Genomic DNA, 57,671 nt, shown 5'->3' with positions numbered 1-57,671 from the left:
ACTTATCTTATTCTTCTCTCTGATTTTTGCTTCTACATTAGCACAGCAGCAAATTGAGATAAAATATTCTGGATTTCTAGAATTTAAAGAAGAAGAAACACCTGGTTTAAAAATCATGACGCGTGATGATTCTGGTCAGATCCATATTGTACATGAAGGTGTTGATATGTGGTGCGACCAAGCATTACTTTACTCTGACGAGAATTTTGTAGAAGCCTATGGAAATGTAAAAATGGTTCAAGGCGATACTATAAACATGGTTGCGAAATATGTAGAATACAGCGGAAAAACCAAACTTGCCTTTGCTAGTGGCGAAGTCGTTTTAAAAGAGCCTGCTTCAACATTAACTACAGACACTTTATATTTTGATCGCGCCAAACAACAATCCTTTTATAAAAGTGGCGGAAAAGTCGTTCGTGATTCTTCTGGAACTATTACTAGTCGTATAGGTCGTTATTATATGAATGCTAAAAAATATCAGTTTGTAAAAAATGTGAAGCTAGTCAATCCTGATTACACGATAGATACGCAACAACTCGATTTCTATACAGAAACTGGTCATGCCTTCCTTTACGGACCTTCAACAATAGTCACCGCAGAAAGCAAAACCTATTGTGAAAAAGGCTTTTATAATACCGAAACCAAACAAGGTTACGCTGTTAAAAAAGCGAAGATTGATTATGAAAATCAAGTGTTTGAAGGTGACAGTATGTATTTTGATAATAACCGAAGCTTCGCCTCTGCTACAAACAATATAAAAGTCACAGATACCGCAAACAAAAGTATTGTTAAAGGGCATTATGCTGAAGTCTATAAACTCAAAGATTCTGTGTTTATTACCAAACGTGCATTAGCTATTACGGTTCAAGAAAATGATTCCGTGTACATGCATGCTGACACTTTAATGGTCACTGGAAAAGCTGAAAAAAGAATTACAAGAGCCTATAGAAATGCCAAGTTTTTTAAATCTGACATGAGTGGAAAAGCCGATTCTGTACATGTAAATCACAAAACAGGACTCACACAACTTATTAATTTATCGCGATTAGACTCTAAAGATGCATTTGCGACTAAGAGACGTCCTGTATTATGGAATCTAGGTAATCAAATGACAGGAGACACCATTCACATAAAATCAAATCCTGAAACTGAAAAACTAGATTCACTTCTTGTCTTTGATAATGCATTTATTATTAATAAAGATACCTTAGATGCTGGCTATAATCAAATTACAGGAAAAAAACTTATTGGCTTATTTTCTGAAGACAACAAATTAAAACAAGTAGACATCAATAAAAATGCGGAGTCAATTTACTTTGCTAGAAATGAAAAAAACGAACTAGTCGGAATAGACAAGTCTAAATCTGGTAGTATTATGATGCTATTTACAGATGGAGAAATTGATGAACTTCGGAAGATTAGACAAGTTGATGGCAAAACATATCCAGAATCTCAGTTTCCTAAAAACGTAAGAAAACTTCGTGGCTTTGATTGGCGTGAAGAAGAAAGACCTAAAAGCGTTGAAGATTTATTTAGTGAAGATCCTCCTTTACATCTACCTGTCATTAAAGGTTTGGAAGATTATGTTCCACAAGAAGAATTCTTCGACGAAAACATGCTGGAAAGAATAGAAAAAGCAGATAAAGCTGAAATTAAAAAATCGAAGCAACCTGTAAAACTACCAAAAGCATCTAGAAATTTACCCACAAAAGCTAAACCTGAAAAAAAGCCACAACTCATTCAGCCTAAAAAAGAATAAGTATCAAAACAGATTTTTTTAAATATCAAGCGCAGACATCTCCACAGCCTTTAGCCATGAAAATAGGTCGTGCTGAAGGCTCGTATATATATGACACTAACAATAAACCCTATCTTGATTTTGTTGCTGGAATTTCTGCATGTACTTTAGGTCATAAGCACCCTAAAATAATCAATGCCATAAAAACACAGGCTGATTGCTATTTACATGTTATGGTCTATGGAGAATACATTCAAAAACCTGCAGTTGAACTCACTAAGTTATTAGCTCAGCATTTACCTAAAAAACTAGAAAAAACATATCTAACAAACTCTGGAACTGAAGCCGTTGAAGGCGCTTTAAAATTAGCTAAACGCGCTACAGGGAGAAGTCAGATTATTGCAGCAAAACATGCATATCATGGTAACACCATGGGAGCCATGAGTGTCATGGGTTATGAGGAACGTAAAAAAGCTTTTAGACCATTACTACCTGATGTTCAATTCATAACCTATAACAATACAAATGAATTAGATAAAATTACAACTAAAACTGCCTGTGTTATTCTAGAAACCATACAAGGTGGTGCAGGTTTTATCGTTCCTTCAAAAGATTATTTATTAAAAGTTCAAGAACGTTGTCATGAGGTTGGTGCTCTTTTAATTTTAGATGAAATCCAATCGGGAATTGGAAGAACAGGAAAGCTCTTTGGTTTTCAAAATTACAACTGCACTCCAGATATTTTGGTAAGTGGTAAAGGGCTTGGTGGTGGAATGCCAATAGGTGCATTTACAGCTTCTGCCAAACTAATGGATCTTCTTCAAGACCACCCAAAATTAGGTCACATCACTACATTTGGAGGCCACCCAGTTATTGCAGCTTCAGCTTTAGCCACTTTAAAAGAAGTCATTGAAAGTAATTTAATTACACAAACACTAGAAAAAGAAAAACTCTTCAGAAAGCATTTAGTACATCCTTTAATTACAGAAATTAGAGGAAAAGGACTCATGCTTGCCGCTTTAACACCTTCTGCAGAAATAACTAACGAAGTTATTTTACGCTGTCAAGATGCTGGATTAATACTTTTTTGGTTACTATTTGAACCTAAAGCTATCCGAATTACGCCTCCACTAACTATATCGAATAAAGAAATAGTTAAAGGCTGTAGTATCATAATTGATATTTTGAATCGCATAAGTCCAAGTCAAGACACTCCAACCACCTGATAATCAAATTACAATAAAAAAAACTACTCAAAACAACACTGTTGATTACTTTGTTAAAAACATTTAAGCTTCAAAACCTTATAACACGTTTAGAATATTACATTTATTGAAGTAGAACCATACATATTGCCTATGGAGTTTAGTCAAAATGACAACAACAATTTACCGCTTACCAAATTTGAATCCATGCTAAAAACAAATCATGTTTTGTTTTTTGATTCAGAAGAATTTGAAAATATTATTCACCATTACCTTAATCAAGGTAAAGTAGCCTTAGCTAAAAAAGCCATAAAACTAGGTTTAGAACAACATCCTACTTCTATCAATTTAAAGCTATTTAAAGTTGAAATTTATATTTTTGAAAATTACCTTGACGAAGCAGATACATTATTAAACGAACTCTATATCATCGATCCTTTAAATGAAGAGATTTATATTCAAAAGGCTAATATTTTTTCAAAAAAAGATGAACATGCTAAAGCAATAGATGTATTAAAGAAAGCCTTAGAATTCACTGAAGACATCTCAGATATTTATTCTTTAATTGGTATGGAACACCTGTTTTTAGATCAATTTGAAGATGCAAAAAACTATTTCATGAAGTGTTTAGAGGAAAACCCTGAAGATTATTCGGCACTTTATAACATGATTTATTGTTTTGATTTTCTAGAACAAAATGAAAATGCTATTGAATATCTAAATAATTATTTAGACAACAAGCCTTATTGCGAAGTGGCTTGGCATCAATTAGGGAAACAATATTTTGCCATTAAAGACTATACTAAAGCCCTAGCTGCTTTTGATTTTGCCATAATTTCTGAAGATACCTTTGTTGGTGCATATCTGGAAAAAGGTAAAGTTCTTGAAAAACTAAAGCGTTATAATGATGCCATAGAAAGCTATACCATATCATTACAGTTAGATGACCCAACTTCATTTGCTTTATTACGAATTGGTTTTTGTTATGAAAAACTGGGTAATGACGATTTAGCGGTACAGTACTTCTATAAAACTGTACATGAAGATCCTTTATTAGACAAAGGGTGGATTGCTATCACCAAGTTTTATAATAAAAAGAAAAACTATCAAAAGGCTCTATATTATATTAACAAGGCTATTAATATTGATACAGAGAATGTCATTTATTGGAAGTTGTACGCTCAAATTAATCAACGTCTTAACTTTTTAGAGGAAGCAGAGCGAGGATATAAAAAAGCCTTAGAATTAGGAAATTATGAAGTTGACACTTGGATTGCTCGTGGAGATATTTTATTAAAACTAGGAGAGCCTGAAGCTGCAATTTTTAACTTTTTACAAGCCTCAGAATTCTATCCTGAAAATGCAGAATTAGAATATAGACTTGCGGGTTTATACTTCTTACAGCATGAAACTGAAAAAGGTTCCTTTCACTTAAAAAATGCTGTTCGGAGTAATCCAGAATACGCGTTTATCATTGAAGAGCTTTTTCCAAATGTGTTTAAAAAAACACTCGTAAAAAAGTTATTAAAGTAAACCTTTTCAAAAATCGTCTAGCTAAAAAATACTACCTTTGGTTTTCGTAAAAAAGCTAAAGCATGCAAAGACGATTAACAGACTATCTTATCATTTCACTTAAAGGTATGGCCATGGGAGCTGCAGATGCAGTTCCAGGCGTTTCAGGTGGTACAATTGCATTTATTTCTGGGATTTATGAGGAATTAATTACAACAATAAGCAATGTTAATTTTAAGACCTTAAAAGTTTTAAAAACAGAAGGTCTAAAGCCTTTTTGGAAAAAAATAAATGGGAGTTTTTTACTCGCACTACTAACAGGTATAATTATCAGTTTTGTAACTTTTATGAAGCTTGCAAAATACTTAATAGAATACCATCCTATTTTAATTTGGTCTTTCTTTTTCGGACTTATTATTGCGAGTATTTTTTTTGTTGGAAAACAAATTACAAAGTGGACACTTAGTACAATTATTACAACTGTTGCAGGTGCAGCATTAGCTTACTATATTACCTCTTTACCTTCGATGGCTAGTAATGACAACTCTTTTTTCCTGTTTTTTGCTGGAGCAATTGCTATTTGCGCCATGATTTTACCTGGAATTTCTGGATCCTTTATCTTGGTAATTCTTGGAGCATATAAATCTTTAAGCAATGCTATAGACAGCTTAGATTTTCAAAAGATTCTAATTTTTATCTTAGGTGCTATTATTGGTTTATTAAGTTTTTCACGTGTATTAAAATGGTTATTCAAACATTATCACAACTTAACTTTAGCTTTATTAACAGGGTTTATATTTGGCTCTCTAAATAAAATATGGCCTTGGAAAAAAACAATAACGATAATGAGTAATACCAGCAATGATGTTATTCCGTTTTCAAGCATTTCTGATTTAGGCACACTTTCGGTCTATCAAAAAAATGTACAGGATTTTGAGGCTTATAAAACAATTGTGGAACAAAGTATTATGCCTTCTACTTTTTCAGAAATCAATAATCAAATAGACCCACAAACGATGTTAGCAATAGGCCTAATGGTTATTGGTTTTTTAACCATTTTTATTCTTGAAAAAATAGGAACTAAAGTCCAATAATGGAAAGCACAAGAACATTTTCAGATAAATTATTTCTAGTCTTAAAAGGCTTAGGAATGGGAGCTGCAAATAAAGTTCCTGGTGTTTCTGGTGGTGTTGTTGCATTTGTTACAGGGTTTTATGAAGAATTTATTTACTCTTTACAAAAAGTAAATACTAAGGCATTTAAACTACTAATTAACGGAAGATTTAATAGCTTTTTTCAATATATTAATGGACGCTTTTTAAGTCTGCTATTTTTTGGAATGCTAATAAGTTACTTTAGTGTTTCTAAAATTTTGGATTATTTAATAGAGTACTACGAACTCTATGTCTGGAGTGTTTTCTTTGGAATGATTGTAGGTTCCATTTATTACATAAGTAAAGATTTTAAAGACTGGAATTATCGAACTTATCTCGCACTTTTTATAGGAATAGTCATTGGTCTTAGCATTAGCTTTCTTGATCCTGCTAAAGAAAATGACAACCTTTGGTTTGTATTCTTCTGTGGTATTATTAGTGTTTCTGGCATGACACTTCCTGGTTTTTCAGGCTCATTTATTTTGATTCTTTTAGGCAATTATGTGTTACTTCTAGTCGATTCTGTAAATGCTTTATATGATTCTTTTGCAGATATGCTTCAAGGTGATTTTTCTTTCATTCAAGACAACGAACGTGTTAGAATGCTCAAAGTTCTAGGGGTTTTTACGCTTGGATCTGCAACGGGTTTAGTGACTTTTTCACATGTTATAAATTATATTTTAAAGCACTATAAAAGTATAACGCTGGCCTCTATTATTGGTTTTATTATTGGGTCTCTTGGTGTGGTTTGGCCTTGGAAAAAGACCATTTATAAAGTATCAGAAGAAGGTGTGTTTATACTAGATTCTGCAGGACATCAAGTAGTAGAAAACTACAAACGCTTTATACCAGAGTTTAATCAGGAAACATACTTAGCAATATTTTTTATTATTATTGGAATTGCTATCGTTTTAGCTTTAGAAATTTACGGACAAAAAACCAGAAAGACTCATGCGTAGATTTGGTTTAATTGGTAAAAATATTGAGTATTCATTTTCGAAAGCTTTTTTTGCTGAAAAATTTAAATCTGAAGAAATAGAAGATGCTTCCTATGAAAATTTTGATCTTGAACATATCACTGATTTTCCAGCTATTTTAGACGATAGTATTAAAGGCTTAAATGTTACCATTCCCTACAAAGAATTAATCATTCCTTATTTAGACAAATTAGACCAGAAAGCTAAAAAAATTGGTGCTGTAAACACTATAAAAATCACTAAAAAAGGAAAATTAAAAGGGTACAATACAGATTATTATGGATTTAAAAAATCTTTAGTAAATCATTTAAAACCACATCATAACAAAGCACTAATTCTTGGAACTGGTGGTGCCAGCAAAGCCATTGCTTATGCACTTAAAAGCATGAATATTAACTATAATTATGTATCCAGAAAGGTCTCAGAAAACACAGCAATAACCTATCATTCACTTTCCGAAAAAGACATAAACAACCATACTATCATCATTAATTGCACACCTATTGGGACTTCACCAAATATTGAAGAATGTCCAAAAATCCCTTATCACGCAATAACAAAAAAACACTTAGTTTTTGATCTTATCTATAACCCTAAAGAAACTACATTTTTAAAATTAGCGAAGCAAAAAAATGCAACCACAATAAATGGTTTAAAAATGCTAGAATTACAAGCAAAAAAATCTTGGCGAATTTGGAATCGCTAATTAATACTATAACTTTTTGAAAATATCCTAGTTGTTAGTATCTTTAACGTTATAGTACTTTTAACGAACCAAACATTTTTAAAATGTCAGAGCAAGATAACCTGCCTCAAGCAGATGGAAAATTAGAAAAACAATCTACAGAACAATCTTTAGAAACAGAAGAAAACACAGCATCAGAAGTAACAGAACTTAAGATTAGCGAAGATCAGCAAGATGACGCTATTAATGAGATTGATGCTACAAACGCAGAAGATGCTGAAGATGAAGGCACAAGTGAAAGGCATGAAATAGAAGTCAAAGATTATCATGCTATGGAACTTGAAGAGCTTACGAAAGAGCTTGAAAAATTGGTGAAATATGAAAAAGTACAAGCCATTAAATCTCACGTTGAAAGTATACGATCAGAATTTAAAGCAAAATTTAATGCACTATTAGACGAAAAAAAGGAGGAATTTTTAAATGATGGCGGCAATGTCATAGACTTTCATTACTCTAGTCCAATACAAAAAAGCTTTAAAGAAACTTACAATCATTATAGAGACAAAATAAAAGCACATTATAAGAGCATTGAAAAAAATCACAAAGATAATTTAGCAGAACGCTTACAGATTATTGAAGAGATTAAAGGCTTGATAAATGTAGAAGAAAACATAAACACAACTTACAAGCATTTTAAAGCATTACAAGAACAATGGCGGAATGCTGGTCCAATCCCAAGAGATAAATACAATAATGTTTGGAACAATTACCACCATCATGTTGAAATCTTCTATGATTTTTTACATTTAAACAGAGATTTACGAGATTTAGATTTCAAGCACAATTTAGAGCAAAAACTAAAAATAATTGAAAGAGCTGAAGAGTTAGCACAAGATGACAATCTTAATCGCGCATTTAGAGAGTTACAAGTTCTACATAAACTTTGGAAAGAAGAACTTGGTCCAGTAGCAAAAGAACATAGAGACGAAATTTGGGAACGCTTTAAATCTGCTACAAAAATTATTCATGATAAGCGTCAAGATTATTTTAATGATTTAGACAAAATTTATGAGTTTAATCTTGAGAAAAAACATGCTATCATTTCTAAAATTGAACTGATTTCAAAAGAAAAAGCTAAATCGCATAACTCTTGGCAAAAGAAAATAAAAGAAGTTGAAGACTTACGCAAAGAGTTTTTAAGTGCTGGAAAAGTCCCTGTAAAAGTTAATGAAGCCACTTGGGCTAAGTTTAAAGACGTTGTTCGGGTTTTTAATAGAAATAAAAATGCTTTTTATAAAAACCTAAAAAAAGAACAGCATGTAAATCTTCAAAAAAAGTTAGATCTCATTAAAATTGCTGAAGACAATAAAGATAACGAAGACTTTGAAAGCACAACACCACTAATGAAAAAAATACAACATGAGTGGAAAAACATTGGTCATGTGCCAAGAAAAGACAGCGATAAAATATGGAAACAATTTAAAACTGCTTGTAACCATTACTTCAATAAATTTCATGCCGTAAAAGATGAAGAAAATAAAGCAGGTTATGAAATCTATAACAAAAAGAAAGAGTTGTTAGAGAAAATAAAGCACTTAGAATTAAGTGGTAAAAATGAGGCAGATTTAAAATTAATAAAATCGCATTTGGCTGAATGGAAAGCCTTAGGAAATGTTCCTTCCAATAAAAGATATATTGAAGGTAAATTTAGTAAAACCTTAGACACTTTATTTAATTCGTTGAAGATGGATAAAGCTGAAGCTGAAATGATAAAGTTTGAAAATAAACTTGAAAACTTAAGCAATGCTACAGATAGCAGATATTTAGACAATGAGCGTTCGTATATCAGAAAGAAAATTGATGAAGTCAAAAGTGAAATCAATCAACTAGAAAATAATTTACAGTTTTTTACAAACGTCGCAGATGATAATCCAGTTGTAAAAGAAGTGCATAACAATATAAATAAGCACAAAGAATCTTTAAAAATCTGGAAATCAAAACTTCGTAAAATTAAGGAATTATACTAATGAAAAAATCCTATTTGAATAGACTTAACACTCAAATAGGATTTAGTTCCTAACTAAACTAACTAAACATTTATTCTGTAAGAAGAATAATGCATTAATGACACTACAAAAAGGTTTTGATCTGCTATTAATCTACTCATGAAATCGTGTCATTAATTTATATACGTTATAAAAGTGAGTTTGGATTATATGACTCTAAAAAAATATTTATATTCAGTTTTTATACTTCAAAAAATCAAAGAAACTTTGCTTCTTCCCAAAACACATCCATCTCAGAAAGTGTCATGTCTTTTAAATTTTTATTAAGAGCTTTAGCCTTAGATTCTAGATATTGAAATCGTTTTGTGAATTTTTTATTTGTACGTTCTAAGGCGTTTTCAGGGCTAATATTTAAAAACCTCGCATAATTAACCATCGAAAAAAGCACATCTCCAAATTCGTTTTCCATAGCTTCTTGATTGCCCTCATTGACTTCGTGCTGAAACTCATTAAGTTCTTCTTCAACTTTCTCCCAAACTTGCTTAGGATCTTCCCAATCAAACCCTACTCCAGCAACTTTATCTTGTATTCTATTTGCCTTTACTAAAGCAGGTAAGCTCTTAGGCACACCTTCTAAAACACTTGTTTTCCCTTCCTTAAGCTTAAGGTTTTCCCAGTTGCGTTTAACATCTTCCTCATTCTCAACAACAATGTCTCCATAAATATGAGGATGTCTATCTATTAATTTATCACAAATACTGTTACATACATCTGCGATATCGAAGGCCTTAGTTTCGCTACCAATTTTAGCATAAAATACAATATGCAATAACACATCTCCAAGTTCCTTTTTTACTTCATCTAAGTCATTATCTAAAATAGCATCTCCAAGCTCATAAGTCTCTTCAATGGTTAAATGACGAAGGGTTTCCATAGTTTGTTTTTTATCCCATGGACATTGCTCACGCAATTCATCCATAATAGTTAACAATCTATCAAAGGCTTTAAGTTGAATCTCTCTAGTGTTCATAGTATTTAATTTAAGCAAAAGTACAAACAAAAAATCCAACTACTAGAGTTGGATTTTTAAATATTTTAAGCAAATTCGTTATTCTTCTTCAGTAGAATCTTCAGGTTCATCAAAGTTTAACATATTGTGTTTCTCAAGCAAATTATACCATTGAATCACTTTTTTTATATCACTTGCATAGACTCTATCTTCATCATAATCTGGTAAGATTTCAAAAAAGTATTCTTCAAGCTTATCTTTACTTTCTTTATGGCTTATAGAAGTTTGTTTGCCGTTTTCTTTGGCTTTAATTTTATTCAACACGTCCTTTAAAGGTAATTCTTCACTTAAAGTGTAAATGGCTATTTCACTTAAAACGCTCACATTATGCTGCATATTTACAGATAATTTTTTACTATCTAAAAGTGATTCAGCAATAAAACCATTACGTGTTTGTGTTACTAATTTGAATAAACCTGGTCGACCAGAAATTGCTAAAACTTTATCTAAACTCATAAATTAATTATTAAAGTGGGCAAATATCATGTGTTTGATAATGCCAAACAAATTTTATCGTTTCTTTTTTTGATTAGGAAAACGCATTTTATAATCTACGTTTATTTTTCCTTTAGAAATATTGGCAAGCTTGCCTTTAATTAAGCGCTTTTTTAAACTAGACAACTTATCTGTAAACAAAACACCTTCAATATGATCGTACTCATGCTGAATAACACGCGCTATTAATCCATCATATTTTTCTGTATGCTTGTTAAAGTTTTCATCAAAGTATTCAATAGTAATTTCAGGCTTTCTAAACACGTCTTCTCTTACATCTGGAATGCTTAGGCATCCTTCATTAAAAGCCCATTCGTCACCCTTTTCCTCTATTATCTTGGCATTAATAAAAGTTTTTTTAAACCCTTTTAATAATTCTTGTTCTTCTGAAGTAAAGACCTCATCTTCTGCAAAAGGAGCTGTATCTACTAAAAACAAACGTATTGGCAAACCTATTTGAGGAGCAGCTAAACCAACACCAAAAGCAGCATACATCGTTTCATACATATTAGCAATTAGCTCATCTAACTTTAGATAATCCTTAGTTATATCTTTTCCAATCTTTTTTAAAACGGGATCTCCAAAAGCAACAATAGGTAAAATCATATTATATCTTGAATAATTTCATGCAAAAGTACAATACTTACTGTATTAATTTAAATAAAAGACATAAAAAAACTCCTACAAACGAAGGAGTTTTTTTATAAAAGGTAATTTAAATTTTTATTTCATTACAATCACTTTTCTTGTGATTGTAGCTAAATCAGTTATGATTTGAGCAATATAAATCCCGTTTTCTAAACTTGATATATCAACAGTTAAGCTATTTAGATTTGTGTTATCTGTTGTTAACATTTGCTTTCCTGTAACACTATAAACACTTACTTTTACTGAAGTATTTATTCCTAATTTGATATTTAAATCGTTGCCTTGTGTAATAGGGTTTGGGTAAACTTTAAGCATATTTTTGAAAATCATTTCAAATTGCTCAGTTGATAAAGTTCCTCCAGAATATTCACAAATTGAAAATCCGAAATCAACAGCAATATTATTTGGATCAGATAAAGGGCTTCCAGATGTTAAATCATAAACTGATAATTCATCACTACAAGAAGTTTGAGTAAAAGTAGATCCTTCTACAGTTACTGTCGTTGGTCTATCTACACAAAGAGATGTGCCTGCATCATAAATAAAGAAAAGTTCTGATGGTGTAGCGAATCCTGTTGGTGGACAAAATTGTGCAAAAGCTTGGTTTAAGCTAAATAATGCTAAGACTAGCATTGATAAGTAATAATTTTTCATATATTTTTAATTTGAGGTTCGATGACAAATATATAGGCGCAACTATTTAATCATCAATTTTTTAGATGTGGTAAGAAAAACTTTCGTTAAAGTGAATTGATATGCATTTTCTATCGATGAAATACACGATTTTCGACAACAAACAGTTAAAAATGACTTATTTAGAGTATAAATAACTCTGTAAAATAATAGTTGCACTTATTTCATCTACAAGAGCTTTATTCTGTCGTTGTTTTTTACTTAATCCAGAATCTATCATAGTTTGAAATGCCATTTTTGAAGTAAAACGCTCATCTACACGATGCATTGGCATCTTAGGAAATGTTTTTTTGAAGTCTTCAATAAATAACCTAATGGCATTTTCGCTTTGAGATGCTTCATTATTTAACTGTTTAGGTTCTCCTACAACAACTAACTCTACCGCTTCTTTTTCAAAATAAGCCTTTAAAAAAGGAATTAAAGCTTTAGTTTCTACAGTTGTTAAGCCAGACGCAATTATCTGTAACTCGTCTGTTATAGCTATTCCTGTGCGTTTAGTACCAAAATCTATTGCTAATATTCTTGCCATTAATTGCAAAAATAACATTATTAATAGTTTTTAAAGTCGTAGAAACAAAAAACTCTCTTATAAAAATAAGAGAGTTTTATTGACTTCACTTTAAAATAGATTTATATAAAGAGGGCATTCTAACTCATTCCTCCTAAAATCTAAAGTGGCATATAAGCACGGAGTTACTTATATTTAAGATGATATAATATTAATTAATCCCTCTACCTATTAACCTTTTTATCATATTCATCTATTATTAAGACCCTAAAACTGAACTTAAGTCACATTTTTTTAAAAATAAATTTTAATAAAATTATCTTTGCATGATTACTACACCAAAAACCTAATTTTCGATGAAAAAATTACAGCAACTTATAGAAACCGCTTGGGATAATAGAGAGTTACTAAAAGAAGAACCAACTATAAATGCCATTAAAGAAGTTATACAGTTACTCGACATAGGAACTTTACGAGTTGCTGAGCCTACAAATCAAGGCTGGCAAGTTAATGAATGGGTAAAAAAGGCTGTAGTTTTATATTTTCCCATTCAAAAAATGGAAACTTTTGAAGTTGGTATTTTCGAGTATCATGATAAAATTCCTTTAAAAAAAGGGTATGCTGAAAAAGGTATTCGTGTAGTGCCTCATGCTGTAGCAAGACATGGCGCTTATATTTCTTCAGGCACGATTTTAATGCCTAGTTATGTAAACATTGGTGCTTATGTCGATGAAGGTACTATGGTTGACACTTGGGCAACTGTTGGTAGTTGTGCTCAAATTGGCAAAAACGTGCATTTATCTGGTGGTGTTGGTATTGGAGGTGTTTTAGAACCTTTACAAGCAGCTCCAGTTATTATTGAAGATGGAGCTTTTATTGGTTCACGTTGTATTGTTGTTGAAGGCGTGAAAGTTGAAAAAGAAGCAGTATTAGGCGCGAATGTGGTTTTAACCATGAGTACAAAAATTATTGATGTTACAGGTCCAGAGCCTAAAGAAATGAAAGGTGTTGTTCCTGCACGTTCGGTTGTCATTCCTGGCAGTTATACCAAACAATTTCCTGCTGGAAATTACAATGTCCCTTGTGCTTTAATTATTGGAAAACGCAAAGAAAGCACCAATAAAAAAACATCTTTAAACGATGCTTTACGTGAATATGATGTAGCTGTTTAATTTCTATTATATGTCTAATTACATTGAAAGCCTTAAGCTCTTTTTTAAGCGTATTTTCTGGGTCATCGTATCATACCAACTATGTCGACTCTTATTTTTATACTTCAACTTTAAGACATTTAACAATCTAAGCTTTGATGTATTTCAAGGAGGTTTAAGGTTTGACCTTTCTGTTATTGCATATATCAATATTGTTTTTGCCATTTTACACTTAGCTCCAGGAAATTTTAAATATCAACCTAGATATCAAAAGGTTTTAAAATCTGCCTTTTTCTTTGTTAACATGCTGGTTATCATTACCAATTTTGTTGATTTTAAATATTATGATTTTACTGGAAGACGAAGCTCTTATAGTATGATTACTGCTGAAGGCATGGAAAATGAAATTGGCGGATTAATACTTTCTTTTTTACTTGAGTTTTGGTATTTACCTCTTATTGCTGTGATTCTAGGTCTTGTCTTTTGGAAGGCCCTTCCAAATTTAAAACCTTCATCAGAAAGTGAAAAAATCACATTAATTACTGGATTGAAGCAAGCAGGTTTATGCCTTTTAATTTTAAGCGTCTTAGTCCTTTTTGGAAGAGGTGGTTTTCAAAAAAAACCGTTACGTGTAGTTGATGCTGCTAACTATGGCGCTATTAATCATTCGGCTTTAGTACTAAATACACCGTTTTGCATTCTAAAAACCATAGGAAAAGATGAAGCATTAAAAAAATTAGAATACTATTCATCTGAAGAATTAGATAGTATCTACAGCCCAATTCAGCATATTGCCCCAAAACATAAACCTAATAATAAAAATATCGTCATCATTATTTTAGAAAGTTTTGGTAGAGAAAACTTAAACATAGGGCAAACACCTTTTTTAGATTCTCTAATTACCACATCCTATTATTTTAAAAATGGCTTTGCTAATGGCAGACTCTCTATAGATGCTGTCCCTTCAACCTTGTCTAGTATTCCTTCATTATCAAATCAATCTATTATTACCTCTAGTTATTCTTTAAATAATATTTATGGTTTACCTAAAATACTTAAAGACAATGGCTATAACACATCTTTCTTTCATGGTGCTTTTAACGGAAGCCAAAATTTTGACCAATATTGTAATGTCGCTGGCTTTGACCAATATTTTGGAAAAGACGAATACGAAGGTCCAGAATCTTTTGATGGCAAATGGGGCGTTTTTGATGAAGAGTTTCTACAATTCTTCAATAAAAAAATAAGTACTTTTAAACAGCCCTTTTTTAGTACAGTTTTTACAATTTCATCACATAACCCTTATACTATTCCTGAAAAATATAAAGGAAAATTCCCTAAAGGCACCACAGATATTCAAGAATCTATTGCTTATTCAGACTATGCATTAAGACAATTTTTTAATGCAGCTCAACAAGAAGAATGGTATAACAATACACTATTTGTCGTTACAGCAGACCATACATCAGTTAATCCAACATCTGATGTGTTTAGAACTATTGTTGGAAAGTTTCGAATTCCGATTTTATTTTTTGACCCTTCTAATTCTGATTTAAAAGGGGAAAGTTTAAAAAACTTTCAACAATTAGATATTATGCCTTCTGTAATTGAGTATTTAGGGATTAATGCAAAAGTGATTAGTTACGGGAAATCGTATACTTCGGAAGGTGATTATGTGGTCTTTTATTTAGACAACATATACCATATAATTATAGGAGATTATTATTTAGCGTTTTCTGGAACCAAATCTTTAGCACTTTACAATATTAAAGAGGATGAATTAATGAAACATAATATTATTAAGGAATACCCTAATAAAGCGATTCAATTAGAAACATTTATTAAAGGTTACATTCAATCTTTTAATAAACGTATGATTGACAATAACTTAACGCTGTAGTTTTTCTTGACGCTGTAATTTTAGAAGTTTAGCATATTTCATATACGAAAAAAAAGCTTGTACTAGTGCAATGGTAATGCCATCCAAACCATTAAAAACTCCTTTTTTAAAGAAATAACATCTAAAAAAAGCAACTGTTCCATTTAAAATAGGCTTGAAGCTATTAATACGTTTCCCTTGATTAAAGAGTTGTTGAGCATGCCACGTAGAATACTGATTTTTCTTAGCGACAATTTGCTCTAAAGAATCCCAACCATAATGCAGAATATGCACTGCAACTTTCTTTTCGTTTGTTGCTATAATTTTTTGATGGACTTTAGACTCTGAAGGTGTCGCAGTCTTTTTATTAAAAAAACGTACTTTATGATCTGGATACCATCCAGAAAAATCTATTAATTCATCTGCTAAAAAGTTTTTAACTCGAAAAGAAAAGGCATCAAAATCGCCTTTTAAATAGTCTTTTTTCAAAATAAAAGCTTCAGCATCAGTATCTAAAAACTCATCCGCATCTAAGTTTAAAATCCACTCATTTTTGCAATACTGAAGCCCATGTGTTCGCTGTGGACCATCACCTAAAAAAGCTTGAGAAATCACTTTTGCACCTTTACTTTCAGCAATAGCAACTGTGTTGTCTTTACTTAATGAGTCGACTATAATGACTTCATCACACACTTTAAACAAAGCATCAATACAGTTTCCTATATTTTTTTCTTCATTAAAAGTAATTACTAGTCCGCTAATACTCATAAACCTGCTGTTTTAAGGAACAAAAATACAGTTTTTATTTCATTTTTTATGATTACTTTTACAGCTGTAATTAAGAGTACTAATCATTAATAAATGACGATTTTAATCATTCAACAGAAACGTATTGGAGACGTTTTAACAACCACTATTTTAGCCAATAGTTTGAAAAAAAAATATCCTGATGCGCAAATAGATTTTATGTGTTATAGCAATTCTGTTGATGTCTTAAAAGAAAATCCTTCCATAAGCAACATTATAGTTTTAGATGAAGCAACTAGAAAAAATTATGGCTCGCTTTTCAAATTTATTTTTAAGATTAGAAAGCGTCATTACAACATTGTCATTGATGCATACAGCAAGTTAGAAACAAATTTAATTACCTTTTTTTCTGGCGCTAAATATAAAATATCTTATCACAAAGGTTACTCTAACCTGTTCTACACTCACAATATTAAACGTCTTCCTAACGGAACAAAGAGTGATTATGGCTTAGCTATTGAAAACAGATTGCGATTATTAACGCCAATCATTGAAGAGGAAATTACCGATTTTAAACCTAAAATATTCTTATCTGAAGCAGAGATTTCTTCAGCAAAAAAACTATTACAAGCAGCGCATATTCCACAAAACAAACCCATTTTTATGATTGGTATTTTAGGCAGTGAATGGTATAAAATCTATCCTTTAGAACGTATGGCTCAACTGCTCGACACAACAGTTAAGGAGACTGATGCGTCTTTATTATTTAATTATATTCCAAACCAAAAAGAAGACGCTTTAAAGCTTTATAACTTATGTCAGAAAGCCACTCAAGACCATATTTATTTTGATACGTATGCGAAGTCGCTTAGAGGGTTTTTAGGGTTATTATCTCAGTGTGACGCTTTAATTGGTAACGAAGGAGGTGCTGTTAATATGGCTAAAGCTTTAGAAGTTCCTACATTTTCTTTATTTTCACCTAGTGTGGATAAAGAAACTTGGCAAATTTTTGAAGATGAAGAAAATATATCTATTCATTTAAAGGATTTGAAGCCTGAAATATACGATGAGTTTGATGAAAAATATATAAAAGAGCATACCTTTAAATATTTTGAAGAATATCCTATTCACTTGATTGAAGACCAGCTTAAAATATTTTTTAAAACCATTTCTAAATAACAACATCTTACACGATATATAACGAATGACTAAACTCACTGCCATAATTCCAACAGGAAACGAAATTCATAATATTGAAGCCGTTATCGCTTCGGTTAGTTTTGCTGATGAAATTCTAGTTGTTGATAGTTTTAGTACAGATGGCACTTTTGAAAAAGCCCAAACATTAGCAACCAAAGTTATTAGAAGAGAATACCAATATTCGGCATCTCAAAAAAATTGGGCTATTCCTCAAGCCACACATGAATGGATTTTATTGGTTGATGCTGATGAGCGTGTCACACCAGAATTAAAAGAAGAAATCTTGGAGATTCTTGAACAGCCAAGCCAAGAGCACGTGGCCTATTGGATTGGGAGAATGAATCATTTCATGGGCGAACGCGTCAACTACAGTGGTTGGCGAAACGATAGTGTAATTCGTTTATTCAAACGTGATTTTTGCACCTATGAAGACAAACATGTACATGCCGAAATTATTACTAATGGAACCGTTGGTAAACTTAAAAACAAGCTCTACCATAATACCTATGTGACTTTTGATAAGTACCTTGAAAAAATGAATCGTTACGCGTGGTGGCAAGCAAAAGATTACGATAAAAAAACAGGAACGCTAACGCCTTATCACTTTGTAATTAAACCTTTTTGGGGCTTTTTTAAACACTACATTATACAAAGCGGATTTAGAGATGGTGTTGTAGGGTTTACTATTGGTTGCGTACAAGCCTATGTAGTTTTTATGCGCTATGTAAAGTTGTGGCTGCTTCGGAAAGGAAGAGAATAATTTATGATTTCCAGAACTTTAATTTCTTTTTTAACCTTTTTTTTCTGTGGAATTTTTCCTGAAAATCTTCAGTGAGTTGCCACATTAAATTAAATATTTTCTGATAGTCTTCTCCTGAAACTTTAGCGTATTCATCGCTCATAGTTTCAACCATAGACTTATGTACAGTAAGGCGTTTAAGGTTATTGATTCTCGTTTGAAAATCCATGGGCTTAAACTCCATTCTATTTAAATCCACTAAATAAAACTGGTACGCATCACCTACTTTTTTAATTAACGTATTTCCCGGCGAATGGTCTAAAAAGTTAATATTGTTTTCGTGTAGCTTATAAGTAAACCTCGTAAAAGCCCTTAGGATACGATCATGATCTGGATAGTTTAAATCTCTGGTGAGTTCTCTATAGGTTAAGTCGCAATCCAAATGTTCACTGATGTAATAACTCTTTTTAAATAAAAAAGGCGTAGTAAACTCATAGTAAGCAATAGGTTGTGGTGTACCGATTCCTAAATCTGTTAACCTATTAGCATAGGTAAACGAACGTTCCGCTTTACTTTTTCTAAAAAACTTATATGCAATTTGATTTATGATGTTTGGCACTTTAAACGATTTAATATTAATCGTTTCGCCTTCTAAATCAAATAATTTGATAGCATTTCGATCTGCTTCACCAAATTGCTCGCCTAAATCATTAAAATTAGTAATGAAATGGTCTAATGTTTGTTGATGTTTTCTATAGATGTCTTGAAAAACAGATTTCATGCTGTAATATTACAATATTTATAGGTTTTAATCCTAAAAAAATAAGTTCTTAATAAATGTTTTTATTACTTTGTAGCTATTATATAAATTACATTTATGAGAGTATTACAAATCACTGTATCTAGTGTTTGGAGAGGTCACGAGCAAAAAATAATATATTTATACGAGGCTTTTAAAGAGAAGAATTATGTTGAAGATCAGTATATCGTTTGTGCCAACAACACTCCTATTTATGATGTTGCCAAAAACAAAAACATGCAGGTTATTGGTTTGGATTATAAAAGTGAATATGATTTTGGTTTGGCAAAAAAATTGGCTCGAATAGTCAAAGAAAAAAACATAGATGTCGTTTTTATTCATAGCAGTAAGGCACATACCATTGCTGTTTTATCTCATTTATTTTATAAGCTTCCTGCACCTTTAGTGCTTTGTAGAACACTAATCCGACGTGTCGATTCTAATATGCTCAGAACATGGAAGTATAACTACAAAGGCATAAAAAAGATTATTTGTGTTTCACAACCTGTTGTCGATGTTTTAAAATTTGCGGTTAAAGACCATAGTAGAATGTGTGTGGTTGGTAGTGTTACAGACATTCATAAATTCACAAAAAAGGAGAAGAATGGTTTATTACATAAAGAATACAACATTCCTTCTGACTATAAAATTATTGGTAATATCGCAGCGTTTTCAGGGTTTAAAGACCATTACACTTGGGTCGATACTGTTGAAAAATTAGTAAAGCGAAACACCATTAAAGCGAAATATATACTTATTGGAGAAGGGGAACTAGAAGATGATATTAGAAAATATGTTGCTGATAAAAACCTGAATAATCACATCATCTTTTCTGGTTTTAGAAATGATATTCCAGAAGTTTTACCAGAATTTGATTTGTTTTTATTCACTTCAGACAACGAACCAACTGGAGGTGTTTTATTAGAATCTTATGCCTGTAAAATTCCTATTGTAGCTGCTAATGCTGGTGGAATTCCTGAAGTTATTGTCGATAATGAAACTGGTCTTTTAGCAGAAGTTGCGAACCCAACAGATTTTGCAGATAAAGTAGAACTACTCATTAACGACGCTGGACTTCAAAAGAAATTTACGACAAACGGTTATCAATTTTTATTAGATAATTTTACTAAAGATGTGATTTCTAAAAAGATGTATGATGAATTAAAAGAGGTTGTTGAACGCTATGACAGATAAAAAAGTACTATTTATTACCTATGATTTAAGTGGTTATTATGATTGCATAAAGGACGAATTCAACAATCAATACACTCATGTCGATTATTATAATATTGCTTTGTTAAAGCGCTATAAATACAAGCATATTTTTCAGAAAATATATGCAGGCATTTACAAACTACTAACTAAAAAAAAGTTAAAAAACTTTTACCAGCTTCAACCTGTTATTAAAGAATTACAAGATAAAACGTATGATTACACATTGGTAGTTAGACCTGACTTGTTTTTCGATTCTCAACTTACGACACTAAAAAATAACACGAATAACTTCATTGCTTATTATCACGATTCTATAAATAACATCCCAAGAAAAAAAGAGGTCATTCATTTTTTTGACAAAGTGTATTCTTATGAAAGAAAAGACGTAAAAGATTACAACCTACACTTTATTCCTAATTTTATTTATCTCAATCAAGAATATAAAAAAAACGCTCCAAATTATATGGCTTTTACGATAATGTCTAAAGATTATCGATTTAAAACACTTGAAAAATTAGCAGCTCAATTTAAAGAGAAACATATCTCATATCAGTTTTTAGTGCAATCAGATAAAGACACACAATCAGATTTAATTCATTTCATAAAAGAAAGAAAAAATAATGCTCAAGTTTTAGACTACTTAAAACAAACTCATAGCATTGTTGATATTCATAAATATGGTGTGCAAGACGGCTTAACCTTTCGGGTTTTTGAAAGCTTATTTTTTGAAAAAAAAATAATCACGACCAACAAAGACATTAAAACTTATGACTTCTATAATCCTAATAACATTTTTGTCATAGAAGACGTTAAGGCTTTTGATATTCCTGAGGCTTTCTTTAAAACACCATACGAAGCTTTGCCAGAATCAATTTATCAAAAATACCATTACACCAATTGGGTTAAAACCATTTTAAGTTAATTAATAATGCATACCGAAATCAAAAATGCTGTTGAAACGCTAAAGCAAGGTGGACTCATACTCTACCCTACAGATACCGTTTGGGGAATTGGTTGTGATGCCAATAATGCCGAAGCTGTTGCTAAAATTTATACCCTTAAAAAACGCATTGAAACCAAAGCGATGATTTGCTTAGTAGCTGATGATCGCATGCTTAAAAAGTATGTCAAAAACATTCCAGAAGTGGCTCAAAACATTTTTGATGTTGCCGAAGACCCAGTCACTATTATTTATGATGATGCTCAAAATTTGGCAGAAAATTTAATTGCAGAAGATAAGACCATTGCTATTCGAATTCCTGATGATGAATTTTGCTATCAACTTTGTAGAAAACTAAATGGTGCCATCGTTTCAACATCTGCTAATATTAGTGGCGCTCCTACTCCAAAATCCTTTAAAGAAATCAGCCAAGACATTTTAAAAGGTGTGGACTATGTTGTAAATTTGCAGCACGACAAAAAAATGACTAAACCATCATCAATAATAAAGTTGAGTAGTAATGGTGTGGTCAAAATTATTCGTGAGTAAGTGGGCAAACAACAATGAACTACAAGCAAGCATTACAGCATAACATCTTTAAAATTATTTCGCATTCAGCAAAAGAGTTAAAATTAGATTCTTATGTCATTGGTGGCTTCGTACGCGATTTTATTTTACAACGTGGTTCAGCAAAAGATATAGATATTGTTGCTATTGGAAGTGGTATAGAACTCGCTAAGCAAGTTGCTAAAAATTTACCCAATCATCCAAAAGTACAAGTATTCAAAACCTACGGAACAGCCATGTTGCGTTACGATGACATAGAAATTGAATTTGTTGGCGCACGAAAAGAATCTTATAATGAAGACAGTAGAAATCCTGTTGTTGAAAATGGCACTTTAGAAGACGACCAAAACCGTCGTGATTTTACCATTAATGCATTAGCTTTAGATCTTTCTGAAAGTAACTTCGGAGAGCTTCTTGATCCTTTTCATGGTGTTCAAGATTTACAAGATAAAATCATTCGCACGCCTTTAAATCCAGATATCACTTATAGCGATGATCCTTTAAGAATGATGCGTGCCATTCGCTTTGCAACTCAGCTCAATTTTGAAATTGAAAAAGAATCACTCGACGCGATTTCAAAAAATCATGAACGTATTCAAATTATTACGAACGAACGTATTGTGGTAGAGCTGAATAAAATCCTAGAAGCAGAAAAGCCATCTATTGGATTTTTACTTCTAGAACAAACAGGTTTACTACAACATATCATGCCTGAACTTACAGCTCTTAAAGGTATTGACGAAATTGAAGGCCAAACACATAAAGACAATTTTTATCACACTTTAGAAGTGGTCGATAATATCGCACAACATACAAACAACCTTTGGTTACGTTGGGCTGCCTTACTTCATGATATTGGGAAAGCACCAACAAAACGATTTAGCAAAAAAGTTGGATGGACCTTTCACACGCATGAATTTGAAGGCTCGAAAATGGTATATCATTTATTTAAAAGATTAAAAATGCCTTTAAATGACAAAATGAAATTTGTTCAAAAAATGGTGTTTATGAGTTCGCGTCCAATAGTATTGGCTAATGATATTGTTACAGATTCTGCCGTAAGACGATTAGTCTTTGATGCTGGCGATTATGTTGATGATTTAATGACGCTGTGTGAAGCAGATATCACGACAAAAAACCCTAGTAAGTTTAAAAAATATCACAACAATTTTAAAATCGTTCGTCAAAAAATTATTGAAGTTGAAGCTCGAGACCAAATTCGTAATTTTCAACCTCCAGTATCTGGTGAAGAAATTATGAAAACTTTCAACTTAAAACCTTCCAAAGAAATAGGCATCATTAAAGAAACTATTAAGGAAGCTATTTTAGAAGGCATTATTCCTAATGAATTTGATGCAGCATATCAGCTTATGCTAAAAGAAGGCGAACGTTTAGGGTTAAAAGTAAATTCAGAATCATGATGACTATCGTAAGAACCAATTCGAGCCATATAGACTTCATCAGATTGGTTAAAAAATTAGACAACTATTTAAAGATTACAGATGGTGATGAACATGATTTTTACAATCAATTTAATAGCATTGAAGCTTTACAACATACTATTGTTGCTTATGTAAATCAAAAACCTGTAGGTTGTGGTGCTTTTAAAGGTTTTGATGAAAACACTGTAGAAATTAAACGCATGTTTACTTTACCTGAAACTCGCTGTCAAGGTGTAGCATCGCAAATCCTTAAAGCTTTAGAAGAGTGGGCAAAAGAATTAGGCTTTAATTCTTGTGTTTTAGAAACTGGCATTCGCCAAACTGAAGCTGTTCAATTTTATAAAAAAAATAATTATTACAGCATTCCAAACTATGGCCAATACAAGACCATTGAAAATAGTCTTTGCTTTCAAAAAGAATTGAGTTAATTATGAAAAAAGATAACAAAAAAGTCATTTATTGGTTATTAACAGGATGCGTTTTAATTTTTATCATGGTTGTTGTTGGTGGTATAACAAGACTGACACATTCTGGATTATCAATTTCTAACTACAAACTGATTTCTGGAACAATTCCTCCAATGAATGATATTGAATGGCAAGCTGCTTTCGACTTATACAAGCAGTATCCTGAATATCAAAAACTAAACAATCATTTTTCTCTTGAAGATTTTAAAGACATTTATTTCTGGGAATGGTTACATCGTGTCATTGGTCGTTTTATTGGTATCGTATTCTTTCTTCCGTTTCTTTACTTTATTATCACAAAACAGCTCACAAAACCTACTATAAAAAAATCAATTGTACTATTAATTCTTGGAGGCTTTCAAGGATTTTTAGGTTGGTATATGGTAAAAAGTGGCTTAGTGGACAATCCAGATGTGAGCCATTATCGATTAGCAGCACATTTAACGACGGCATTTATCACGTTTGCATACACTTTCTGGGTCGCATTAGATTTAATATTTCCTAATAAAAAAGACATTAACAAACGTTTTAGAACGCTAGTCAGAGTGGGCTTAGGTGTTTTACTGCTTCAAATTATTTATGGCGCTTTTGTTGCTGGCTTAGATGCAGGATTTATTCACAACCATTGGCCAATGATGAGCGAAGGTAAATTCATGCACGAAACGGTTTATATTGAACACCACCCGATTTACAAAAATTTTATTGAAGGTAGAAGTGGCGTTCAATTTGTGCATAGAATATTAGCATATATAGTGGTTTTTATGGTCTGTATAATTTGGAAAAAATCTAGAAACTTAAATCTAACTCATCCTCAAAGCTTCGGTATAAATAGCTTAATGATTTTAGTGGTATTGCAATTTTTACTAGGCGTTTTAACCATAGTTCTTCGAGTTCCTGTTTGGTTAGGTGTAACACATCAAATTGGTGCTTTTTTCTTATTAAGCGCGATGACATTTACACTGCATCGTTTCAGTAAATAATTCAAAAAAATCATACCTTTGTATTATAATTATTCAACATGATTTACAGATTTAGAGTTATACTAGATAATGATACTGAAGAAGATATCTTTCGTGATTTAGAAATTCGTGAAACAGATTCTTTAGAAGACTTGCATAATATTATCACACAATCTTTTGGATTTGATGGTCTTGAAATGGCATCCTTTTATGTGAGTAATGACATCTGGGAACAAGGCGAAGAAATCTCGATGTTTGATGTAAGTGAAGGCAACAGTTCTATTCGACTAATGAATGAAACCACGCTTAATGATGTCGTACATGAAATGCAAACAAAATTAATTTATGTGTACGATTTCTTGAACATGTGGACTTTTTATGTTGAATTAGCTGAAATAGTAGAAGAAGCTGAAGGTGCAGACTATCCGAACCTCATGTTTGTACATGGCCAAATTCCTGATGAAGCGCCAAGTAAAAATTTTGAAAGTGAGGATGAAGAAGAGTTTGATGAGTTTGATGATGGCTATGACGTTGAAGATTATGACAACATGGACTTTAACGAAAACTGGAATTAACAACCAGACCATTTTTACTTGTTTTTGAATTTAAGCTGAACCATTGTAACAATTTTCAGCCAAGCTCGTCTTACATATAACTAATCAATCATTATTTCAATTGGAATCAATTCTTACCATAAATAACCTGACTAAAAAGTTTGGTTATCTCACAGCAGTAAAAGATCTTTCATTTACCATTAACAAAGGAAACGTTTATGGTATTTTAGGACCAAATGGAAGCGGAAAATCGACAACTTTAGGTATAGTTTTAAATGTTGTTAATAAAACTCAAGGCGATTTTAAATGGTTTGACGGAAGCGTAACCACTCATGATGCCTTAAAAAAAGTTGGTGCAATAATCGAGCGTCCTAACTTTTACCCTTACATGACTGCCTCTCAAAACCTAAAACTAGTCTGCAAAATTAAAGGTGTAGATTATAGTAAAATTGAAGAAAAACTAGATATTGTTGGGTTATTAGATAGAAAAGATCATAAATTTAAAACCTATTCTTTAGGCATGAAACAACGTTTAGCAATCGCTTCAGCTTTACTAAACGACCCTGAAATACTTATTCTTGATGAACCCACAAATGGATTAGACCCTCAAGGGATTCATCAAATTAGAAAAATCATAAAAGACATTGCAAACAATGGCACAACAATACTTCTAGCCTCTCACTTACTAGATGAAGTTGAAAAAGTATGTACTCATGTTGTCGTACTTCGTAAAGGTGAAAAATTATATTCAGGTCGTGTTGATGAAATGATTTCTAGTCATGGTTTTTTTGAATTAAAAGCCGAAAAGCATGATGAATTACTAAATCTATTAGAAAATAATTCAGCTTTCAAAAACATAAAAGTTGAAAATGATTTATTAACAGCATTTTTAAATGAGCCTATGGATGCCACAACGTTTAACAAACTCATGTTTGATAAAGGCATCATTTTATCTCACCTCGTTAAACGTAAAGAAAGTTTAGAAGAACAATTCCTTCAGCTTACAGACAACAACTAATTCATCTCATCAAAAAACCAATCTCATGTTACGACTTTTAAGCTTAGAATTACAAAAATTGCTTCATAATAGAGTAAGTAAAATACTTATATTCGTGTCTTTTGTATTGCCATTTACGGTTTTAATACTCTCATCTATAAAAATCAATTTTTTTGGTTTTTTCACCTTAGAATTAGGTGAATTAGGCATCTTTAATTTTCCTATTATTTGGCATATTACTACCTTTTTTGCTTCACAATTCAAATTCTTTTTTGCTATTGTAGTGGTCAGTATGATTGGTAATGAATATAGCAACAAAACCATTAAACAAAACCTTATAGATGGCTTGAGTAAAAAAGAATTTATACTATCTAAATTCTACACCATCGTTTTCTTTTCTTTTGTTGCAACCCTGTTAATTGCATTAGCTTCATTTTTTATTGGCTTATATTATTCAAGCTACACCGAAGCAAGCATCATCTTTAGAGAAACCAATTTTTTATTAGCCTACTTTGTTAAACTAGTCGGCTTCTTTAGCCTATGTTTATTCTTTGGTATGCTTGTAAAACGGTCAGCTTTTGCTCTAGCATTTCTTTTTATTTTATACATTTTAGAATATATCATTTTAGGGTTATTAACTTGGCAAACTAATTATGAATTTGCAGAAAAAATTCAAAATTTCTTTCCATTAAAATCAATGTATAAGCTAATCGATCAACCTATTCAACGAATTGTAATGACTAAGTTTCCAGACAAATCTGAAATAGCTTATGACTATGCAGTACATTGGCATGAAATAGGTATAGTGTTAATTTGGACGTCTCTTTTCATCTTTTTGTCTTATAGATTATTAAAACAGCGAGATTTATAATATCTTTGATAGCTATTGCTATTTAAAGATGAAAAGAATTATTTTATATCTACTTTTTCTAAGTTTTGCTGTATCCAATGCTCAGCAACAAGCTGCTAATTGGTATTTTGGAGATAATGCTGGAATCAATTTTGATTATATTACTGAAGCGGTAACACCTGTTAACGATGGACAGTTGTTTACTGAAGAAGGTTGCACTAGTATTTCTAGTTCAAGCGGAAACTTATTATTTTATACAAATGGTGTAAATGTTTATAATTGGCAACATAGCATTATGGATAATGGTACTGGACTAAAAGGCAACCAGTCTAGCACACAATCTGCAATTATTATTCCTAAACCAGGTAGTTCAAACATCTATTATATATTTACTGTTGATACAGAATATAGTGGTAATCCAGATGAAGGTTTTCATTTTTCTGAAGTCGATATGAATTTAAATTTTGGACTAGGAGCTGTGACTCGAAAAAACCAACAGCTACTTTTTAATACTTCCGAAAAATTAAGTGCTGTTTTAAAAGATTGCGAATCAGAGTCTATTTGGGTAGTTACATTTGCCGACGATAATGCACAATTACCAGCTGCTGGAGAAAATAATAATACATTTTATGCATACGAGGTTACTGACACTGGAGTAAATCCTACTCCTGTAATCTCAACCTTTCCGTTTACTATTGATGAAAGACGAGGATATTTAAAGTTTTCTCCTGATGGCACAAAAATAGCAGTAGCAAATATTGCTCGTGGGTTATATCTTTTTGATTTTGATACTGACACTGGAACTGTAAGTAATGGTTATCAAATTCCTATAGATTTCAACTTTGGCTCTAGTCAACCCCAATCACCTTATGGTTTAGAATTTTCTCCTAACAATCAATTTTTATACGTTTCTACGTTTTTTGAAACACCTCAAGAAGATTTCACAAACCCTAATGCCCAATTTGGTGCACTTTTACAATATAACTTAACGGCTGCAGACATTAGCTCTACTGAAGTAGTTTTAGATAGTAGACAAGTATATAGAACAGCTTTACAACTTGGTCCAAATGGTAAAATTTATAGGTCCTCAAGTAGAACTTATGATCAAGGTGATACTTTTTTAAGTGTTATTAACGACCCAAATTTAGCAGGTTTAGCTTGTAACTATGAGCATGCTGCTTTAGATTTAGGTGGAAATTTATCTAGACAAGGACTCCCTCCTTTTATTGCTTCTTTTTTTAATGAAAAAATTGATATCATTCAAAACGGAAACGCTTCTACTTACCTTCCATTATGTGAAGGTGATACCTACACTCTAGTTGCTGAAGAACTTACAGGCGCTACATATACTTGGACACAAGATGGAGTAATTATACCTACTCCTGCTGTAGACCCTCATGAATTAGAAGTCACAGAAGATGGACTATATGAAGTTACAATTGAACTTTTAGCAGGTAGTTGCGAAACTATTGAAGGAGAGGCAGACATAGAGTATTTTCCAAACCCTACTACAACTAATATATCGTTAATACAATGTGATGAAGATGGAGTTCCTGATGGATTAACAATATTTAATTTAGAAGAAGCAAACGAAGACTTGACAGGTCTAGACCCTGTTTTAGATGTCGTTTATTTTCACACACGTTCTGATGCAGAAAATAATACAGACCCAATTACAAATAACGTATATACTAACTCAATTAGCCCTGAAACGATTTATGCACAAATCACAAATAATCTAGCTGGTTGCTCAAGTATTGTAGAAGTCTCGTTGGAAGTGAGTTCTACTCAAATTCAAGATTATATAGCTGATTCAATTTGTGATGATATTGGTTCTGAAGATGGAATAAATGATTTCGATTTAGATATAATTGCTGCAGATATTCAGGCGATTAATTCTATTGGGTTTCCTATTGCTTTTTATGCCACCTATGAAGATTCACTCTTAGAACAAAATCAATTAATATCGCCATACACTAACACCAATCCTTATTCTCAAATTATTTTTGCTAGAGCTGAAGATGCTAACGCTTGCTATGGTATAAGCGAAGTGACTTTAACTGTAAGTCCTTTGCCTCAATTATTAGATGATGAAACGGTCTATTATTGTTTAAATTTATATCCAGAGACTATAACACTTCAAAGTGGTGTAGATGGTAATCCTAATGATTATACTTATGTTTGGTCTAATGGAGAAACTACTAATGAGATTGAGGTTAATGAAATTGGCACTTATACTGTAACGGTTCAAAATAGTAATGGGTGTACTAATGAAAGAACGATTACTGTTGAAGCCTCTAATATTGCTACTATTGACTCTGTAGTTGTCGTTGATGGTCAAGCTAATAATACTGTAACTATCCAAGCTTCTGGCGAAGGGATTTATGAGTACGCTCTATATGATAGTCAGGGTGGTGTATATCTTCCTTTTCAGCCAAATAATGTATTAACTAATGTATACCCAGGTATATACACCTTAACGGTTAGAGATGTTAAAAACAATTGTGGTATTGTAGAACAAGTCATTTCAGTTATTGGATTTCCTCAATACTTTACACCTAATGGAGATGGTTTCCATGACACATGGCAAGTCCTTGGTGTTTCAGCACAATTTCAACCACAAACAAGGATTAAAATTTTTAATAGATATGGTAAACTTCTAAAAGAACTAAGTCCAGTTGGTATTGGTTGGGATGGTACTTTTAATGGTGAAGTTTTACCTAATGACGATTACTGGTTTTCTGCTAAACTTCAGGATGGCAGAGAATTTGTTAGCCATTTTACTTTAAAGAGATAATAATCTAAAATACTTTGAAATCAAATATTAATTACTACGTATTTGTTTTAACGAGTTTATTCATAAACCTCGTTTTTGCCCAGCAGCCTACAAACTGTGTAGATGCAGTTGTTGTATGTGGTAATTCTAATATTAATTTAGATGTTAGTGGTATTGGCATTCAAGAATTATCTGGATCAAACACCTGTGGCAGCCAAGAAAACAATAGCTTATGGCTACAAGTAAGTGTAGTAACGAATGGAACTTTAGGCTTTACTCTTACGCCTGGAAGTACTTTAATTACTGAAGATTATGATTTTTTTGTTTTCGGTCCAAATGTCGCTTGTAATGCCATAGGCCAAGCTATTAGATGCTCAACTACAAACCCACAAGCCGCTGGCCAAACTAATAACTTAACTGGTATGAATGGTACTGAAGGCGATTTTGCTGAAGGTCCTGGACCAGATGGTAATAGTTTTGTAAGCTGGCTTAATGTTAATGCTGGAGAATCTTATTTTATTGTTATTGATAGACCTATTGGTAACAGCCCATTTAGTCTTGAATGGACTGGAACAGCTCAGTTTTCTGAGCCACCTAATAATGAAGCAACAACCTCAACTGCTCTAAACCTAATAAGTTGTGATGTAGATGCGCCTTTTGACGATGGCTTTACGTCTTTCAATTTAGAAGATAATACACCTACTATTATTGGAAGTCAAACAGATGTTTCTGTATCATATCACGAATCTGAAAGTGATGCTAATATAAACATTAACGCATTAGCTAGTCCGTATACCAACACTAGCGACTCTCAAACTATATTTGCTAGATTAACTAATGATATAACAGGTTGTTTTATTATAGTCTCTTTTGATTTAAATGTAAACTTAGGTCCTGATTTTGCTGAACCTTCAGATTTATTAAGCTGTGATAATACCGATGATGGCGATACGTTTAATGGTTTTACTTTTTTTGATTTAAACTCTAAAAACAATGAAATTTTAAACGGACAAGATCCTACACTTTTAAATATAACATATCACGAAACGATGTTTAATGCTGAAAATGGTCTAAGTCCACTGTCTAGCCCTTTTTACAACACAGAAATTGATGATCAACAAATATATATAAGAATAGAAAGTGTTACAAATACAGATTGTTATAGCGTGACAACTTTAAACCTAGTTGTTCAACCTGCTCCTCTTGTTTCAAATAGCACCTTGTTTCAATGTGATGAAGATGGCATCGTTGACGGGTTTACTAGCTTTAACCTCTTTCAAGCTCAAGATGAATTAAGTGCAGGAGCGACTACTGTTTTCTTAAAATTTCATACCAATTTATTAGATGCTCAAAATGATGAAAATGATGTCGATGGAAATAATTTTAGCAATACAGCCAACCCACAAACCATTTTTGTACAGGTCATTAATGAAATAACAGGTTGTCTAACCATCACTGAACTTACCCTTGAAGTAAGTGCAACTCAAATTCTAGATTATCTAGCAACTCCTGTTTGTGATGAAATAGATTCTGAAGATGGTATTAATAGTTTTGATTTAAACGAATTTACTTCAGATATCCAAACCATTAATGCTATTCCTTTTCCAGTTACTTATTACGAAACCTATGAGGATGCGCTTTTAGAATCAAATCAATTAGCAACACCTTATACTAATACAACCCCTTATTCTCAAATCATTTTTGCTAGAGCTGAAGATAATAATGCTTGTTATGGGATTAGCGAAGTGACCTTAACGATTAACCCTCTACCTCTATTATTAGAAGATGAAACTGTTTTTTATTGCTTAAACTTGTTTCCTGAATCCATAACACTTGAAAGTGGTGTGGATGGCCATCCTAATGATTATACTTATACTTGGTCTAATGGTGAAGTTACCAATGAGATTCAAATTAATGAAATTGGCACTTATACTGTGACTGTTACAGATATCAATGGATGTTCCAAATCAAGAACCATTACAGTAGAGCCTTCTAATATTGCAACTATAGATGCAGTTGAAGTGGTTGATGGAGAAACATATAACACTGTAACGGTTCTAGCATCTGGTGAAGGTATTTATGAATATGCGTTATTTAATGATCAAGGAGGATTATACCTAGATTTTCAGTCAAGTAATGTCTTAACTAATGTATATCCAGGAATATATACTTTAGTCGTGAGAGACGTTAAAAATAATTGTGGTGATGTAGAAAAAATAATATCTGTTATAGGATTTCCTCAATATTTCACGCCCAATAATGATGGCCACCATGATACTTGGCAGATTCTTGGAGTTTCTGCACAGTTTCAACCTCAAACCAAAATTAAAATTTATAACAGGTTTGGAAAACTTTTAAAAGAGATAAGCCCTATAGGTACTGGTTGGGATGGCACTTTTAACGGAAAAGCATTACCAAATGATGATTACTGGTTTTTGGTTAATCTTCAAGATGGTAGAGAATATGTCAATCATTTCTCTCTTAAAAGATAAAATTAATCTCGTACATTTACATAGAACACTATGAAAATGCGTCGTCAACTTTTTTTTATACTAAGCATTCTTAATCTTTTAACTGTCCCTGTATTTGGACAAGATATTACTTTATATCAACAATTTAATGGACATGTAAATTATACCGCAATTGGAAATACATTAAATCAATTTGAAAATGGTTTAGATCGTAGTTTCTGTGAAATATTACCGAGTTCTGAAGCAGAATTAAGCCTTTCTGGCACATCTCATATTATTGCAGCATATTTATATTGGGCAGGCTCTGGTGCTGGTGATCTTGAGGTTAGTATTAATGACCTGCCAGTAACAGCTCAAGAAGTTTACAATGTAGAATATAATGACCCATCAAATGGACTCCTAACTTACTTTTCATGTTTTTCAGATATCACTAATATTGTTACCTCTCTAGGAAGCACCACCTATACGTTAAGCAATCTTGATATTTCTGAGACTTTAACGACCATTTCGGGTTACTGTAATAACCGAACTAACTTCGCAGGTTGGAGTATTTATGTTATATATGAAGAAGATACACTACCTATTAATCAAATTAGTCTTTTTCAAGGCCTAGAAATAATAAACGCTGTGGTTCAAGAAAAAACCATAATAATTGATAACATTAATGTTATTGATGATGATGGCGCAAAAATTGGCTTCTTGGCTTGGGAAGGAGATAGTGGTTTAAGTTTTGGCGAAACACTTCAAATTAATGGTAATCTTATATCTAATCCTCCATTAAATCCCGATGACAATGCGTTTAATGGTACAAATTCTTTTACAAACTCGAACACTTTTTATAATGGCGATTTAGATGTTTATGACATCCAAGATAATATTTCTGTTGGAGACACTTCTGTAGAAATAAAACTTACTACAGGTGAAGACATTGGTGGTGGTGTTATTCGAGCTGACTTAATTATTTTAAACAATATTATAACTGTACTTAATAGTCAATCTCCTGATGCCACGATAACAATAGACAACTCCTTTACTCCTTGCTATAGCAGAATTGTAGATTTAGATTATACTGTTTTTAATTTGAATAGCAATGAAATACTACCAGAAGATACTCCAATAGCTTTTTATGCTAATGATATCCTTATTGGTCAAAGTACAACCCAAGACGAAATACCAGTAGATGGCTCTGAAAGTGGAAATATTTCGCTCACAATTCCATCAGACATTCCTAATGATTTCACATTAACACTTGTTGTAGATGATATTGGTGATGGTAGCGGCATTGTTATCGAATTAAATGAAACTAATAATAACACACAAGAACACCTTCAACTTACACCTCTCCCAGAAATTATAGAATTAGACCCAATATTAAATTGTGATATTGGCTTTAATACTGCTATTTATGATTTAACTTCTCAATTAGACTTAATCGATTTTGATGATATAAATACAATTAGCTTCTTCGAGTCTTTAGATGACTTAATGAGTGATATAAATGTTATCTTAAATCCCGAATTTTATCACAACATAACAGACCCTCAAACTATTTTTATAAAACATGAAAATGATGATTGTTCAGCGATATATCAATTTAACTTAATAACAGAAAACTGCCCTCCTCATATTCCTCAAGGATTTTCACCAAATAATGACACTTATAATGATTGGTTCAATATTCAAGGGTTGTATGATATATTTGAAGCCCATGAATTGCACATCTACAATCGATATGGCACATTAATCTTTGTTGGCGATAACTCCAAAAGATGGGAAGGCAAAGCGAATCGCGGTTTAAATTATAAAAATGTATTGCTTCCTGTTGGCACCTATTTTTATGTCTTAAATCTTAACGATAACAACTATAAAATCATGACTGGTTGGGTATATTTAAACCGATAGGATTTTTCAATTTGTGCATTTCATCGATTTTTTTTGCATTTAATCTAAATTAAACATACTTTTCGACCCTAGAAACCAAATCTATACATAAGTTGAAAAAGGGTCAAATAATAATTGGGGCTACATTTAGACTATTTTGCATGTTCATTTTTATGAGTGTTTGCTGTTTGCAAACCTCGTATTCACAAACAATTTCTATAGACAATAGCAGTACGCCTCAGCAACTCATTGAGAACAATTTAGTTCAAGGGTGTGTTGAAGTATCTAACATCGAATCTAATATAAACGGAAGTGTTAACGGATTAATCAGTTATGGCTATTTTGAACGTAATACCTCTAGTTTCCCATTTGAAAATGGTATCATGCTTTCTACAGGCGATGCTATTTCGGCAGGAAACTCAACTAATGCAAACACCTTAAATGATGGAGATGCAACTTGGACAACAGATTCAGATTTAGAAAATGCCTTAGGTATTACCAACACTGTAAATGCAACCGCAATTGAATTTGATTTTGTTTCGGTTTCTAATCAAATACAGTTTAACTACATCTTAGCATCAGAAGAATATTATGCCACTTATCCTTGTGAATATTCTGATGGATTTGCATTTCTTCTAAAAGAAGTTGGCAGTCCGACTTATACAAATATTGCTGTAGTACCTGGAACAAGTATTCCTGTAAACACAAATACCATACATGATGAAATTGTTGGTTTCTGTGCTGCTGAAAATGAAGCTTATTTTGATGGTTATAATATTGGCGACACTAATTTTAACGGTCGTACAACTGTACTTTCTGCAACCGCAAGCATTCTTCCTAATGTACAATATCATATTAAGTTAGTTATTGCGGATCAAACAGACCAAAACTTCGATTCTGCTGTTTTTATTGAAGGTAACAGTTTTAATGCTACTGTAGATTTAGGCGAAGATATCACGACTTGTGCCGAAACTATTACATTAAATGCTGATATTGAAAACCCATTAGCAACTTATGAGTGGCTAAATAATGGAATTATTATATCTGGTGAAACCACAGCTGATTTAACAGTTTCTGCATCTGGAAATTATCAAGTCATAGTTACCATTCCTATTAATGATACCAATTGTGTTATTGTTGATGATATTGAAATCACACTTAATTCTGAACAATCTGCTACAGAAATTGCAGATTATGAAGTTTGTGATGATACTAGCAATGATGGTGTCGCTACATTTGATCTATCAACAATGAATGACGAAGTATTAGCTTCAGTGCCTGCTTCTAGCTACAATATTAGTTATCATTATACAGATGCACATGCTCAAAGCGGAAGCAATCCAATTCTTGCGCCAATTCAAAATACACTAAACCCACAAACTATTTATATTCGAATAGAAGACATTGATAATGGATGTTTAGCGTTTACAACATTTCAACTGGTTGTTAATCCACTACCTACAGCAGTAGAACCAACTCAACTAGATGTATGTGATGATGCTACTTCTGACGGATTCACAACTATAGATCTAACTATTAAAAATGATGAAATTACTGGTGGAAACACAAATTATATTGTCAACTATCACTACTCACTTATAGATGCAGAGAATGTAGAAAATGCTATTCCTTCTCCTTATACGAATACCAACACTACAGAGCAGCTTTTTGTTAGTGTTGTAGATGCAACAACAGGATGTGTAAGTACTACAACATTAATTATTAATGTGCTAGAAAACCCTGCAATTAATCAGGAAGTACAACAAATTAATGCTTGCGAACCTGATGACGATGGCTTAGCTACTTTTGATTTATCTACGATAATTGTTGATGTTTTACAAGGTTTAACTGACGTATCAACCTCATTTCATACTAGTTATGAAGATGCTCAAACTGGAGACAACCCTATTCTAGACATTGAGAATTTCAATAACACAGAACCAAACATGCAAATCGTTTATATAAGAGTGGTTGATGATGTAACAGGTTGTGTTTCAATTTCACCTGTAGAGTTGCATGCTAACATCTTACAATCTGGTACAACTATTAGAGATTTTTATAGATGTGATGATGAATCAAATGATGGAATTCGAGATTTTAACCTTGAAGCCATTGCTAATGTTATCGCGAATAATATTGATGAAGTTACTGTTACTTTTTATGAATCTGAAGAGGACAGAACGAATGAAGTTAATGCTATAGATCAATCTGTTGATTATATCGTAAACGACAGTCCACATACTCTATATCTAACGATAGAAAGTGAAGGCTGTATCTATTTTACAACCATACAATTAATTATTAACCCAGCAACAATTATTCAACCATTAGATCCTGTGGACTACTGTGATACAGATTCTGATGGGTTTACCTCTATTGAATTAGCTACTTTTGATGCTTATGTTAGCACTGGAATAGCAAGTACTACAGTTAGTTATTTTTTAACTGAAGACGATGCAGATGACAATGAAAATGCTTTACCTCCTTATTACACAAACAGTTCTAACCCAGAAACTTTGTATGTAAGAGTACGTAACTCAGACACTGGTTGTTATGATGTTTCAGCACTAGAAATAAATGTAATTCCTGCACCAACAGTTTCTCAACCTGATGATATTGTTATTTGTGACAATGATCAAGATGCTTTTTCTATTGTCAATTTAGAGGCTAAAATTGGTGAGATTGTGTCTAGTACTTCCGATTTAACTATTACTTTCCACACCTCTGAAGACGATGCCAACTCTAATAATAATGCTATTAGTAATACTTCAATGTATAATGCTAACACACAAACCATCTACACACGTGTAGAAAGTGAAATCACAAGTTGTTTTGCTTTGGTTATTTTCGAAATTATTGTCAATACAGAACCACTTTTTACAGACATTTCTAACTTTAGAAACTGTGAAAACGATGGTGATCAAATAGCTGACTTTATATTTAATGAAAAAGACTCGGAAATATTAAACGGACAAACGGGAAAGCGTGTTTTATATTTTGAATCCGAAAGTGATGCTATAAATAGATTGAATATTATTGATAAAAATGTAGTGTATCAAAACACTTCTAACCCTCAAACTATTTATGTGAGAATGGAAAATATTAGCGACAGAGATTGTTATGATACGTCATCATTTCAAATTGAAGTCGGTTCAATCCCAATTTTTGAAGCACCTTTAGATTGGATTGTTTGTGATGATATAGCTAATGATGGCTTTGAAACTTTCGACTTGTCAGAAAAAATAACAGAAATGTCTGCGTCTAGTCCAGAAGATTTAGTTATTACTTTTTACACTTCTTTTGATGACGCAGAAAATGAAACAAATAGCATTCCTTTAGAGTTCACAAATACAATTAATCCTCAACAAATTTATGCTAGAATTGAAAACGGAACGTATTGTCATGGCATTGCAGAATTTGGATTAAATGTCATTCAAGTTCCAAATGTAAGCCTAGCTTCAGAACAAAGAACTTGTGATACAGACACGGATGGTTTTACAACTTTTGATTTAACCATTGCAGAAATTGAAGTTTTAGATGTAAGAGCAGATGACATTGTAATTACTTATCATCCTTCATTTGATGATGTTGAACCACATACTAATACAATTACGAACCCTAGCAGCTATACAAACATTAGTAATCCACAAACGGTTTATATTAAAATTACCAGTACCATCTCTAATTGTTATGTTGCTGTCCCTATTGATTTAATTGTAGATATACCACCTACTATTAATCCAATTCCTAATTTTGAAACCTGCGAAAATGATGATAATCTTTTCAATCTTTCAGATACTATTGACAGCCTGATAGACGACCCAACAGATATCGCTATAACGTTTTATAGCTCGTTAGCTGATGCTCAAAATGCAGAGAATCCTTTAAATGAAAATTACACCTATATAACAAATAGCGACACCATTTTTGTAAGAGCCGAAAATACAATAACACAATGTTATTCTACATCTTCATTTGTTGTACAAGTCAATAGCAATCCTATTACCTATACTTTAACTGACCTTGAAACTTGTGATGATGACTATGATGGTTTTGCTTTATTTGATCTTTCTCAGCAAACTTCTATTGTTCTAGGAGATCAAGATCCAAACGATTTTACAGTGTCTTATTTTGAATTAGAAGATGAAGCCCTTTTAAATGAAAACCCTATTACAGATTTAGATTATTTCGCTTTTAATGAGCAGATCATTTATATTAGAATTGAAAACAATAATACTTTGTGTTTTAGCATTACAAGCTTTAATATTTTTGTTCATAGAAAACCAGTTGTTGACATTCCAGACCAAACCATTTGTTTAGAAAGTCTTCCTCTTATTGTTAGTGCAGATACCAATGTTAGTGGTGACACCTACTCATGGTCTACTAGTGCATCAACACCTGACATAGAAATTACAGAAATTGGTAGTTACTCAGTAACGGTGACTACTGCTTTTGGTTGTACAACCTCAACAACATTTAATGTAATAGAATCTGAGCAAGCGACTATAGAATTTACAGAACAAGTCGATTTTGCAGATCCTAATAATATTACAGTAACGATTAGTGGTATTGGTAATTATTTTTACATTCTAGATAATGGCACACCACAAGAATCTAACTTTTTTGACAATGTCTCTTTAGGTCCACATACCATTACTGTTTTAGATGCTAATGGCTGTGCTTCAGCAACAAAAGAAATTGTTATTATTGATACGCCTTTATTTATGACACCAAATGGCGATGGTTATTTTGACACATGGCACATTACAGGAGTAAATCAGCTTACTGGAACCATAGTCTATATTTTTGATCGATTCGGAAAGCTTTTAAAAACATTACCTCATACATCTCAAGGTTGGGATGGAACTTATAGAGGACAAAATATGCCTGCAGATGATTATTGGTTCATGGCTGAAGTTGTTCAAGACGATAAGAAGTTTCAAGTAAAAGGTAATTTTACTCTAAAAAGATAGAGACCAATTATACTTCTTTAACAACTATTCCTAATATAAAACCAAGTAGTTATTTATCTTTGTACTCTAATTGCAGTTGATGAAGAGCTACTTAGTACTTTTTATATTTCTTTACTCTAGCTTGTTGTTTTCACAAAATATACAAGTAGATAGTAATATATACACACCTCAACAACTTATTGAAGATATTTTAATTGATAGTGACTGTATTTCAAATGTTGTAGTTACTAATATTATTGGTGGCGATTTTGGAGGCTCTGATCAAAGTTATGGGTATTTTGACGCTACTGGCACAACGTTTCCTATTCAGAGTGGTTTAGTTTTAAGCACTGGAAGATTATCAAATGTTCCTGGTCCGAATACCAGTTTAAGTGATGATGACGCTGCTGGTTGGTCTGGTGATTCCGACTTAGAAACCGTTCTTGGAGAGAGCAATACGCATAATGCTACTATTTTAGAATTCAACTTTGAATCAATTAGTGAACAAATCAGTTTTAGATATTTATTTGCTTCAGAAGAATATCAAGAAGGAAATTCTAACACCTGTAATTATTCTGACCTATTTGGGTTTTTAATTCGTCCTGAAGGAACTTCAACCTACACCAACATTGCATTGGTTCCAGGAACTACAACTCCTGTTAAAGTCACAACTGTACATCCTGGTATTTCTGGTTCCTGTAATGCTATAAATGAAGAATATTTTGGCAGTTTTAATAATGCTTCTGCTCCAATAAATTTTAATGGACAAACAACTGTCTTAACTGCAAGTACTACAGTTATCCCTAATCAAACGTATCATGTAAAATTGGTAATTGCAGATGAGCAAAATTACAGATATGATTCTGCTGTATTTTTAGAAGCTGATAGTTTTTTACCAAATATTCACCTAGGAAATCATAGACTATTCGCCACTAACAATCCATTGTGTGAAAATGAAACTCTCGAATTAGATATAACTCAATCTGGAGCAATAGCTTATACTTGGTTTAAAAATGGAGTGCCAATTATTGGTGAGACCAATCCAACGTACACCATAGTCGATGCTGGAGTTTATAGTGCCGAAGTAGCATACTCTGCGAGTTGCATCGCTTCTGGAGAATTAATTGTAGAATATTCTCCGAATCCTATCGTAAATAATACCACATTAATTAGTTGCGATATTGACCAAGATGGTATGACACTTTATAATTTGTTTGATGCTGAACAAGAAATTATTACTAGTGGTATTGAGATCGTGACCGATTTTTATTATACCTCAATTGACGCTGAACAGGACATAGATGCTATTCCCAATGCAACTACTTTTGAAAATTCTAGTGTCATGCAAACTGTTTTCGCTCGTGTTGAAAATGAATATGGATGCTTTTCAGTTGCTGAAGTACTGCTGGATATTTCTAATAATGATGTAAGCATTCCTCCTTTTAGTACTTGTGATGATTTTCCTGTTGATGGTTATAGTTCGTTTGACTTAAACCAATTGAGAATTAATATTGAATCCATAGTTCCTCCTGGATTAACCATTAGATTTTATCCAACCGAAAGTGATTTACTCTCCGAAACAAATCAAATCGATGGGAATTACACCAACTCTATTCAAGGCTCAGAAACTATTTATGTGCTTATCACAGAGGGCTCTAACTGCTATGCGGTAAGCACAGTCATTTTAACTATTGATGAAACACCAATTCTTTTAGAAGACGAAACGATTAATTATTGTGTAAATACTTACCCACAAACGATAACACTTGAGTCTGATATTATTAATGGTCTTCCTGAAGATTTCACTTATGAATGGTTATTAGATGGTGTTCCTACACTCTATACAGACGCTTCTATAAATATTAACGAAACAGGAACTTACACTGTTATAGTCACTCATCCTAATGGCTGTAATGCAACTAGAAATATAACTGTAGAAGTTTCAGACTTAGCAATCATTACTGATGTTGCTGTCGAAGGTGTTGCTCCAAACAATACCATAACCATTACAGTCCCTGAAACTAGTGAATACGAATTTATGCTAGACCATGGCTTATATCAAAACAGTAATGTGTTTACAAATGTTTCTGCTGGTGAGCATATTGTATTTGTTAGAGATAAAGATGGTTGTGGTGTTGTTCAAGAAATTATTAATGTATTGGGCTTTCCTTCCTATTTTACACCTAATGGCGATCATTTTCATGATACATGGAAGCCTATAGGAGTAGATGCTCGTTTTAGGAACACAATGACCATACAAATATTTAATCGTTACGGAAAACTAATCAAGCAAGTCAACCCTCAAGGCCAAGGATGGAATGGCACTTTAAATGGTAAAAACTTATCTGCAGATGACTATTGGTATGTGGTAACTTTTTCTAACGGAAAAACCTATCGTGGACATTTTTCTTTAGTAAGGTAAATAGTAACACTCACTTAATGTGAGAATTGACAATAATTCTCTATTTTTGTTTGCTAATTATTTTTAATGAAATATTCTATTCTCCTATTTTCTTGTATATGTTCACTAGTATTTACTAATGTAGGACACGCAATAAATCATATTACTCATACAAATAAGCTTCATAATATTTGTCCAGCTCCAGTACTCACTTCTTTTTCACCTTTAAGTGGTCCTGAAAATACTTTAATCACTATTAACGGAAGTAATTTTAATGATTCAGCAACTGTTTTATTTGATGGTGTTGCAGCGACATTTACTATTATAAGTGATAATGAAATAACAGCATATGTTCCTTCTGGGCTAGCTGCTACTGCAAATATATCTATTACGAGTTCAGGTGGATGCACAGGAAATGCTTCTAGTGATTTCTCTTTAATTACATCAGAATGTGAAACAAGTGATGTCTATATTTCTGAACTTTATGATGCTTTTGCTGGGAGTTCTGGCATCATTGAACTTTATAATCCGTCAACCACAACCATTACTTTTAGTGGTTTATATGAATTACAACGCTTTAGAAATATTGGAGATGCAGCACCAAGTGCAACGCTTATTTTACCCAATTCAATCGGACCAATGCAAACTTATATAGTAAAAATTGGAGACCCTATTGCTTGCGGTTTAACTGAAGATGCTGTACTAGGAGTTGGAATTAATGATAATGATGAAATTAAACTCTTTAAAAGTGGTGTTTTAATAGATGTTGCTCAAGCACCTAACGAAAGAGGTTACACAGTTATAAGAAATCCAGATGCCGTATCACCTAATGACACTTTTGTTATTTCAGATTGGTTGATAGATAGTGATGAAAATTGTTCAAACTTAGGCATGCATACTGCAGATCCTATACCTCCTTCTCCAAATATAACACATCCTTCTTCACTAAGTATTTGCGAAAATGGTAATGCTATATTTACAGTATCTGTAGATAGTGGTGCGTATACATATCAATGGAAAGTTCTTAATGCCGCAGGTGTTTGGGTGAATGTTGTTAATGATGCCACATACTCTGGCGCAACAACAGATACACTAACAATAAGTAATGCTCCAGCTAGTTTTGATGCTAATCAGTATTACTGTGAAATGACTTCAGTTACTTGCGACCTTGTTAGTAACACTGTTCAGTTACTTGTTTCAGATCCGCCTGTTGACACCTTGTCGAATCAAACAGTATGTGCAAATTACACCTTGCCTGCTCTAGCTGATGGGAATTATTTCACTGGAACCAACGGAACAGGAACACCTTTAAATGCTGGTGATATTATTTCAACAACACAAACTATTTATATTTTTAATGAAATCGGAACACCTCCTGACACCTGTTCTAATGAAAGTAGTTTTACGGTAACAGTCAGCGGAACTCCGCCTGTTGACACCTTGTCGAATCAAACTGTATGTACAAATTACACCTTGCCTGCTCTATCTGATGGAAATTATTTCACTGGAACCAACGGAACTGGAATACCTTTAAATGCTGGTGATATTATTTCAACGACTCAAACTATTTATATTTTTAATGAAATCGGAACACCTCCTGATACCTGTTCTAACGAAAGTAGTTTTACGGTAACGGTCAGCGGAACTCCGCCTGTTGATACTTTATCGAATCAAACTGTATGTGCAAATTACACCTTGCCTGCTCTAACTGATGGGAATTATTTCACTGGAACCAACGGAACTGGAACACCTTTAAATGCTGGTGATATTATTTCAACGACACAAACTATTTATATTTTCAATGAAATCGGAACTCCGCCTGACACCTGTTCTAATGAAAGTAGTTTTACGGTAACAGTCAGCGGAACTCCGCCTGTTGACACCTTGTCGAATCAAACTGTATGTACAAATTACACCTTGCCTGCTCTATCTGATGGAAATTATTTCACTGGAACCAACGGAACTGGAATACCTTTAAATGCTGGTGATATTATTTCAACGACTCAAACTATTTATATTTTTAATGAAATCGGAACACCTCCTGATACCTGTTCTAACGAAAGTAGTTTTACGGTAACGGTCAGCGGAACTCCGCCTGTTGATACTTTATCGAATCAAACTGTATGTGCAAATTACACCTTGCCTGCTCTAACTGATGGAAATTATTTCACTGGAACCAACGGAACTGGAACGCCTTTAAATGCTGGTGATATTATTTCAACAACACAAACTATTTATATTTTCAATGAAATCGGAACTCCACCTGACACCTGTTCTAATGAAAGTAGTTTTACGGTAACGGTCAGCGGAACTCCGCCTGTTGATACTTTATCGAATCAAACTGTATGTGCAAATTACACTCTGCCTGCTCTAACTGATGGAAATTATTTCACTGGAACCAACGGAACAGGAACACCTTTAAATGCTGGTGATGTTATTTCAACAACACAAACTATTTATATTTTTAATGAAATCGGAACGCCTCCTGATACCTGTTCTAATGAAAGTAGTTTTACGGTAACAGTCAGCGGAACTCCGCCTGTTGACACCTTGTCGAATCAAACTGTATGTGCAAATTACACTCTGCCTGCTCTAACTGATGGAAATTATTTCACTGGAACCAACGGAACTGGAACACCTTTAAATGCTGGTGATATTATTTCAACGACTCAAACTATTTATATTTTCAATGAAATCGGAACACCTCCTGACACCTGTTCTAACGAAAGTAATTTTACGGTAACAGTCAGCGGAACTCCGCCTGTTGACACCTTGTCGAATCAAACTGTATGTGCAAATTACACCTTGCCTGCTCTAGCTGATGGGAATTATTTCACTGGAACCAACGGAACTGGAACACCTTTAAATGCTGGTGATATTATTTCAACAACACAAACTATTTATATTTTTAATGAAATTGGAACGCCTCCTGATACCTGTTCTAATGAAAGTAGTTTTACGGTAACGGTCAGCGGAACTCCGCCTGTTGACACCTTGTCGAATCAAACAGTATGTGCAAATTACACTCTGCCTGCTCTAACTGATGGGAATTATTTCACTGGAACCAACGGAACTGGAACGCCTTTAAATGCTGGTGATATTATTTCAACAACACAAACTATTTATATTTTTAATGAAATCGGAACGCCTCCTGATACCTGTTCTAATGAAAGTAGTTTTGATATTACAATTTATTCAGTAATAGATTTTACACTTACGGACTCAAACCTTGAAATTGTTAATCAAACATTAACTGTCGTTATGACTGACACTTCTATTGATTATGAATATGCATTAGATGATTCTACTTTTCAGACTAGTCCGATATTTTCAAATATTTCTAATGGAAGTCATACTTTATACGTTCAAGATAGCAATGGTTGTATTGTAAAATCTATAACATTTCAAATTGATGGTGTTGAAGAAATAAATATTCCATTATTTTTCACACCAAATGGAGATACGATTAAAGATCATTGGCAAATTACTGACAATCAAAATACCATTAAAGACATCTATATTTTTAACAGATATGGCAAACTTCTAAAACAAGTTTCGCCTGTAGAAAAAAGTTGGGATGGAACTTACAGAGGTAAAATGATGGACAGTAACGATTATTGGTATCTGATAACTCTACATTCTGGAAAACAACTTAGAGGTCATTTCACCTTAAAACGCTAGTGAACAACTTCAGAAAAAACACATTGATTTTTTGTGTAGTTTTGTTTTATGAAATTCAAAATAGAATCAGATTTTAAACCTACTGGTGATCAGCCTCAAGCTATTAAACAATTAGTTGATGGCATAAATTCTGATGAGAAATATCAAACATTATTAGGAGTAACAGGTTCTGGAAAAACATTTTCTGTAGCAAATGTCATTACTGAAGTACAAAGACCTACGCTTGTTTTAGCACATAACAAAACACTTGCAGCTCAATTATACTCAGAGTTTAAGCAGTTTTTTCCTGAGAATGCTGTTGAATATTTTGTGTCCTATTATGACTATTATCAACCTGAAGCATACATTCCTGTTTCTGGAGTTTATATCGAAAAAGATTTATCAATAAACGAAGAGATTGAAAAAATGCGCTTAAGCACAACCTCTTCTCTACTCTCTGGTCGTCGTGATGTAATTGTAGTTGCTTCTGTTTCGTGTTTATATGGTATTGGAAATCCGGTTGAATTTCAAAAAAACGTGATTACATTAAAGCGTGATCAAGTGATTTCAAGAACAAAACTTTTGCATCAATTGGTGCAAAGTTTGTACTCGCGTACAGAAGCAGATTTCCATCATGGTAACTTCAGAATAAAAGGAGATACAGTAGATATTTTTCCGAGTTATGCTGATGACGCCTTTAGAATTCACTTCTTTGGTGATGAGATTGAAGAGATTGAATCTTTTAATATTCAAACAAATCAAGTCATTGAAAAATATGATATTCTAACTATATATCCTGCAAATATGTTTGTCACTTCTCCTGAAGTTTTACAAGGTGCCATTAAAGACATTCAGGATGATTTGGTAAAGCAACATGACTACTTTAAAGAGATTGGCAAACATTTAGAAGCTAAACGCCTTAAAGAACGTACAGAATTTGATTTAGAAATGATTCGCGAATTAGGTTATTGTTCTGGTATTGAAAATTATTCGCGTTATCTGGATGGCAGACAACCTGGAACACGCCCATTTTGCTTATTAGATTATTTTCCCGAAGATTATTTAATGGTGGTTGATGAAAGTCATGTGACCATCTCTCAAGTGCATGCAATGTATGGAGGTGATAGAAGTCGGAAAGAAAATTTAGTAGAATATGGGTTTAGACTTCCAGCAGCAATGGATAACAGACCATTAAAGTTTGAAGAATTTGAAGCACTTCAGAATCAAGTTATATATGTAAGTGCGACACCTGCAGATTATGAATTGCAAAAAACAGATGGGATTTATGTAGAGCAGGTTATTCGTCCAACAGGTTTATTAGATCCAATTATTGAAGTACGTCCGAGTTTAAACCAAATTGATGATTTAATTGAAGAAATTCAGCAACGCGTTGAAAAAGACGAACGAACTTTAGTGACTACGTTAACCAAACGAATGGCTGAAGAACTTACAAAATACCTAAGCAGAATTCAAATACGTGTACGCTATATACATAGTGATGTGGATACTTTAGAGCGTGTAGAAATCATGCAAGATTTACGTAAAGGTATATTTGATGTACTTGTTGGTGTTAACTTACTTCGTGAAGGTTTAGACTTACCTGAAGTCTCATTAGTTGCCATTTTAGATGCAGACAAAGAAGGGTTCTTGCGTTCAGCACGTTCTTTAACGCAAACGGTTGGTAGAGCAGCACGTCACTTAAATGGTAAAGCCATTATGTATGCCGATAAAATAACTAAAAGCATGCAAAAAACCATTGATGAAACGAATTATAGAAGAGCGAAACAGATTGCCTATAATACTGAAAATAATATAACACCAACGGCTTTAAATAAAAGTTTAGATAATGCTTTAACTAAAAATTCTGTTAGCACTTATAGCTACGAGCTAGAAGCTTTACGAGCAGCAGAACCCGAAAGTGAGTATTTAACTAAAAGCGAATTAGAAAAGAAAATTCGTGAAAAAAGAAAGCTTATGGAAGAAGCTGCTAAAGCACTAGATTTTATTGTTGCTGCGAAACTACGAGATGATGTAAAAAGCTATCAAGACAAACTAGAAGCTCTTAAAAGTTAGGAGTTGGAAAATTGCTAATTCAATTCAGCGATACCTTTACAACTTTACTAGTTATACTGAACTTTAAAAATATCGATTAATACATCTGGTGGAACTATTTTATTAGGAAAACTATCCATTAAATATAAAACCTTATTAATAGATTCATGGTTTAATCCCATTCTCAAACCAAAATTGTGTAGTTTAACAATTTCTTGTTGAGTTATTTCTCCATCAATATTCATTAACAGTACCAATCTGTGAAATTGTACAATACGCTCACTATGAGACTTAAGGTGCTTATAATCTATCGGGTGATCTATAAGATAGTCAAAATCTTCACGAGTAATACCAAGCTGTTTGGCAACACCTAATAAAAAGTTATACTCTATATTTTTTAAACTACTGTCACTAATTGCAAAAGCAATCATTTCGGACAAAAGACTGAGTTTCTCGACTCTATTTATCATTATTATTGAGGAGTTAATTAATTAGGTTAAAGTTAGAAATAATCACTCTTTTATAATCGTTGATATATTGTATCTTGTCGAAAAATAAAGCGTCATTCATCGTTTATTTAATTATTTCACAGAATTACAGCTATATAAATCGCTCACTTTCCTATATTTCATAGTGCTTTAGGCGATTTTTCATGTAAAAACCAATAAAATTCTGAAGTGACGCAAAAAGTAGAATTAATTTAAAAATATATAATGACTAATAACGATATATTTAAAAAGCTAAGAGTCGCTCATAAACTTCGTGATGATGATATTGTAAAAATTCTTGCTTTAGTTGATTTTAGAATTAGCAAAAGTGAACTCAATGCTTTTTTTAGACGTGAAGATCATCCGAATTATGTAGAGTGTGGTGATCAGATTTTACGAAATTTTTTAAATGGATTGATTATTCATTTACGTGGACCAATGCCTAAAAAAGGAGAAAAAAAGGCAAACACTAATCCGTCAAAACATAAGGCACAAAAAAAGAGCAACAAATAATGTTGCTCTTTTATATATTTAGTTCATTAGTTTTAAGATAAAACTTGTTGTACTTTATCTGCAGCTTCTTGAAATTCAGTTGCACTCATAACATCTAAACCAGAATTATCAATTAAGTCTTTAGCGATATCTGCGTTGGTTCCTTGTAATCGCACAATAATTGGCACATTTATAGTTCCCATATTTTTATACGCATCAATAACACCTTGTGCTACTCGATCGCAACGAACAATTCCACCAAAAATATTAATAAGTATAGCTTTAACTGCTGGATCTTTTAATATGATTTTAAATGCAGCTTCAACACGTGCAGCATCAGCTGTACCACCAACATCTAAAAAGTTAGCTGGCTCACCTCCTGCTTGTTTAATTAAATCCATAGTCGCCATTGCTAGTCCAGCACCATTCACCATACAACCAACATTTCCGTCAAGGTCAACATAGTTAAGGCCTAGTTTACCTGCTTCAACTTCAATAGGATTTTCTTCACGTAAATCGCGCAATTCTGCTAAATCTTTATGTCTGAATAAAGCGTTATCATCTAGACTTACTTTAGCATCAACAGCCATTATTTTAGAATCACTAGTTTTTAAAACTGGGTTGATTTCAAATAATGAAGAATCCGATTTCACATAAGCTGTATATAATGAAGATACGAATTTAGTCATTTCTTTAAAGGCTAAACCAGACAAGCCTAAGTTAAACGCAACACGTCTAGCTTGAAAAGGCATTAACCCAATAGCTGGATCAATTTCTTCATGAAAAATTAAATGTGGGGTTTCTTCAGCAACTGTTTCTATGTCCATTCCACCTTCAGTAGAATACATAATCATGTTTTTACCAGTTCCTCTATTAAGAAGCACAGACATATAATATTCTTCAGGTTCACTATCGCCAGGATAATATACATCTTCAGCCACTAAAACTTGATGTACACGTTTACCTTCAGCAGATGTTTGAGGTGTCACTAAATCCATTCCAATTATTTGTCCTGCAATCTCTTCTACTTGTTCTAAATTCTTAGCCAGCTTTACGCCACCACCTTTACCTCGTCCACCAGCATGAACTTGTGCCTTAATTACATGCCAACCAGTTCCAGTATCTTCGGTTAATTGTTTTGCTGCAGCTACTGCTTCTTGAGCATTTTGTGCAACAATTCCTCTTTGGATACGTACGCCAAAACTGCTTAGTAATTCTTTTCCTTGATATTCGTGTAAATTCATCTTGTATAAAGTAAAATTTTAGTGTCACAAAAGTAATCAACCTAAAACTTTTAACCAAAGTGCTTTGCTTTTTTTATCTTTATAAAAACGATTTGTTATGAACAAACTACAATGGCACACTTTTGAAAAGAAGATTTATATACACTCATCTTTAGAAAAACTATATAAACTCTGGGCTTCTGAAGAAGGAATTACCTCCTGGTTTTTAGAAAAAGCAGAATTTAAAAATAAAAACGGAAAGGTTAAAGCAGCTAAAGAGATGGTTAATCCTGGAGATCGTTACACTTGGTATTGGCATAACTGGGATGGTAAAGCTGAAGGTGAAATTACCAAAGCAAATGGTAAAGATTTTATTGAATTCTCTTTTGAAGGCTCTATGGTTGCTGTAAAATTTGAAGAACGAAACAACGTAGTTGTAGTGACATTAACTCAATTTGAAATTCCTGAAGATGATGAAAGTAAACTTAAAATTCATTTTGGTTGTAGCAATGGATGGACTTTTTGGCTTACTAATTTAAAAGCTTATGTAGAACATGGTATTTTATTAAATGAAACGGAAATCAACTTAAAAGAAAATGAACTCTCTGGCTATGTCTTTGTAAATATGTGATTTTTAGGCAAAAACAAATGAAAGCAAAAACCAATCGAATTCAATCCATTGACATATTACGAGGTTTAGTGATGATAATCATGGCCTTAGATCATGTTAGAGATTATACTAATTATGGCTATTTATTTCTTGATCCTACAGCTATAGAAACGACAACGCCTTTATTATTTTTTACCAGATGGATTACACATTTTTGTGCTCCAGTTTTTGTTTTTCTAGCTGGAACCTCAGCTTTTTTATATGGTTCTAAGAAAACATCAAAAAAGGATTTAGCAAAATTCTTATTTACTCGTGGGCTTTGGCTTATTTTTATTGAATTGATTGTTGTTAATTTTGCTTGGACTTTCGATTTCAATTTAGGTTTACATATTTTTCAGGTGATTTGGGCTATTGGTGTGTGTATGATTCTATTAGCGGCACTTATTTATCTTCACAAAAAACTATTATTATTTATTGGATTAATTATCGTATTCGGACATAACGCATTAGATAGCATAACCATGCAAGGCAACGATGTTTTATCTGTATTATGGTATTTTATACATCAAGAAAATTTTCTTGTCTTTAATAATGGTGAAAGTTTATTTTTTATTGCTTACCCAATTTTACCCTGGTTAGGAATCATGATTTTAGGGTATTGTTTTGGTCATTTTTACCAAAAAGATTTTAATGCAATCGAACGCAAAAAATGGCTTCTCCTTTTAGGGTTTAGTTCAATCGCATTATTTATAATCTTAAGATATATAAATGTTTATGGTGATTTAACACCTTGGAGTACTCAAAAAAATACAACCTTTACCTTCTTATCATTTCTGAATGTTACGAAATACCCACCTTCTCTAGTTTTTACTTTAATGACTCTAGGTCCTGCGATATTATTCCTTTATTGTATTGAAACTATAGAAAATACGCTTACTAAGATTTTAGTAACTATTGGACGTGTTCCTTTTTTTTATTACATTTTACATTTATTTCTTATTCATATTTTTGGTCTGATAGGCTTAGTACTTTTAGGCGAAAGTTGGAAAGAATTGATTTTAACACCTTCAAGATTTTTAAGTGGATATCTAGCAGATAAAGGCTTTGATTTGTGGGTAACTTATGCTGTCTGGCTTTTAGTAATTATTGTACTCTACCCATTTTGTAAAATGTATATGAAATACAAACTCAATAATAAAGATAAATGGTGGTTGAGTTATTTATAAAGAAACAATTAATCTAAATATAATCTAATTATTATGAAACATTTCATTCTAATCCTTTGCCTGTTTAGCCTACTATTTAAAATACATGCCCAAGACGAAAAAAGTCCCTCACCAATACTCTTTATTTATGATGCTAGTGGCTCCATGTGGGGGAAAATTGGTGATAAAACTAAAAAAGAGATTGCTTCTGAAGTGCTTTTTTCAACAGTCAATGAACTACCCAATCAACAACATGTTGGTTTAATTGCCTATGGACATAGACAAAAAGGCGATTGTAAAGATGTTGAATTTTTAGTTGATATTAACAACCAATCAAAGGCAAATATAAACACAGCTATTAAAGATATTAATCCTTTAGGAAAAACGCCTTTAGCTTATTCTGCAGCACAAGCAATTGCGAAGCTCAAGCAGTCTAAAACGAAAGCCACAATAATATTAATAACCGACGGTATAGAATCCTGTGATGGTAATATTTGTGATGTGGTAGCAAACGCAAAATCTGAAGGCATCGATTTTAAATTACACATTGTTGGGTTTGGTTTAAAGGAAGGCGAAACAGAGCAACTCAAATGTGCTGCTCAAGCTGGAGAAGGCAACTATTATGATGCTTCCGACGCTTCAGGATTAGCTGAAGGGCTTTCTGAAGCGACGTCACAAACCATTGACACAAATCAAGGAAACGTATCCATATACACTACAAAAAATGGCGAACCCGTTGATGCTTGGATTAAAGCAAAAAAAGCAGGTACAAATGACGTTATTGATGGTAGCAGAACTTATAGAGATTCCGCATGGATTTACCTTCCTCCAGGAAAATATGACATCGATATTGTGCCTCTTGAAAATTCTAAAATAAAAGGGACATCTATTACTTTAGATATTAAAAAAGATGAGATTAAGCATGAAACCATTTCCTTCGATGGTGGAAAAATAAACATTATTACCTTAAACAATAATGAAGGTTGGGATTGTACAAGCACTGTTAAATCTCAAGATGGCAAAGCTGTAGGCCATAGCAGAACCTATGGCAGACCACAGGTTGTGGAAGTCAATCCTGGTACTTACGATATAGAAATTGTTGCTTTACGCATGAATGGATTAGAGACTAAATATACTATTGAAGACGTTCTTGTAGAATCTGGAAAAACCATTGATGCCACCCATAATTTTAAAACGGGAATTGCTAAATTAGGGGTTCAAGAAAATGGCAAGTTGGTTGATGTTGTTGTTAACATTTATTCTCTAGATAAAACGATCTTTATAGCTGGAGGTCGAAGCTATACGACTTCTAGTTCTAATCCGAGAGAGTTTATTTTAAACCCCGGAAAATACGCCGTTAAATTAAGAGGCAGAAAACAAGGTACAGACACCATAAAATGGTTTGAAATAACAGTAGTTGAGAAAGAGGCATTTACTAAAATGTTTGAATGGTAATAGCATTAACTTTAAAATTAATCACATGAAAAACATATTTAAACCTTATAGTTTACTCTTACATTTTTTAAGTCTAATTCTCTTCTTTTTTATCGGCATTTTATATGCTGGATTAGTTGATGCTGGGAAGGGACAAATGTTAGCTGGAGGTGCAATCGTTCTCGGTTATGGCGTTATGGGAGCAGGAATTGGTTTTTGTATCTCGATTTTTACGAGTTATAACTTAAATCGAAAAACAATCATAAAACTCAATATTATCTCAAGTTTGCTCATTATTGGATTGTGGGGTTATTTCTACATCAAACATCAAAAAAGACAACAAGATAAGCTAGAGGAACAGCAATTCGAGAATGAGCAACTTCAATCACCTAAACCAACGCAACCTGTTCAAGAAGCAGAACCTATTGAAAATGACAATTCAGATGCATCAGAAAATAGTATTGAAAAACAAATGGCAATGCTGACAAAAAAGGATTATCGATTTCAAGAAAAAGCATTGGGTTTAGGCATGTATGCTCCAAATTTGGACAAACAATCTACCATGTATTTTTATAGTGCTCCAAATTTTGAAAAGTCTATTCAAGAACATACTCCAACAGACAGTATCACTTTTAAGAAATCACAATATGGTGATATTGTAATTCAGACTGCGCCACCATGGTTAGTTCCTAAACATTTAAAATTAGATTATGGCATCCTCTTATTTAAAGCGCAATCAATCACTCAAGATTTTATTGAAGTCACAGTAAACGAAACCAATCAACAAACTGCTTTTGTAAGTAAATATTCTGGACACCTTCAATATTGGCCAGAGTTTTTATTGCATGTGCACAGTGTTGAATTTCCTAATCCTGAACATGAAACCATTTACGTAAAACCTTTAGACCATGCTGGAACTGTTACGACGACTTATAGCTTTATGAAGCCTTTACGAATAAAAAAAGATTGGATGTTTGTTGAGCTACAAGATGACAGTTTCAATTCTGTAGGCAAGGGTTGGATTAAATGGCAAGATACTAATGGCTTATTGGTGCGTTACTCACTTTTAAGTTAAATATCTGTATAAAAGGTTAGTCCATTCTTGTACAAATCGTAAAATGCAAACTCTCGTGTTTGCCATGCTGTTTCCTTAAGTGATGTGTTTTTATGAAAGACTTCTTGTGCCTTATATTCTTCAAATAAATCATCTATATTCTGAGTCACAATACGAAGCATTGCGGCATTGAAACCACTTTCCCATTCTGAAACATCATGCCTTTGTAAGTGAATTTCAACATCATCACGTCGAATTCCTGCGTAAGTTGGATTCTTAGAATCATCTGCAAAAGCGATTGAAAACCCTAATTTATTAACGTAGTACTTTAAAGCTTCGACGACATCTTGAACGGGAAGTATAGGATGTATTTGATGTAAATGTCCTTTGTTCATCATTTTTTTACTGTACCATTAAAATGGCTAATATTTGGATTAATAGGATTTCCAGTCGTACGCCTAAATGAGGCTATTTGTCCAGAGTGCCAAATGGCGTCGGCAATTGGACCATTAATGTTATTCCAAAACGGGATTTCTCGTTCTCCAAAAATAATTTTAAACTGAGAAAGATCTTCACTTACTCTTAAAATATCTGCTGCTCTCTTTAAGTTAATGAGAGTTTGTTTACGTTTAGCTTCTATAGTCAAATGGTCTTCTTCACCTCTACTGTTTGGCTTTTTAAGCGTTGCATTAACAATGATTTTTGACAAATCGTAAATATGGTCTATAGTCTCTCCTGTCGTTCTAACAGAATCATTAGGCTTGAAAGCCAAATCTTTTTCGGTTAAGCCTTCGGAAGCCCAATAAAACCGAAACCCTAAACCATCAATTTGTCGAGCTGCGACTGTGCCAGCAGTATAACTTTCAGAATAGTCTGGAATTTCATAATAAGGAATTTTGTCGCCTTCATTTTGTGAAAATAGTATTGAAGACATAAACATTGTAAAGATGAACAGAGTGACTTTCATTAATACTTAATTTTTTATCTGTGATTGTTCTGGTAATGGATTGGTTCCATACTTATCAAACAAATACACTAAAGCTGTCATGGTAGCTGCTCCTAATTCTAATTCACGTTTATTTACAGCATCAAAAGTGTCATTAGCAGCATGATGATGATCGAAATAGCGTTGTGAATCTGGACGCAATCCTGCTAATACATTACTATCACTTTTTAAAGGACTAACATCTGCGCCACTGCCTCCTTTTTCAAAATAATGTATAAGATAAGGTTTAAATAACGGTTTCCAGCTTAAGACTTGATTAAAATTAGCCTCACTACAGTCGAAGCTAAAGCCACGAGGTGTAAATCCGCCAGCATCACTTTCTAGTGCAAACACATGGTTTTCACCTTTTCGTTTGGCTTCCTCTGCGTATTTAGTTCCGCCTCTTAATCCGTTTTCTTCATTCATAAATAACACGACACGAATACTGCGTTTTGGTTGAATTCCTGATTCTTTAAGCAAGCGCAATACGTCCATGGACTGCACAATACCTGCTCCATCATCATGAGAGCCATCACCTAAATCCCATGAATCTAAATGACCACCAACAACGAAATATTCATTAGGAAATTCGCTTCCTGTAATTTCTCCTATAACATTATGAGATAGCACATCTTTATATTGCGTGCAGCTCTGTTTAAAATAAAACTCTAAATCGCTATCTAGCTTTAATGATGCACTTAACAATTCAGCATCATTTGTGCTTATTGCTGCTGAAGGAATTCGTTTCTCTACAGGTAGATCGTCGTAAGTCATGCTTCCTGTGTGTGGTAAATCATCTAAACGCAAGTTCATGGAGCGCACGATAACACCTACAGCGCCATATTTAGCAGCTTCGACTGCGCCTTGATAACGTTGATTAACACAACCTCCATAAGCATTAAACGTACTTATTAGGTCTGCTTGCATTGGTCGGTTATAGAATACTATTTTTCCTTTTATTTGAGCTTCGCCAAGTTTTTCGAGGTCTTCAAAGTTATGAACCTCTACAACTTTTGCTTTTAAACCCAAAGGATTTGTTGCAACTGAACCACCTAAAGCGCAAATATTAACATTTGTAGTTTGTTTTTTTGAAGACTCGATGTAAGCGTATTCTTTTGTACCTCGAACCCATTTTGGCACCATAACTGGTTGCAGCCAAACTTTATCAAGTCCTAATTTTTCTAGCTCTTCTTTTCCCCATTGTACCGCAAGTTCTGCATTTAAAGATCCAGAAAGTCGTCCGCCAATTTGATTAGACAAATAATCTAACCATTCGTAGCTTTTACCATTTGTTAAGGATTGAGTGTATATTTCTCTAATAGTTTCCTCATCGGTTTGTGAAAAACTAAGCATCGAGCTTAAAGCTAGTGTAAGTAGAAGAATTCTTTTCATCTGAATTATTTATGAAGTTGAAGCTTAAAGATAGTACTTCTTGAAAGTTTCAACAAGTACAAAAAAAACCTTAACACTTTTTTAGTGGTTCTAGCTCGCGTTAACGATTGCAATGGCATCCTTTTCTTTTTGTTGAGACGTTTCGACTGCGCTCAACGAGACAAAAAGAAAAGATATAATGGAAAGCGTGGTTTTTGTTTAGCAAAAAAACGCCCAAAAACTATTCGTTATTAAGTTGTTGTTTATACAATTGAATATTAGCCTTGACCTCATCATCAAGTTCTGGCTCTTTGATATCTGAATATTGTTTTAGTGTATCGAGCATAATTTTCGCCACAATATAACGCGCTGTAGGTTTATCATCTGCAGGAATATTAAACCAAGGCGCATGAGGTTTAGAAGTTCTATTAATCGCATCTTCGTAGCACGCTTGATACTTACCCCAAAGTTTGCGCTCTTTTAAGTCGCCTGGAGAGAATTTCCAGTTCTTTTCTTTTTTGTCTAAACGCCTTAACAATCTGTTTTTTTGTTCGTCTTTAGATAGGTTTAAAAAAAACTTAAAAATAATAGTTCCGTTATCTGCAATGTGTTTTTCAAAATTATTTATTTGTTGGAAACGCGCATCCCAAAAGGCATCGTTTATATCTTCAATACGATTTACTGAAGGAATATTTTCTCCTAAAATATAGCCTGGATGGACTCGAGTTACTAATACATTTTCGTAATGAGTTCTGTTAAACACGCCAAATTTTCCGCGTGCTGGAAGCGCTATATAATGTCTCCAAATATAATCGTGTTTGAGTTCTAATTCGGTTGGGACTTTGAAGCTGTGCACCACAACACCTCTGGCGTTAAAATCTTTAAAAACTTCGCGAATCAAGCTATCTTTTCCAGCGGTATCCATACCTTGAAGACAAACTAATACAGCGTATTTACCATGTGCATAAAGTGTATCTTGGAGTTCTCCGAGTTTACGTCTTACTTTTTTTAGTTCGTCTTTTACTGCATCTTCATCTGCATCTAAGCTATAGTTTGTGGGTTGTTTAGATATATCTATTTTAGAAATGATTTTGAAGTCGGTGATGTCTATAGTTTTCAATTTATAAGTCTTTAGAATTACATTTTTAAAGATATCAATATTTTCTGTATTAGCATTACTAGTATCTATGAGGAATTGTTTTTTTATTCTGAAGAAAGCTATTATTTAGTATGCTTAAAGTCAACTTATGATGAAAACAGTTATAATACAAGGAAGCTCTAGAAGCGATGGTGATACTAGTAAAATTGTAAATTATATCGCAACAAAGAATAATTTTGATGTGATTGATTTAAACACAAAAACTATTGGTCACTACGACTATGAATACAAAAATGCAAATGATGATTTTATTGGCTTAAT

At 32.8% G+C, this 57,671-nt stretch carries 46 protein-coding genes (2 of these 46 cut by a window edge); 33 read left to right on the top strand and 13 right to left on the bottom strand.

Annotated elements, in window-relative coordinates; translation table 11 throughout:
* From ACFS5M_RS11270 to ACFS5M_RS11240, 7 genes are all read left to right on the top strand, one after another.
* Nucleotides 1–1,759: the 3' portion of an OstA-like protein gene (locus ACFS5M_RS11270; protein ID WP_221267583.1), read on the top strand. The gene continues 17 nt to the left of window position 1, outside the view; the window shows 1,759 of its 1,776 coding nt (coding positions 18–1,776); its start codon lies off the left edge, out of view; the stop codon is at nucleotides 1,757–1,759.
* A 2-nt stretch (nucleotides 1,760–1,761) separates the two neighbouring features.
* Complete coding sequence (locus ACFS5M_RS11265) at nucleotides 1,762–2,964, top strand: aspartate aminotransferase family protein (RefSeq protein WP_183488913.1); 1,203 nt, start codon at nucleotides 1,762–1,764, stop codon at nucleotides 2,962–2,964.
* Between the two features lie 132 nt (nucleotides 2,965–3,096).
* On the top strand, nucleotides 3,097–4,476 hold the full coding sequence (locus tag ACFS5M_RS11260) for a tetratricopeptide repeat protein (RefSeq protein WP_183488511.1): 1,380 nt from the start codon (nucleotides 3,097–3,099) through the stop codon (nucleotides 4,474–4,476).
* A 62-nt stretch (nucleotides 4,477–4,538) separates the two neighbouring features.
* Entirely contained in the window at nucleotides 4,539–5,549 is a 1,011-nt protein-coding gene (locus ACFS5M_RS11255; protein ID WP_183488513.1) for a DUF368 domain-containing protein, read from the top strand.
* Complete coding sequence (locus ACFS5M_RS11250) at nucleotides 5,549–6,568, top strand: DUF368 domain-containing protein (protein WP_183488515.1); 1,020 nt, start codon at nucleotides 5,549–5,551, stop codon at nucleotides 6,566–6,568. Before ACFS5M_RS11255 ends, ACFS5M_RS11250 begins: the two co-directional genes overlap by 1 nt.
* On the top strand, nucleotides 6,561–7,292 hold the full coding sequence (locus ACFS5M_RS11245) for a shikimate dehydrogenase family protein (RefSeq protein WP_183488517.1): 732 nt from the start codon (nucleotides 6,561–6,563) through the stop codon (nucleotides 7,290–7,292). The genes ACFS5M_RS11250 and ACFS5M_RS11245 overlap by 8 nt, the downstream gene beginning before the upstream one ends.
* Before the next feature lie 83 nt (nucleotides 7,293–7,375).
* Nucleotides 7,376–9,298, top strand: a complete 1,923-nt coding sequence (locus tag ACFS5M_RS11240) for a DUF349 domain-containing protein (protein ID WP_183488518.1) — start codon at nucleotides 7,376–7,378, stop codon at nucleotides 9,296–9,298.
* Nucleotides 9,299–9,533: 235 nt separating this feature from the next.
* Here the strand turns inward: ACFS5M_RS11240 and mazG are convergent, their stop codons facing one another.
* The 5 genes from mazG to ruvX form a co-directional block, all read right to left on the bottom strand.
* Nucleotides 9,534–10,307, bottom strand: a complete 774-nt coding sequence (gene mazG / locus ACFS5M_RS11235) for a nucleoside triphosphate pyrophosphohydrolase (protein WP_183488519.1) — start codon at nucleotides 10,305–10,307, stop codon at nucleotides 9,534–9,536.
* 78 nt (nucleotides 10,308–10,385) lie between these two features.
* Entirely contained in the window at nucleotides 10,386–10,802 is a 417-nt protein-coding gene (locus tag ACFS5M_RS11230; protein ID WP_183488520.1) for a DUF5606 family protein, read from the bottom strand.
* Between the two features lie 54 nt (nucleotides 10,803–10,856).
* Nucleotides 10,857–11,447: a peptide deformylase gene (def, locus tag ACFS5M_RS11225; protein ID WP_183488521.1), complete on the bottom strand. Its 591-nt coding sequence runs from the start codon at nucleotides 11,445–11,447 to the stop codon at nucleotides 10,857–10,859.
* Between the two features lie 117 nt (nucleotides 11,448–11,564).
* Entirely contained in the window at nucleotides 11,565–12,143 is a 579-nt protein-coding gene (locus ACFS5M_RS11220) for a T9SS type A sorting domain-containing protein (RefSeq protein ID WP_183488522.1), read from the bottom strand.
* Nucleotides 12,144–12,300: 157 nt separating this feature from the next.
* Nucleotides 12,301–12,711 carry a Holliday junction resolvase RuvX gene (ruvX, locus tag ACFS5M_RS11215; protein ID WP_183488523.1) on the bottom strand — a complete coding sequence of 137 codons (411 nt, stop codon included), beginning with the start codon at nucleotides 12,709–12,711 and terminating at the stop codon, nucleotides 12,301–12,303.
* 335 nt (nucleotides 12,712–13,046) lie between these two features.
* On the opposite strand from ruvX, the gene ACFS5M_RS11210 reads away from it, so the two are divergent.
* Nucleotides 13,047–13,862 (top strand): 2,3,4,5-tetrahydropyridine-2,6-dicarboxylate N-succinyltransferase, encoded by an 816-nt coding sequence (locus ACFS5M_RS11210; RefSeq protein WP_183488524.1) that lies wholly within the window; start codon nucleotides 13,047–13,049, stop codon nucleotides 13,860–13,862.
* Between the two features lie 10 nt (nucleotides 13,863–13,872).
* Nucleotides 13,873–15,741 (top strand): LTA synthase family protein, encoded by a 1,869-nt coding sequence (locus ACFS5M_RS11205; RefSeq protein ID WP_183488526.1) that lies wholly within the window; start codon nucleotides 13,873–13,875, stop codon nucleotides 15,739–15,741.
* On the opposite strand, the gene ACFS5M_RS11200 is transcribed toward ACFS5M_RS11205, so the two are convergent.
* Complete coding sequence (locus tag ACFS5M_RS11200; RefSeq protein ID WP_183488528.1) at nucleotides 15,730–16,488, bottom strand: glycosyltransferase family 2 protein; 759 nt, start codon at nucleotides 16,486–16,488, stop codon at nucleotides 15,730–15,732. The two genes, ACFS5M_RS11205 and ACFS5M_RS11200, sit on opposite strands and share 12 nt — an antisense overlap.
* Before the next feature lie 93 nt (nucleotides 16,489–16,581).
* Between ACFS5M_RS11200 and ACFS5M_RS11195 the strand changes: the two genes are divergently transcribed.
* A complete protein-coding gene (locus ACFS5M_RS11195) occupies nucleotides 16,582–17,646 on the top strand; it encodes a glycosyltransferase family 9 protein (protein ID WP_183488529.1) in 1,065 nt (354 codons plus the stop codon).
* A 25-nt stretch (nucleotides 17,647–17,671) separates the two neighbouring features.
* Complete coding sequence (locus tag ACFS5M_RS11190) at nucleotides 17,672–18,427, top strand: glycosyltransferase family 2 protein (RefSeq protein WP_183488531.1); 756 nt, start codon at nucleotides 17,672–17,674, stop codon at nucleotides 18,425–18,427.
* A 1-nt stretch (nucleotide 18,428) separates the two neighbouring features.
* Here the strand turns inward: ACFS5M_RS11190 and ACFS5M_RS11185 are convergent, their stop codons facing one another.
* Nucleotides 18,429–19,187 (bottom strand): lipopolysaccharide kinase InaA family protein, encoded by a 759-nt coding sequence (locus tag ACFS5M_RS11185; protein ID WP_183488533.1) that lies wholly within the window; start codon nucleotides 19,185–19,187, stop codon nucleotides 18,429–18,431.
* Between the two features lie 96 nt (nucleotides 19,188–19,283).
* Between ACFS5M_RS11185 and ACFS5M_RS11180 the strand changes: the two genes are divergently transcribed.
* From ACFS5M_RS11180 to uvrB, 16 genes are all read left to right on the top strand, one after another.
* The gene (locus ACFS5M_RS11180) at nucleotides 19,284–20,399 is read left to right on the top strand and encodes a glycosyltransferase family 4 protein (RefSeq protein ID WP_183488535.1); all 1,116 of its coding nucleotides are present in this window, start codon (nucleotides 19,284–19,286) and stop codon (nucleotides 20,397–20,399) included.
* The gene (locus ACFS5M_RS11175) at nucleotides 20,389–21,342 is read left to right on the top strand and encodes a hypothetical protein (RefSeq protein WP_183488537.1); all 954 of its coding nucleotides are present in this window, start codon (nucleotides 20,389–20,391) and stop codon (nucleotides 21,340–21,342) included. The genes ACFS5M_RS11180 and ACFS5M_RS11175 overlap by 11 nt, the downstream gene beginning before the upstream one ends.
* Before the next feature lie 6 nt (nucleotides 21,343–21,348).
* Nucleotides 21,349–21,909: an L-threonylcarbamoyladenylate synthase gene (locus tag ACFS5M_RS11170; protein WP_183488539.1), complete on the top strand. Its 561-nt coding sequence runs from the start codon at nucleotides 21,349–21,351 to the stop codon at nucleotides 21,907–21,909.
* A gap of 14 nt (nucleotides 21,910–21,923) precedes the next feature.
* On the top strand, nucleotides 21,924–23,348 hold the full coding sequence (locus ACFS5M_RS11165) for a CCA tRNA nucleotidyltransferase (RefSeq protein ID WP_183488541.1): 1,425 nt from the start codon (nucleotides 21,924–21,926) through the stop codon (nucleotides 23,346–23,348).
* Nucleotides 23,345–23,797, top strand: coding sequence for a GNAT family N-acetyltransferase (locus ACFS5M_RS11160; protein ID WP_183488543.1), 453 nt, complete (start codon nucleotides 23,345–23,347; stop codon nucleotides 23,795–23,797). The genes ACFS5M_RS11165 and ACFS5M_RS11160 overlap by 4 nt, the downstream gene beginning before the upstream one ends.
* 2 nt (nucleotides 23,798–23,799) lie before the next feature.
* Nucleotides 23,800–24,816: a COX15/CtaA family protein gene (locus ACFS5M_RS11155; protein ID WP_183488545.1), complete on the top strand. Its 1,017-nt coding sequence runs from the start codon at nucleotides 23,800–23,802 to the stop codon at nucleotides 24,814–24,816.
* A gap of 38 nt (nucleotides 24,817–24,854) precedes the next feature.
* Nucleotides 24,855–25,370 (top strand): IS1096 element passenger TnpR family protein, encoded by a 516-nt coding sequence (locus tag ACFS5M_RS11150; protein WP_183488547.1) that lies wholly within the window; start codon nucleotides 24,855–24,857, stop codon nucleotides 25,368–25,370.
* Between the two features lie 100 nt (nucleotides 25,371–25,470).
* Nucleotides 25,471–26,367 (top strand): ABC transporter ATP-binding protein, encoded by an 897-nt coding sequence (locus tag ACFS5M_RS11145; protein WP_183488549.1) that lies wholly within the window; start codon nucleotides 25,471–25,473, stop codon nucleotides 26,365–26,367.
* 25 nt (nucleotides 26,368–26,392) lie between these two features.
* The gene (locus ACFS5M_RS11140) at nucleotides 26,393–27,217 is read left to right on the top strand and encodes an ABC transporter permease (protein ID WP_183488551.1); all 825 of its coding nucleotides are present in this window, start codon (nucleotides 26,393–26,395) and stop codon (nucleotides 27,215–27,217) included.
* A gap of 28 nt (nucleotides 27,218–27,245) precedes the next feature.
* On the top strand, nucleotides 27,246–29,993 hold the full coding sequence (locus tag ACFS5M_RS11135) for a T9SS type B sorting domain-containing protein (RefSeq protein ID WP_183488553.1): 2,748 nt from the start codon (nucleotides 27,246–27,248) through the stop codon (nucleotides 29,991–29,993).
* Nucleotides 29,994–30,007: 14 nt separating this feature from the next.
* A complete protein-coding gene (locus ACFS5M_RS11130; protein WP_183488555.1) occupies nucleotides 30,008–32,464 on the top strand; it encodes a T9SS type B sorting domain-containing protein in 2,457 nt (818 codons plus the stop codon).
* 36 nt (nucleotides 32,465–32,500) lie between these two features.
* Nucleotides 32,501–34,345 (top strand): T9SS type B sorting domain-containing protein, encoded by a 1,845-nt coding sequence (locus ACFS5M_RS11125; protein WP_379898861.1) that lies wholly within the window; start codon nucleotides 32,501–32,503, stop codon nucleotides 34,343–34,345.
* A gap of 140 nt (nucleotides 34,346–34,485) precedes the next feature.
* Nucleotides 34,486–39,297, top strand: a complete 4,812-nt coding sequence (locus ACFS5M_RS11120; protein ID WP_379898859.1) for a T9SS type B sorting domain-containing protein — start codon at nucleotides 34,486–34,488, stop codon at nucleotides 39,295–39,297.
* Between the two features lie 79 nt (nucleotides 39,298–39,376).
* Nucleotides 39,377–41,698, top strand: a complete 2,322-nt coding sequence (locus ACFS5M_RS11115) for a T9SS type B sorting domain-containing protein (RefSeq protein ID WP_183488559.1) — start codon at nucleotides 39,377–39,379, stop codon at nucleotides 41,696–41,698.
* A 66-nt stretch (nucleotides 41,699–41,764) separates the two neighbouring features.
* Complete coding sequence (locus ACFS5M_RS11110) at nucleotides 41,765–45,358, top strand: T9SS type B sorting domain-containing protein (RefSeq protein ID WP_183488561.1); 3,594 nt, start codon at nucleotides 41,765–41,767, stop codon at nucleotides 45,356–45,358.
* A 48-nt stretch (nucleotides 45,359–45,406) separates the two neighbouring features.
* A complete protein-coding gene (uvrB, locus tag ACFS5M_RS11105; RefSeq protein ID WP_183488563.1) occupies nucleotides 45,407–47,410 on the top strand; it encodes an excinuclease ABC subunit UvrB in 2,004 nt (667 codons plus the stop codon).
* A gap of 47 nt (nucleotides 47,411–47,457) precedes the next feature.
* Here the strand turns inward: uvrB and ACFS5M_RS11100 are convergent, their stop codons facing one another.
* On the bottom strand, nucleotides 47,458–47,859 hold the full coding sequence (locus ACFS5M_RS11100; protein WP_183488565.1) for a TerB family tellurite resistance protein: 402 nt from the start codon (nucleotides 47,857–47,859) through the stop codon (nucleotides 47,458–47,460).
* A gap of 243 nt (nucleotides 47,860–48,102) precedes the next feature.
* On the opposite strand from ACFS5M_RS11100, the gene ACFS5M_RS11095 reads away from it, so the two are divergent.
* A complete protein-coding gene (locus ACFS5M_RS11095) occupies nucleotides 48,103–48,390 on the top strand; it encodes a DUF1456 family protein (protein ID WP_183488566.1) in 288 nt (95 codons plus the stop codon).
* A gap of 32 nt (nucleotides 48,391–48,422) precedes the next feature.
* On the opposite strand, the gene sucC is transcribed toward ACFS5M_RS11095, so the two are convergent.
* The gene (gene sucC / locus ACFS5M_RS11090) at nucleotides 48,423–49,613 is read right to left on the bottom strand and encodes an ADP-forming succinate--CoA ligase subunit beta (RefSeq protein WP_183488568.1); all 1,191 of its coding nucleotides are present in this window, start codon (nucleotides 49,611–49,613) and stop codon (nucleotides 48,423–48,425) included.
* A 97-nt stretch (nucleotides 49,614–49,710) separates the two neighbouring features.
* Between sucC and ACFS5M_RS11085 the strand changes: the two genes are divergently transcribed.
* The 4 genes from ACFS5M_RS11085 to ACFS5M_RS11070 are packed head-to-tail and all read left to right on the top strand — an operon-like array spanning nucleotide 49,711 to nucleotide 53,916.
* Nucleotides 49,711–50,223, top strand: a complete 513-nt coding sequence (locus ACFS5M_RS11085; RefSeq protein ID WP_183488570.1) for an SRPBCC family protein — start codon at nucleotides 49,711–49,713, stop codon at nucleotides 50,221–50,223.
* Nucleotides 50,224–50,240: 17 nt separating this feature from the next.
* A complete protein-coding gene (locus ACFS5M_RS11080; RefSeq protein WP_183488572.1) occupies nucleotides 50,241–51,428 on the top strand; it encodes a DUF1624 domain-containing protein in 1,188 nt (395 codons plus the stop codon).
* Nucleotides 51,429–51,461: 33 nt separating this feature from the next.
* Nucleotides 51,462–52,862, top strand: a complete 1,401-nt coding sequence (locus ACFS5M_RS11075; protein WP_183488574.1) for a vWA domain-containing protein — start codon at nucleotides 51,462–51,464, stop codon at nucleotides 52,860–52,862.
* 25 nt (nucleotides 52,863–52,887) lie between these two features.
* The gene (locus ACFS5M_RS11070; protein WP_183488576.1) at nucleotides 52,888–53,916 is read left to right on the top strand and encodes a hypothetical protein; all 1,029 of its coding nucleotides are present in this window, start codon (nucleotides 52,888–52,890) and stop codon (nucleotides 53,914–53,916) included.
* Here the strand turns inward: ACFS5M_RS11070 and ACFS5M_RS11065 are convergent.
* The 4 genes from ACFS5M_RS11065 to ACFS5M_RS11050 form a co-directional block, all read right to left on the bottom strand.
* Entirely contained in the window at nucleotides 53,913–54,293 is a 381-nt protein-coding gene (locus ACFS5M_RS11065; protein WP_379898854.1) for a glyoxalase superfamily protein, read from the bottom strand. The two genes, ACFS5M_RS11070 and ACFS5M_RS11065, sit on opposite strands and share 4 nt — an antisense overlap.
* Nucleotides 54,290–54,862 carry a hypothetical protein gene (locus ACFS5M_RS11060; RefSeq protein WP_183488578.1) on the bottom strand — a complete coding sequence of 191 codons (573 nt, stop codon included), beginning with the start codon at nucleotides 54,860–54,862 and terminating at the stop codon, nucleotides 54,290–54,292. Before ACFS5M_RS11060 ends, ACFS5M_RS11065 begins: the two co-directional genes overlap by 4 nt.
* Before the next feature lie 6 nt (nucleotides 54,863–54,868).
* Nucleotides 54,869–56,272 (bottom strand): M20/M25/M40 family metallo-hydrolase, encoded by a 1,404-nt coding sequence (locus ACFS5M_RS11055; RefSeq protein WP_183488580.1) that lies wholly within the window; start codon nucleotides 56,270–56,272, stop codon nucleotides 54,869–54,871.
* A gap of 220 nt (nucleotides 56,273–56,492) precedes the next feature.
* On the bottom strand, nucleotides 56,493–57,323 hold the full coding sequence (locus ACFS5M_RS11050; protein WP_379898921.1) for a PPK2 family polyphosphate kinase: 831 nt from the start codon (nucleotides 57,321–57,323) through the stop codon (nucleotides 56,493–56,495).
* Nucleotides 57,324–57,498: 175 nt separating this feature from the next.
* On the opposite strand from ACFS5M_RS11050, the gene ACFS5M_RS11045 reads away from it, so the two are divergent.
* Nucleotides 57,499–57,671 carry the 5' portion of a flavodoxin family protein gene (locus ACFS5M_RS11045; protein ID WP_183488584.1) on the top strand. Its footprint extends 328 nt past the window's final position, so the window shows 173 of its 501 coding nt (coding positions 1–173); the start codon lies at nucleotides 57,499–57,501; the stop codon falls past the right edge of the window.

Origin of the sequence: Lacinutrix iliipiscaria, from assembly GCF_042686125.1 — a bacterium.
GTDB classification, from domain to species: Bacteria; Bacteroidota; Bacteroidia; order Flavobacteriales; family Flavobacteriaceae; genus Oceanihabitans; species Oceanihabitans iliipiscarium.
Note: the sequence above shows the minus strand (reverse complement) of the source record. Positions and strands in the feature narration are given on the sequence as shown.

What these genes read in the sequence shown, in the direction of transcription:
- ACFS5M_RS11260 (WP_183488511.1), top strand. Translation starts at nt 3,097, where the DNA reads ATGGAGTTTAGTCAAAATGACAACAACAATTTACCGCTTACCAAATTT.
- ACFS5M_RS11255 (WP_183488513.1), top strand. Translation starts at nt 4,539, where the DNA reads ATGCAAAGACGATTAACAGACTATCTTATCATTTCACTTAAAGGTATG.
- ACFS5M_RS11250 (WP_183488515.1), top strand. Translation starts at nt 5,549, where the DNA reads ATGGAAAGCACAAGAACATTTTCAGATAAATTATTTCTAGTCTTAAAA.
- ACFS5M_RS11245 (WP_183488517.1), top strand. Translation starts at nt 6,561, where the DNA reads ATGCGTAGATTTGGTTTAATTGGTAAAAATATTGAGTATTCATTTTCG.
- ACFS5M_RS11240 (WP_183488518.1), top strand. Translation starts at nt 7,376, where the DNA reads ATGTCAGAGCAAGATAACCTGCCTCAAGCAGATGGAAAATTAGAAAAA.
- mazG (WP_183488519.1), bottom strand. Translation starts at nt 10,307, where the DNA reads ATGAACACTAGAGAGATTCAACTTAAAGCCTTTGATAGATTGTTAACT.
- ACFS5M_RS11230 (WP_183488520.1), bottom strand. Translation starts at nt 10,802, where the DNA reads ATGAGTTTAGATAAAGTTTTAGCAATTTCTGGTCGACCAGGTTTATTC.
- def (WP_183488521.1), bottom strand. Translation starts at nt 11,447, where the DNA reads ATGATTTTACCTATTGTTGCTTTTGGAGATCCCGTTTTAAAAAAGATT.
- ACFS5M_RS11220 (WP_183488522.1), bottom strand. Translation starts at nt 12,143, where the DNA reads ATGAAAAATTATTACTTATCAATGCTAGTCTTAGCATTATTTAGCTTA.
- ruvX (WP_183488523.1), bottom strand. Translation starts at nt 12,711, where the DNA reads ATGGCAAGAATATTAGCAATAGATTTTGGTACTAAACGCACAGGAATA.
- ACFS5M_RS11210 (WP_183488524.1), top strand. Translation starts at nt 13,047, where the DNA reads ATGAAAAAATTACAGCAACTTATAGAAACCGCTTGGGATAATAGAGAG.
- ACFS5M_RS11205 (WP_183488526.1), top strand. Translation starts at nt 13,873, where the DNA reads ATGTCTAATTACATTGAAAGCCTTAAGCTCTTTTTTAAGCGTATTTTC.
- ACFS5M_RS11200 (WP_183488528.1), bottom strand. Translation starts at nt 16,488, where the DNA reads ATGAGTATTAGCGGACTAGTAATTACTTTTAATGAAGAAAAAAATATA.
- ACFS5M_RS11195 (WP_183488529.1), top strand. Translation starts at nt 16,582, where the DNA reads ATGACGATTTTAATCATTCAACAGAAACGTATTGGAGACGTTTTAACA.
- ACFS5M_RS11190 (WP_183488531.1), top strand. Translation starts at nt 17,672, where the DNA reads ATGACTAAACTCACTGCCATAATTCCAACAGGAAACGAAATTCATAAT.
- ACFS5M_RS11185 (WP_183488533.1), bottom strand. Translation starts at nt 19,187, where the DNA reads ATGAAATCTGTTTTTCAAGACATCTATAGAAAACATCAACAAACATTA.
- ACFS5M_RS11180 (WP_183488535.1), top strand. Translation starts at nt 19,284, where the DNA reads ATGAGAGTATTACAAATCACTGTATCTAGTGTTTGGAGAGGTCACGAG.
- ACFS5M_RS11175 (WP_183488537.1), top strand. Translation starts at nt 20,389, where the DNA reads ATGACAGATAAAAAAGTACTATTTATTACCTATGATTTAAGTGGTTAT.
- ACFS5M_RS11170 (WP_183488539.1), top strand. Translation starts at nt 21,349, where the DNA reads ATGCATACCGAAATCAAAAATGCTGTTGAAACGCTAAAGCAAGGTGGA.
- ACFS5M_RS11165 (WP_183488541.1), top strand. Translation starts at nt 21,924, where the DNA reads ATGAACTACAAGCAAGCATTACAGCATAACATCTTTAAAATTATTTCG.
- ACFS5M_RS11160 (WP_183488543.1), top strand. Translation starts at nt 23,345, where the DNA reads ATGATGACTATCGTAAGAACCAATTCGAGCCATATAGACTTCATCAGA.
- ACFS5M_RS11155 (WP_183488545.1), top strand. Translation starts at nt 23,800, where the DNA reads ATGAAAAAAGATAACAAAAAAGTCATTTATTGGTTATTAACAGGATGC.
- ACFS5M_RS11150 (WP_183488547.1), top strand. Translation starts at nt 24,855, where the DNA reads ATGATTTACAGATTTAGAGTTATACTAGATAATGATACTGAAGAAGAT.
- ACFS5M_RS11140 (WP_183488551.1), top strand. Translation starts at nt 26,393, where the DNA reads ATGTTACGACTTTTAAGCTTAGAATTACAAAAATTGCTTCATAATAGA.
- ACFS5M_RS11135 (WP_183488553.1), top strand. Translation starts at nt 27,246, where the DNA reads ATGAAAAGAATTATTTTATATCTACTTTTTCTAAGTTTTGCTGTATCC.
- ACFS5M_RS11125 (WP_379898861.1), top strand. Translation starts at nt 32,501, where the DNA reads ATGCGTCGTCAACTTTTTTTTATACTAAGCATTCTTAATCTTTTAACT.
- ACFS5M_RS11120 (WP_379898859.1), top strand. Translation starts at nt 34,486, where the DNA reads ATGTTCATTTTTATGAGTGTTTGCTGTTTGCAAACCTCGTATTCACAA.
- ACFS5M_RS11115 (WP_183488559.1), top strand. Translation starts at nt 39,377, where the DNA reads ATGAAGAGCTACTTAGTACTTTTTATATTTCTTTACTCTAGCTTGTTG.
- ACFS5M_RS11110 (WP_183488561.1), top strand. Translation starts at nt 41,765, where the DNA reads ATGAAATATTCTATTCTCCTATTTTCTTGTATATGTTCACTAGTATTT.
- uvrB (WP_183488563.1), top strand. Translation starts at nt 45,407, where the DNA reads ATGAAATTCAAAATAGAATCAGATTTTAAACCTACTGGTGATCAGCCT.
- ACFS5M_RS11100 (WP_183488565.1), bottom strand. Translation starts at nt 47,859, where the DNA reads ATGATAAATAGAGTCGAGAAACTCAGTCTTTTGTCCGAAATGATTGCT.
- ACFS5M_RS11095 (WP_183488566.1), top strand. Translation starts at nt 48,103, where the DNA reads ATGACTAATAACGATATATTTAAAAAGCTAAGAGTCGCTCATAAACTT.
- sucC (WP_183488568.1), bottom strand. Translation starts at nt 49,613, where the DNA reads ATGAATTTACACGAATATCAAGGAAAAGAATTACTAAGCAGTTTTGGC.
- ACFS5M_RS11085 (WP_183488570.1), top strand. Translation starts at nt 49,711, where the DNA reads ATGAACAAACTACAATGGCACACTTTTGAAAAGAAGATTTATATACAC.
- ACFS5M_RS11080 (WP_183488572.1), top strand. Translation starts at nt 50,241, where the DNA reads ATGAAAGCAAAAACCAATCGAATTCAATCCATTGACATATTACGAGGT.
- ACFS5M_RS11075 (WP_183488574.1), top strand. Translation starts at nt 51,462, where the DNA reads ATGAAACATTTCATTCTAATCCTTTGCCTGTTTAGCCTACTATTTAAA.
- ACFS5M_RS11070 (WP_183488576.1), top strand. Translation starts at nt 52,888, where the DNA reads ATGAAAAACATATTTAAACCTTATAGTTTACTCTTACATTTTTTAAGT.
- ACFS5M_RS11065 (WP_379898854.1), bottom strand. Translation starts at nt 54,293, where the DNA reads ATGATGAACAAAGGACATTTACATCAAATACATCCTATACTTCCCGTT.
- ACFS5M_RS11060 (WP_183488578.1), bottom strand. Translation starts at nt 54,862, where the DNA reads ATGAAAGTCACTCTGTTCATCTTTACAATGTTTATGTCTTCAATACTA.
- ACFS5M_RS11055 (WP_183488580.1), bottom strand. Translation starts at nt 56,272, where the DNA reads ATGAAAAGAATTCTTCTACTTACACTAGCTTTAAGCTCGATGCTTAGT.